The 55,602-nt window shown below is 68.9% G+C and carries 56 protein-coding genes, 1 pseudogene and 1 riboswitch (1 of these 58 only partly in view); of the genes and pseudogenes, 24 read left to right on the top strand and 33 right to left on the bottom strand.

Annotated features, from left to right (window positions below; all coding sequences use genetic code 11):
* A protein-coding gene (locus AB0I81_RS50600) for a tautomerase family protein (protein ID WP_360674374.1) crosses the window boundary here: on the bottom strand, positions 1–117 show its 5' end (the start). 258 nt of this gene lie to the left of the window's left edge; 117 of the gene's 375 nt are visible here — the first part of the coding sequence; the start codon lies at positions 115–117; the stop codon falls past the left edge of the window.
* Between the two features lie 31 nt (positions 118–148).
* On the opposite strand from AB0I81_RS50600, the gene AB0I81_RS50595 reads away from it, so the two are divergent.
* Genes AB0I81_RS50595 through AB0I81_RS50585 form a run of 3 tightly spaced genes read left to right on the top strand, consistent with a single transcriptional unit; the run spans position 149 to position 2,421 of the window.
* On the top strand, positions 149–799 hold the full coding sequence (locus AB0I81_RS50595; protein ID WP_360674371.1) for a response regulator transcription factor: 651 nt from the start codon (positions 149–151) through the stop codon (positions 797–799).
* A gap of 6 nt (positions 800–805) precedes the next feature.
* Positions 806–1,858: a quinone-dependent dihydroorotate dehydrogenase gene (locus AB0I81_RS50590; protein WP_360674368.1), complete on the top strand. Its 1,053-nt coding sequence runs from the start codon at positions 806–808 to the stop codon at positions 1,856–1,858.
* A gap of 20 nt (positions 1,859–1,878) precedes the next feature.
* Positions 1,879–2,421 carry a GNAT family N-acetyltransferase gene (locus tag AB0I81_RS50585; RefSeq protein ID WP_360674365.1) on the top strand — a complete coding sequence of 181 codons (543 nt, stop codon included), beginning with the start codon at positions 1,879–1,881 and terminating at the stop codon, positions 2,419–2,421.
* A 96-nt stretch (positions 2,422–2,517) separates the two neighbouring features.
* Here AB0I81_RS50585 and AB0I81_RS50580 read toward each other — a convergent pair whose 3' ends face one another.
* Positions 2,518–4,110, bottom strand: a complete 1,593-nt coding sequence (locus AB0I81_RS50580) for a beta-N-acetylhexosaminidase (protein WP_360674362.1) — start codon at positions 4,108–4,110, stop codon at positions 2,518–2,520.
* A gap of 150 nt (positions 4,111–4,260) precedes the next feature.
* Between AB0I81_RS50580 and AB0I81_RS50575 the strand changes: the two genes are divergently transcribed.
* The gene (locus AB0I81_RS50575; protein ID WP_360674359.1) at positions 4,261–5,367 is read left to right on the top strand and encodes an RNA-guided endonuclease TnpB family protein; all 1,107 of its coding nucleotides are present in this window, start codon (positions 4,261–4,263) and stop codon (positions 5,365–5,367) included.
* Between the two features lie 120 nt (positions 5,368–5,487).
* Here AB0I81_RS50575 and AB0I81_RS50570 read toward each other — a convergent pair whose 3' ends face one another.
* The 3 genes from AB0I81_RS50570 to AB0I81_RS50560 all read right to left on the bottom strand — a co-directional run bounded on the left by AB0I81_RS50570 (position 5,488) and on the right by AB0I81_RS50560 (position 7,774).
* Positions 5,488–6,315 carry an N-acetylmuramoyl-L-alanine amidase gene (locus AB0I81_RS50570; protein ID WP_360674356.1) on the bottom strand — a complete coding sequence of 276 codons (828 nt, stop codon included), beginning with the start codon at positions 6,313–6,315 and terminating at the stop codon, positions 5,488–5,490.
* 114 nt (positions 6,316–6,429) lie between these two features.
* A complete protein-coding gene (locus tag AB0I81_RS50565; RefSeq protein WP_360674353.1) occupies positions 6,430–6,681 on the bottom strand; it encodes a hypothetical protein in 252 nt (83 codons plus the stop codon).
* A gap of 121 nt (positions 6,682–6,802) precedes the next feature.
* Positions 6,803–7,774, bottom strand: coding sequence for a LacI family DNA-binding transcriptional regulator (locus tag AB0I81_RS50560; protein WP_360674622.1), 972 nt, complete (start codon positions 7,772–7,774; stop codon positions 6,803–6,805).
* Positions 7,775–8,009: 235 nt separating this feature from the next.
* Here AB0I81_RS50560 and AB0I81_RS50555 point away from each other — a divergent pair, with 235 nt between their 5' ends.
* Positions 8,010–8,660, top strand: a complete 651-nt coding sequence (locus AB0I81_RS50555) for a TetR/AcrR family transcriptional regulator (RefSeq protein WP_360674350.1) — start codon at positions 8,010–8,012, stop codon at positions 8,658–8,660.
* Positions 8,661–8,832: 172 nt separating this feature from the next.
* On the opposite strand, the gene bldC is transcribed toward AB0I81_RS50555, so the two are convergent.
* Both bldC and AB0I81_RS50545 read right to left on the bottom strand, forming a co-directional pair.
* A complete protein-coding gene (gene bldC / locus AB0I81_RS50550) occupies positions 8,833–9,036 on the bottom strand; it encodes a developmental transcriptional regulator BldC (RefSeq protein WP_013133571.1) in 204 nt (67 codons plus the stop codon).
* A 323-nt stretch (positions 9,037–9,359) separates the two neighbouring features.
* On the bottom strand, positions 9,360–10,223 hold the full coding sequence (locus AB0I81_RS50545) for a hypothetical protein (protein ID WP_360674347.1): 864 nt from the start codon (positions 10,221–10,223) through the stop codon (positions 9,360–9,362).
* Between the two features lie 109 nt (positions 10,224–10,332).
* Between AB0I81_RS50545 and AB0I81_RS50540 the strand changes: the two genes are divergently transcribed.
* Positions 10,333–11,412: a Glu/Leu/Phe/Val dehydrogenase dimerization domain-containing protein gene (locus AB0I81_RS50540; RefSeq protein WP_360674344.1), complete on the top strand. Its 1,080-nt coding sequence runs from the start codon at positions 10,333–10,335 to the stop codon at positions 11,410–11,412.
* Between the two features lie 151 nt (positions 11,413–11,563).
* Positions 11,564–11,797: a DUF3073 domain-containing protein gene (locus AB0I81_RS50535; RefSeq protein ID WP_360674341.1), complete on the top strand. Its 234-nt coding sequence runs from the start codon at positions 11,564–11,566 to the stop codon at positions 11,795–11,797.
* Between the two features lie 527 nt (positions 11,798–12,324).
* Here the strand turns inward: AB0I81_RS50535 and AB0I81_RS50530 are convergent.
* From AB0I81_RS50530 to AB0I81_RS50510, 5 genes are all read right to left on the bottom strand, one after another.
* Entirely contained in the window at positions 12,325–12,972 is a 648-nt protein-coding gene (locus AB0I81_RS50530; RefSeq protein WP_360674338.1) for a DUF6461 domain-containing protein, read from the bottom strand.
* Between the two features lie 93 nt (positions 12,973–13,065).
* Positions 13,066–14,091: a phosphoribosylformylglycinamidine cyclo-ligase gene (gene purM / locus AB0I81_RS50525; RefSeq protein ID WP_360674336.1), complete on the bottom strand. Its 1,026-nt coding sequence runs from the start codon at positions 14,089–14,091 to the stop codon at positions 13,066–13,068.
* Complete coding sequence (gene purF, locus AB0I81_RS50520; RefSeq protein ID WP_360674333.1) at positions 14,088–15,524, bottom strand: amidophosphoribosyltransferase; 1,437 nt, start codon at positions 15,522–15,524, stop codon at positions 14,088–14,090. Before purF ends, purM begins: the two co-directional genes overlap by 4 nt.
* Before the next feature lie 51 nt (positions 15,525–15,575).
* Positions 15,576–16,319, bottom strand: a complete 744-nt coding sequence (locus AB0I81_RS50515) for an SDR family oxidoreductase (RefSeq protein ID WP_360674330.1) — start codon at positions 16,317–16,319, stop codon at positions 15,576–15,578.
* 71 nt (positions 16,320–16,390) lie between these two features.
* On the bottom strand, positions 16,391–16,813 hold the full coding sequence (locus tag AB0I81_RS50510; RefSeq protein ID WP_360674327.1) for a MarR family transcriptional regulator: 423 nt from the start codon (positions 16,811–16,813) through the stop codon (positions 16,391–16,393).
* 142 nt (positions 16,814–16,955) lie between these two features.
* Here AB0I81_RS50510 and AB0I81_RS50505 point away from each other — a divergent pair, with 142 nt between their 5' ends.
* Positions 16,956–18,197 carry a hypothetical protein gene (locus AB0I81_RS50505; protein WP_360674324.1) on the top strand — a complete coding sequence of 414 codons (1,242 nt, stop codon included), beginning with the start codon at positions 16,956–16,958 and terminating at the stop codon, positions 18,195–18,197.
* On the opposite strand, the gene AB0I81_RS50500 is transcribed toward AB0I81_RS50505, so the two are convergent.
* Positions 18,194–18,616: a sterol carrier family protein gene (locus tag AB0I81_RS50500; RefSeq protein WP_360674619.1), complete on the bottom strand. Its 423-nt coding sequence runs from the start codon at positions 18,614–18,616 to the stop codon at positions 18,194–18,196. The genes AB0I81_RS50505 and AB0I81_RS50500 overlap by 4 nt on opposite strands.
* A gap of 129 nt (positions 18,617–18,745) precedes the next feature.
* On the opposite strand from AB0I81_RS50500, the gene AB0I81_RS50495 reads away from it, so the two are divergent.
* Both AB0I81_RS50495 and AB0I81_RS50490 read left to right on the top strand, forming a co-directional pair.
* The gene (locus tag AB0I81_RS50495; RefSeq protein ID WP_360674321.1) at positions 18,746–20,815 is read left to right on the top strand and encodes a PhoX family phosphatase; all 2,070 of its coding nucleotides are present in this window, start codon (positions 18,746–18,748) and stop codon (positions 20,813–20,815) included.
* Between the two features lie 45 nt (positions 20,816–20,860).
* Positions 20,861–22,741 carry an ABC transporter ATP-binding protein gene (locus AB0I81_RS50490; protein ID WP_360674318.1) on the top strand — a complete coding sequence of 627 codons (1,881 nt, stop codon included), beginning with the start codon at positions 20,861–20,863 and terminating at the stop codon, positions 22,739–22,741.
* Here AB0I81_RS50490 and AB0I81_RS50485 read toward each other — a convergent pair.
* Positions 22,702–24,114 (bottom strand): DHA2 family efflux MFS transporter permease subunit, encoded by a 1,413-nt coding sequence (locus tag AB0I81_RS50485; protein WP_360674315.1) that lies wholly within the window; start codon positions 24,112–24,114, stop codon positions 22,702–22,704. The two genes, AB0I81_RS50490 and AB0I81_RS50485, sit on opposite strands and share 40 nt — an antisense overlap.
* A 72-nt stretch (positions 24,115–24,186) precedes the next feature.
* On the opposite strand from AB0I81_RS50485, the gene AB0I81_RS50480 reads away from it, so the two are divergent.
* Positions 24,187–24,831, top strand: coding sequence for a TetR family transcriptional regulator (locus tag AB0I81_RS50480; RefSeq protein ID WP_360674616.1), 645 nt, complete (start codon positions 24,187–24,189; stop codon positions 24,829–24,831).
* A 10-nt stretch (positions 24,832–24,841) separates the two neighbouring features.
* Entirely contained in the window at positions 24,842–25,594 is a 753-nt protein-coding gene (locus tag AB0I81_RS50475) for a methylenetetrahydrofolate reductase (protein ID WP_360674313.1), read from the top strand.
* Here the strand turns inward: AB0I81_RS50475 and AB0I81_RS50470 are convergent.
* The 9 genes from AB0I81_RS50470 to purS all read right to left on the bottom strand — a co-directional run bounded on the left by AB0I81_RS50470 (position 25,587) and on the right by purS (position 34,501).
* On the bottom strand, positions 25,587–25,907 hold the full coding sequence (locus AB0I81_RS50470) for a type II toxin-antitoxin system PemK/MazF family toxin (RefSeq protein ID WP_360674310.1): 321 nt from the start codon (positions 25,905–25,907) through the stop codon (positions 25,587–25,589). The genes AB0I81_RS50475 and AB0I81_RS50470 overlap by 8 nt on opposite strands.
* Positions 25,904–26,095: a hypothetical protein gene (locus tag AB0I81_RS50465; protein ID WP_360674307.1), complete on the bottom strand. Its 192-nt coding sequence runs from the start codon at positions 26,093–26,095 to the stop codon at positions 25,904–25,906. The genes AB0I81_RS50470 and AB0I81_RS50465 overlap by 4 nt, the downstream gene beginning before the upstream one ends.
* A gap of 64 nt (positions 26,096–26,159) precedes the next feature.
* Positions 26,160–27,602 carry an MFS transporter gene (locus tag AB0I81_RS50460; protein WP_360674305.1) on the bottom strand — a complete coding sequence of 481 codons (1,443 nt, stop codon included), beginning with the start codon at positions 27,600–27,602 and terminating at the stop codon, positions 26,160–26,162.
* A gap of 45 nt (positions 27,603–27,647) precedes the next feature.
* Complete coding sequence (locus AB0I81_RS50455) at positions 27,648–28,310, bottom strand: Crp/Fnr family transcriptional regulator (protein WP_360674302.1); 663 nt, start codon at positions 28,308–28,310, stop codon at positions 27,648–27,650.
* Between the two features lie 33 nt (positions 28,311–28,343).
* A complete protein-coding gene (locus tag AB0I81_RS50450) occupies positions 28,344–30,365 on the bottom strand; it encodes an adenylate/guanylate cyclase domain-containing protein (protein ID WP_360674299.1) in 2,022 nt (673 codons plus the stop codon).
* A gap of 106 nt (positions 30,366–30,471) precedes the next feature.
* Complete coding sequence (gene purL, locus AB0I81_RS50445) at positions 30,472–32,730, bottom strand: phosphoribosylformylglycinamidine synthase subunit PurL (protein ID WP_360674296.1); 2,259 nt, start codon at positions 32,728–32,730, stop codon at positions 30,472–30,474.
* Positions 32,727–33,407, bottom strand: coding sequence for a phosphoribosylformylglycinamidine synthase subunit PurQ (gene purQ / locus AB0I81_RS50440; protein ID WP_360674293.1), 681 nt, complete (start codon positions 33,405–33,407; stop codon positions 32,727–32,729). The genes purL and purQ overlap by 4 nt, the downstream gene beginning before the upstream one ends.
* A 240-nt stretch (positions 33,408–33,647) precedes the next feature.
* Positions 33,648–34,034 carry an ATP-binding protein gene (locus tag AB0I81_RS50435; protein WP_360674290.1) on the bottom strand — a complete coding sequence of 129 codons (387 nt, stop codon included), beginning with the start codon at positions 34,032–34,034 and terminating at the stop codon, positions 33,648–33,650.
* A gap of 221 nt (positions 34,035–34,255) precedes the next feature.
* The gene (purS, locus tag AB0I81_RS50430) at positions 34,256–34,501 is read right to left on the bottom strand and encodes a phosphoribosylformylglycinamidine synthase subunit PurS (protein ID WP_360674287.1); all 246 of its coding nucleotides are present in this window, start codon (positions 34,499–34,501) and stop codon (positions 34,256–34,258) included.
* A gap of 228 nt (positions 34,502–34,729) precedes the next feature.
* Here purS and pdhA point away from each other — a divergent pair, with 228 nt between their 5' ends.
* The 4 genes from pdhA (at position 34,730) to AB0I81_RS50410 (ending at position 38,881) form a co-directional block, all read left to right on the top strand.
* Positions 34,730–35,821, top strand: coding sequence for a pyruvate dehydrogenase (acetyl-transferring) E1 component subunit alpha (gene pdhA, locus AB0I81_RS50425; protein ID WP_360674613.1), 1,092 nt, complete (start codon positions 34,730–34,732; stop codon positions 35,819–35,821).
* Positions 35,818–36,798: an alpha-ketoacid dehydrogenase subunit beta gene (locus AB0I81_RS50420; RefSeq protein WP_360674284.1), complete on the top strand. Its 981-nt coding sequence runs from the start codon at positions 35,818–35,820 to the stop codon at positions 36,796–36,798. Before pdhA ends, AB0I81_RS50420 begins: the two co-directional genes overlap by 4 nt.
* A gap of 14 nt (positions 36,799–36,812) precedes the next feature.
* Positions 36,813–38,453 (top strand): 2-oxo acid dehydrogenase subunit E2, encoded by a 1,641-nt coding sequence (locus tag AB0I81_RS50415; protein WP_360674281.1) that lies wholly within the window; start codon positions 36,813–36,815, stop codon positions 38,451–38,453.
* Between the two features lie 134 nt (positions 38,454–38,587).
* Complete coding sequence (locus tag AB0I81_RS50410) at positions 38,588–38,881, top strand: Dabb family protein (protein WP_360674278.1); 294 nt, start codon at positions 38,588–38,590, stop codon at positions 38,879–38,881.
* A gap of 25 nt (positions 38,882–38,906) precedes the next feature.
* On the opposite strand, the gene AB0I81_RS50405 is transcribed toward AB0I81_RS50410, so the two are convergent.
* From AB0I81_RS50405 to AB0I81_RS50395, 3 genes are read right to left on the bottom strand one after another with little or no spacing between them, the layout of a single operon-like run.
* Positions 38,907–39,734, bottom strand: a complete 828-nt coding sequence (locus tag AB0I81_RS50405) for a helix-turn-helix transcriptional regulator (protein WP_360674275.1) — start codon at positions 39,732–39,734, stop codon at positions 38,907–38,909.
* Positions 39,727–40,224 (bottom strand): DUF6879 family protein, encoded by a 498-nt coding sequence (locus AB0I81_RS50400; RefSeq protein ID WP_360674272.1) that lies wholly within the window; start codon positions 40,222–40,224, stop codon positions 39,727–39,729. Before AB0I81_RS50400 ends, AB0I81_RS50405 begins: the two co-directional genes overlap by 8 nt.
* Positions 40,221–40,379 carry a hypothetical protein gene (locus AB0I81_RS50395; protein ID WP_360674269.1) on the bottom strand — a complete coding sequence of 53 codons (159 nt, stop codon included), beginning with the start codon at positions 40,377–40,379 and terminating at the stop codon, positions 40,221–40,223. Before AB0I81_RS50395 ends, AB0I81_RS50400 begins: the two co-directional genes overlap by 4 nt.
* Before the next feature lie 187 nt (positions 40,380–40,566).
* Here AB0I81_RS50395 and AB0I81_RS50390 point away from each other — a divergent pair, with 187 nt between their 5' ends.
* Positions 40,567–40,788: a hypothetical protein gene (locus AB0I81_RS50390; RefSeq protein WP_360674266.1), complete on the top strand. Its 222-nt coding sequence runs from the start codon at positions 40,567–40,569 to the stop codon at positions 40,786–40,788.
* 146 nt (positions 40,789–40,934) lie between these two features.
* Entirely contained in the window at positions 40,935–41,087 is a 153-nt protein-coding gene (locus tag AB0I81_RS50385; protein ID WP_360674263.1) for a hypothetical protein, read from the top strand.
* 137 nt (positions 41,088–41,224) lie between these two features.
* Here the strand turns inward: AB0I81_RS50385 and AB0I81_RS50380 are convergent, their stop codons facing one another.
* From AB0I81_RS50380 to AB0I81_RS50370, 3 genes are all read right to left on the bottom strand, one after another.
* The gene (locus tag AB0I81_RS50380) at positions 41,225–41,488 is read right to left on the bottom strand and encodes a hypothetical protein (RefSeq protein WP_360674260.1); all 264 of its coding nucleotides are present in this window, start codon (positions 41,486–41,488) and stop codon (positions 41,225–41,227) included.
* Between the two features lie 32 nt (positions 41,489–41,520).
* Positions 41,521–42,459 carry an MBL fold metallo-hydrolase gene (locus AB0I81_RS50375; RefSeq protein ID WP_360674257.1) on the bottom strand — a complete coding sequence of 313 codons (939 nt, stop codon included), beginning with the start codon at positions 42,457–42,459 and terminating at the stop codon, positions 41,521–41,523.
* A gap of 119 nt (positions 42,460–42,578) precedes the next feature.
* Positions 42,579–44,384, bottom strand: a complete 1,806-nt coding sequence (locus AB0I81_RS50370) for an acyl-CoA dehydrogenase (protein ID WP_360674254.1) — start codon at positions 44,382–44,384, stop codon at positions 42,579–42,581.
* Positions 44,385–44,486: 102 nt separating this feature from the next.
* On the opposite strand from AB0I81_RS50370, the gene AB0I81_RS50365 reads away from it, so the two are divergent.
* From AB0I81_RS50365 to AB0I81_RS50355, 3 genes are all read left to right on the top strand, one after another.
* Positions 44,487–45,284, top strand: coding sequence for a class I SAM-dependent methyltransferase (locus AB0I81_RS50365; RefSeq protein WP_360674251.1), 798 nt, complete (start codon positions 44,487–44,489; stop codon positions 45,282–45,284).
* Between the two features lie 25 nt (positions 45,285–45,309).
* Positions 45,310–45,366: riboswitch (guanidine-III (ykkC-III) riboswitch) on the top strand.
* A gap of 33 nt (positions 45,367–45,399) precedes the next feature.
* Positions 45,400–45,714 carry a multidrug efflux SMR transporter gene (locus AB0I81_RS50360; RefSeq protein ID WP_360674248.1) on the top strand — a complete coding sequence of 105 codons (315 nt, stop codon included), beginning with the start codon at positions 45,400–45,402 and terminating at the stop codon, positions 45,712–45,714.
* Positions 45,715–45,746: 32 nt separating this feature from the next.
* Positions 45,747–46,127 (top strand): VOC family protein, encoded by a 381-nt coding sequence (locus AB0I81_RS50355; RefSeq protein ID WP_360674245.1) that lies wholly within the window; start codon positions 45,747–45,749, stop codon positions 46,125–46,127.
* 2 nt (positions 46,128–46,129) lie between these two features.
* On the opposite strand, the gene AB0I81_RS50350 is transcribed toward AB0I81_RS50355, so the two are convergent.
* A complete protein-coding gene (locus AB0I81_RS50350) occupies positions 46,130–46,579 on the bottom strand; it encodes a hypothetical protein (RefSeq protein ID WP_360674242.1) in 450 nt (149 codons plus the stop codon).
* Positions 46,580–46,695: 116 nt separating this feature from the next.
* Between AB0I81_RS50350 and AB0I81_RS50345 the strand changes: the two are divergent.
* Positions 46,696–47,112, top strand: a pseudogene (locus AB0I81_RS50345) (GNAT family N-acetyltransferase); the annotation flags it as partial.
* A 42-nt stretch (positions 47,113–47,154) separates the two neighbouring features.
* Complete coding sequence (locus tag AB0I81_RS50340; RefSeq protein ID WP_360674610.1) at positions 47,155–47,625, top strand: GNAT family N-acetyltransferase; 471 nt, start codon at positions 47,155–47,157, stop codon at positions 47,623–47,625.
* On the opposite strand, the gene AB0I81_RS50335 is transcribed toward AB0I81_RS50340, so the two are convergent.
* Positions 47,612–49,612 (bottom strand): molybdopterin-dependent oxidoreductase, encoded by a 2,001-nt coding sequence (locus tag AB0I81_RS50335; protein WP_360674239.1) that lies wholly within the window; start codon positions 49,610–49,612, stop codon positions 47,612–47,614. The genes AB0I81_RS50340 and AB0I81_RS50335 overlap by 14 nt on opposite strands.
* Before the next feature lie 214 nt (positions 49,613–49,826).
* Here AB0I81_RS50335 and AB0I81_RS50330 point away from each other — a divergent pair, with 214 nt between their 5' ends.
* Entirely contained in the window at positions 49,827–52,202 is a 2,376-nt protein-coding gene (locus AB0I81_RS50330) for a lysylphosphatidylglycerol synthase transmembrane domain-containing protein (protein ID WP_360674236.1), read from the top strand.
* Here AB0I81_RS50330 and mgrA read toward each other — a convergent pair.
* Complete coding sequence (gene mgrA, locus AB0I81_RS50325) at positions 52,171–53,169, bottom strand: L-glyceraldehyde 3-phosphate reductase (protein ID WP_360674233.1); 999 nt, start codon at positions 53,167–53,169, stop codon at positions 52,171–52,173. The two genes, AB0I81_RS50330 and mgrA, sit on opposite strands and share 32 nt — an antisense overlap.
* Positions 53,166–55,256 (bottom strand): S9 family peptidase, encoded by a 2,091-nt coding sequence (locus AB0I81_RS50320; protein WP_360674230.1) that lies wholly within the window; start codon positions 55,254–55,256, stop codon positions 53,166–53,168. The genes mgrA and AB0I81_RS50320 overlap by 4 nt, the downstream gene beginning before the upstream one ends.
* Positions 55,257–55,602: the final 346 nt, after the last annotated feature.

The raw sequence follows: 55,602 nt of genomic DNA, 5'->3' as shown, positions 1-55,602 counted from the left end.
GCGTTTGTCCTCCGGCAGACCCCAGGCGCTCACCAGACACGACTGCAGCAGATCCGAGACCTCCCGCTGCCGCCCCGCCCACACGTCCCTGCGCCCGTACACCTTCACCTGAGCCATGCGGTCAATATAGGCGGCCAATATAGAGGGCGTGATCCGCATACTCCTGGCCGACGACGAGGCCATGATCAGAGCCGGCGTCCGGGCGATCATCGAGTCCGACCCCGAGCTGGACGTGGTGGCCGAGGCCGCCGACGGCAGGCAGGCGGTCGACCTGGCCATCAGCCACCACCCCGACGTCGCGCTGCTGGACATCCGCATGCCCAGGCTCGACGGGCTGGCCGCCGCGTCGGAGATGCGCAGGGCCGCGCCGGGCACCGCCGTGGTGATGCTGACGACGTTCGGCGAGGACGACTACATCGCCAAGGCGCTCGACGTCGGGGCCAGCGGGTTCCTGCTCAAGTCCGGCGACCCGCGCGAACTGATCGCCGGGATCCACGCGGTCGCCGACGGGGCCGCGTACCTGTCGCCGAAGGTCGCCCAGCGCGTCATCGTGCAGCTCTCGGGCGGCAGGATGTCCAGGGGAGCGGTGGCCCGCGACCGCATCGAGGCGCTCACCGACCGCGAACGCGAGGTGCTCGCCCTGCTCGGAGCCGGGATGTCCAACGCCGAGATAGCCCGTGAGCTGCACATCGTGGAGGGCACGGTGAAGGCGTACGTGAGCGCCATCCTGACCAGGCTGACGGTGCGCAACCGCGTACAGGCCGCGATCATCGCCCACGAGGCCGGCTTGGTAGCCTGACGCGTGATGTATCGCCTCGTGTTCACGCAGGTCTTGCGGCGTTTCGACGCCGAGGCCGTGCACCATCTCACCGTGAGCGCCCTCGCGCTCCTCGCCCGGCTGCCGTTGCTCAAGCGGCTGCTGCACCGGGTGCTCGCGCCGCACGACCCGGCCCTGCGCGTGACCGCCTTCGGCGTGCACTTCCCCGGGCCGCTCGGGCTGGCCGCCGGCTTCGACAAGGACGCCGCGTGCGCGGAGGCCGTCGGCGCGCTCGGCTTCGGCCACGTCGAGGTCGGCACCATCACCGCGCACGGCCAGCCCGGCAACCCGCGTCCCCGCCTGTTCCGCCAGGTGAACAGGAACGCGGTGATCAACCGGATGGGCTTCAACAACGCCGGCGCCCTGGCCGCCGCCCGCCGGCTGCGCCGCACGCGGGGCGTGCCGGTCGTGGTCGGGGTGAACATCGGCAAGACCAAGGTGGTGCCCGAGGCCGAGGCGGTGGCCGACTATGTGGCCAGCGCCAGGGAGCTGGCCCCGCTGGCCGACTACCTGGTGGTCAACGTCAGCTCGCCCAACACGCCGGGCCTGCGCAACCTGCAGGCGGTCTCGCTGCTGCGCCCGCTGCTCACCGCGGTCAAGGAGATCGCCGACGGCACGCCGCGCCGTACGCCGCTGCTCGTCAAGATCGCTCCCGACCTGGCCGACGAGGACGTGGACGCGGTCGCCGAACTGGCCGTGGAGCTGGGGCTCGACGGCATCATCGCCACCAACACCACGATCAGGCACGAGGGCGAGACCGGCGGCCTGTCGGGCCGCCCGCTCAAGTCCCGCTCGCTGGAGGTGCTGCGACGCCTGCGCGCCAAGGTCGGCGACCGCATCACGCTGGTGTCGGCGGGCGGCGTCGAGGACGTGGACGACGTCTGGGAGCGCATCCTGGCCGGCGCGACGCTGGTCCAGGGCTACACCGGGTGGATCTACGGCGGCCCCCTCTGGGCCTCGCACATCCACCGGCAACTCCTGCGCCGCGTACGCCGCCACGGCCTGAAATCCATCACCGAGGCCATCGGCCGTACCGCCTAGGAAGCCCTGTGATCGAACAAGTGAAACTCAGCGACGGCGTCGTGCTCCGTCTCGCGACCGAGGACGACGCCGAGGCCCTGGTGATCGCCTACGACCGCAACCGCGACCACCTCAAGTACTGGGAGCCGCGCAGGCAGGAGGAGTTCTACACCCTCGCGGGCCAGGCCCAGCGCCTCAAGGGCCTGCTCGAACAGCAGGCCAGGGGCCAGGCGATGGCCTGGGTGCTGGCCGACGGCGAGCGCGTCGTGGGCCGCATCACGCTCAACGAGATCGTCCGCGGCCCGTTCCTCAACGCCCACGTCGGTTACTGGCTCGACGCCGGCTACACCGGCCGCGGCCTGGCCACCGAGTTCGTACGTGAGGTGTGCAGGATCGCCGACCAGGAGCTGGGCCTGCACCGGCTGGCCGCGGGCACGCTCCTGGACAACACCGCCTCCCAGGCGGTCCTGCGCAAGAACGGCTTCGAGCCGTACGGCACCGCCACCCGCTACCTGGAGATCGACGGCAGGTGGCAGGACCACCGGCTCTTCCAGCGCATCCTCAACGACCGCCCGGCCTTCTGACAGGGCTCGAACGACCGCCCGGCCTTCTGACAGGACTCGGACGACCGCCCGGCCTTCTGACAGGACTCGGACGACCGCCCGGCCTTCTGAGGCCGCTCACATGCTGGGCCGGGTGGACTCCGCGTCGAGGGTCATGCCGTCGAGGCGGGCCATCACGTCCGTGACGGTCACCACGCCGGGACGGTGCGGCCGGCGCCGCTGCCACGGGTGCGGCCCGGCCGCCGGGCGGTACTCCACCCCGAGCGCGTCCAGCCGCCCGAGGTGCCCGGCCAGCCGCCCGTCGAAGTCCTCGGCGGCGGCCCCCGCCCAGGCCACCTCCGCCAGCGCGCAGGCCCTGGGCCACAACCGGTAGTCCACCGTACGGGCGTCCGGCACGCGCTCGGTCCAGAGCTGCGCCTGCACCCCGAGGACCCGGGCCCGCTCCTCCGCGGTCCAGTCCTCGGGCAGCGGCGAGAAGGCCGCCACGTCGGCCACCGTGGGGCCGTCCCCGATGGCCATCGGCTCGTCGGCCGAGGATGCCTCGGAGTAGTCGAAGTACAGCGGGAACAGCGGCGTCGCCACCACGTCGTGCCCCGCCGCGGCCGCCCGCCTGCCCACGTTCATGCCCCGCCACGGCATGACGATCGTGTCCTGCCGCAGCCCGCCGCTGACGAACGCCTCGTCCCACACCACGGCCCGCGCGCCCCGCTCGGCCAGCGCGTCCGCCAGTTGCCGCAGGAACCACGCCTGAAGGTCGTTGACGGTGGCCAGGCCCAGCGACTCGCGGTACGCGGCGATCTCCGCCGAGGCCGCCCAGTGGTCGAGCACGACCTCGTCGCCGCCGATGTGCACGTAAGGGGTCTCGCCGAGCGCCCCGATCAGCTCGTCGAAGATCGTGGTCAGGAACTTCACGGTGGGCGGCAGCGGCGACAGGATCGCGGGGGAGATGCCCCAGCGGTCGAGCACGTCATGCCGCTCCCCGGTGGCCCCGAACTCCGGATAGGCCGCCAGGATCGCCGACGCGTGCCCCGGCACGTCGATCTCGGGGACGATGGTGACGCAGCGGGAGCGGGCGTAGGCGGCCATTTCGGACAGGTCGTCCAGGGTGTAGTAGCCGCCGTGCGGGAGGTCGTCGTAGGACTCGGGCTCGCGGTAGTAGTGGGTCGCCGTACGCGGGCGATGCGAGGCCACCTCGTGCAGCAGCGGGTAGGCCCGGCTCTCCACCCGCCAGCCCTGGTCGTCGACCAGGTGCAGGTGCAGCCGGTTGAGCTTGTGCGCGGCCATCAGGTCGATCAGGCGCAGAATCTCCCGCTTGGGGAAGAAGTGCCGCGCCACGTCCAGATGCAGGCCGCGCCAGGAGAAGCAGGGCGCGTCCTCGATCCGTACGCCGGGAACCTGCCACGACGCGCCGGCCGAGAAACGGTAGGAGGCGCCGGGCAGCAACTGGTGCAGCGTCTGCGCCGCGTAGAACGCGCCCGCCCGGCCACCCGCCACGATCTCCACACCCCGCGAGCCGACCGTCAGCCGGTAGGCCTCCTCACCCAGCTCCGGATCACGTCGTACGTCGATCTCGCCCGAATCACCGGGCAGCGGGTCCAGCCGGAACAGCGCCGCGCGCACGGCGTCCACCAGGTCGCCGGACACCGTCGCGTTCGAGGTCAGCACATAGGAGGCGGAAAGATCACGAATCAGCTCTGGGCGAGGAATCATCGGTTACCTCCGAGGAGACCCCCGCTTGCAGGCGGGGGAGGAATCGAACCCCTGCGGAGCAGGACAGGGGCAGGTGATTCGCCGCCAGGCGGATCACCGTGTGGAACATATGCACTACTGTCAGTTGATCGTTTTGGTAGAATGCGCAGCATGGCGGGGATGGTGAAGCGGGCTTACAAGTACCGCTTCTACCCGTCTCCTGAGCAGGCCGGAGAGCTTGCCCGGACGTTCGGCTGCGTCCGCCTGGTCTACAACAAGGCACTCGAAGAACGCACCCGCACCTACACCCTCCAAGGCCGTCGCGTCTCCTACGTGGAGTCCTCGGCCATGCTGACCGCATGGAAGCGCAGCGGCGACTACGACTTCCTGTCGGAGGTGTCGTCGGTGCCGTTGCAGCAGACCCTGCGCCATCTGCAGGCGGCGTTCGCGAACTTCTTCGCCAAGAGGGCGAAGTATTCGGCGTTCAAGTCCCGCAAGAAGTCGCGCCTGTCGGCGGAGTACACCCGCTCGGCGTTCCGCTGGCGCGACGGCGCGCTGACGCTGGCGAAGATGGACGCCCCGCTGGCGATCGTGTGGTCGCGTCCGCTGCCGGAGGGAGCTTTGCCGTCCACGGTGACGGTGTCGAAGGACGCGGCGGGCCGCTGGTTCGTCTCGCTGCTGGTCGAAGAGGAGATCGCGCCACTGTCTCCGGTGGAGCGGTCGGTGGGTGTGGATGCGGGCATCACCGCGCTGGCGACGCTGTCCACCGGAGAGAAGGTCGTCAATCCGCGTCATGAACGGGCCGACCGGCGCAAGCTGGCCGCAGCCCAGCGGGCACTGGCGCGAAAGGAGAAGGGCAGCCGTAACCGGGTCAAGGCGCGGCTCAAGGTCGCCAGGGTGTATGCCCGGATCGCCGACCGCAGGCGGGATTTCCTGCACAAGGTCACGACACGGCTTGTTCGCGAGAACCAAGTGATCGCCGTGGAAGACCTGACCGTCGGCAACATGGTCAAGAACCACCGTCTGGCCCGGGCCATCGCCGATGCCTCCTGGCGGGAGATGCGGATGATGCTGGAGTACAAGGCGGCCTGGTACGGGCGGACGCTGGTGGCGGTGGATCGCTGGTTTCCCTCCAGCAAGCTGTGCTCGGCGTGCGGAACCCTGCAAGCCAAGATGCCGCTGAACGTCCGGGAGTGGAGCTGTGCCTGCGGCGCGGTCCACGACCGGGACGTGAACGCGGCCAGGAACGTGCTCGCCGCCGGGCTGGCGGAGAGCTGAAACGCCTGTGGAGCTGGTGTAAGACCTCAACGAGAGTCCTATCGGGCGGGCGACCGGCGGTGAAGCAGGAACCCTCACGGGCGACCGTGGGAATCCCTCTCGTTCACGAGGGGGAGGATGTCAAGTATTGAGATAGTGCTGCAATCCGTTCGCCAGCGCCAGAGCGATCTTCTGCCGGAACTTCGGGTCCTGGAACTTGGCCGCCTCGCCCGGATTGCGCATGTTGCCGCTCTCGAACAGGATCTTCGGCACCGTGGAGAGGTTGAGCCCGCCGATGTCGCTGCGGTAGTTGAGCGCGTTCTTGCCGATGTAGTTGGAGTAGGGCAGCCCCGTGCCCTTCCGGTACGCGTCGCGCACCGCGATCCCCAGCTTGCTGGAGGCGCCCACCACCTTGTCCACCGGCCCGTCGATCTTCTTGGGCATGATGATGTGGAAGCCGCGGTGGCCGGTGTTGTTCGAGCCGTCGGCGTGCACGGAGATCGCGGCGTCGGCCTTGGCCTCGTTGCCGATGGCGGCCCGCCGGTCGATGCAGGGCCCGACGCCGTTGTTGCTGTCCCTGGTCAGCTTCACGGTGGCGCCGCGGCCTTCGAGGATCTTGACCATCCGCTTGGAGACGTCCCAGGTGTAGGCCGCCTCGCTGTAACCGCTGTTGGTCGCGGTGCCGGTGGTGTCGCACGCCTTCCGCTGGGTCAGGATGTTGACCTGGCGGTTGATCTCTTTCGGATGGCGGTAGTTGGCGCCGTTGTGACCGGGATCGATCACGATGACCTTGCCGTCGAGCGGCTTGGCCTCCGGTCCCTTCCGCATCGGGGAAGAAGAGGCGGACGCCTGCTCCCGCGCCGCGGCGGGAGCGGCCTGACCTGCCGCGGAGCCCCCGGAGCCGGCGCTTCCGCACGCGGAGGCGAGCAGGCCGCAGACGGCGAGGACAGTGGCTGGTAGAGCACGCATGCCGTCCAACTTACGGCAAACCAGGACCTCGATCCCGTCTTATGGCAAGCGTGGCGAGCCGTACGGGCTCAGCCGGGCGGAGGGGGGCTCGGCCGGGCGGAGGCCCGTACGGGCTCACCAGACGCGCTCGCCGACCTCCTGTCGTTCGAGCAGCGCGGCCAGCTCCCGCGCGTCCTCGGCGTCGAGTCCGAGGACGACGCGGGGGCGGCCCCACGGGTGGTCGAGCGAGTGGGCGACGTAGCTGGCAACTGACTCGGCGCCACCACCGTCGGCGCCCCGTCCCCTGCCTGCCCGCCAGTGTCCCCAGGCGCGTTCGAGCTCGGCCGCCGCGCGTTGTGCGCAGGACACCAGTTCCGGATCACGCATGACTGTTCCCCCGGATCAGATCGTGACCGGATTCGGATCCGGCCACAAATAGCATGACCCTGCCGAGTAAACCGCCGTGTGGCCGCGCCGCCACACGGCTTGACCCAGCCTTGAAGCGTTCTTAGGCAGGGCCCGTGCTCCGTCGCACGATCAGTTCCGGCTGGATCTCCCGCAGGCGCGAGACCTTGGCGGGATCTCCGATCCGGTCGCTCAGCAGTGCGGCCGCCGACCTGCCCATGGTGCGGCGAGGCTGGTCGACGGAGGTCAGCGAGATGTGGTGGGAGGCCGACAGGTGCGTGTTGTCGTAACCGACCACCGAGAGGTCCTCGGGGACGCGCAGGCCCAGTTCGCTGGCGGCGGAGAGCACACCGAGCGCGACCACGTCATTGGCGGCGAAGATCGCCGTGGGCCTGGGGTCACGGGTCAGCAGCGCGATCGCCGCCTCCCTGCCACCCTCTTCCGTCGAGTCCGCGGCCTCGACCATGATGTAGGGCGCCAGCGAGTGCCTGCGCATCGCCACGAGATAACCCTCGCAGCGCGACGATCGCCGGCCCTCGATGTGCGCGATTCTCTTGTGGCCGTGTTCGACCAGGTGGTCGATGGCCAACCGGGCGCCGAGCTGGTCGTCGTCGACCACGATGTCGACTCCGTCGAGCTCGATGTCACGTTCCCCTACGACGACCGTGGGGGTGTACGCGGTGGCCTCGATCAGCGTCTCGCTGGTCGGGGCGATGCCGAGCAGCACCAGCCCGTCGACCCTGAGTTCGAGGAAGGACTCCACGGCCTCGTCCTCGAACGCCGGATCCCACTGGCTGTTCCCGATCAGCATGCGCAGCCCGTCGCCGTGCAGGCTCTCCTGCAGACCGTCGAGGAACTCCGCGTAGAACGGGTTGTGCAGATCGGCGACGAGCGCGCCGACCAGATGCGTACGGCCTTCCACCAGGCTTCGCGCGACCGCGTTCGGGCGGTAGCCGAGCTCGCGGGCGGCCTGCAGCACGGCCTGGCGCCGGTGCTCGCTCACGTGCGGGGACCCGCGCAGCACGAGAGAGACCAGCGACTTGGACACGCCGGCTCGTTCGGCGACGTTACGGATGGTAGGTCTGGGCCGAGGCAGGGCGTCTACCTCTCTGGGCTCAGTGATGGTTGAAGTGTTGACGGGCGGTCCTGACATGTGTCTCCCCCGCGATGCGGATATGGGCACCTGTCTGACCAAACGATCGAGTTAGCCGCAGGGTACGGCCTTCGTTACGGATTGGCTCAACCTCTGTTACCGAAAGCCGGATATTGACTGCGTACTTGCCCGTCTGCCCGTCGGATACTGTGCAGATGTGACACCCGGGAAGGCAGCCGAGACGGCACGGCCGGCGCGGCGCAGGCTCAGCGTGGACCGGCGTCGGGAAGAGCTCATGACGGCGGCGCTGGAGCTGTTCAGCACCCGCGACGCGGAAGATGTCTCGATCGACGACGTGGCCTCGGCGGCGGGGGCTTCGCGGGCCCTGGTCTACCACTACTTCGGCGGCAAGCAGGAGCTTTACGTGGCCGCGCTGAGAAGCGCGGCGGAGCAGTTGGAGTCCCGGCTGCGCCCGCACGGGGGCGGCAGGGCGCGCGATGAGCTGGCCTCCGGGCTGAGGCGCTATTTCGACTTCGTCGAGGAGCACGCCGCCGGTTTCGCCGCGCTGCTGCGTGGCGGGCCTGCCAACAGGGCCGGCGAGGTCGGCGAGATCGTCGAGGGCGTGCGCCGGCGTCTGTTCCGCCTGATCCAGAAGCAGATGGGTGTCGAAGAGCCGAGCCCGGTGCTGCGCACGACCCTGCGGTCGTGGATCGCCTCCGTGGAGACGGCCGGCCTCGACTGGCTGGAGCACCGCGACATCGAACGACCGACGCTCGAGAAGATGCTCGTCGATCACATGATCGCGCTGCTCGGCGTCGCCGCCGCCCATGACGGCGACGTCGCCGCCCTGCTTGAGCGACTGGCGTGACAGCCGCCATCGCGGCGGCCGCCTGTGACGGCGAGTAGCCGGGCGGGTTTTGACAGTGGGAAGAGTGGCGCCGGGCGGGCGGCGCCAACCTCCCCTTCGTCACACCGGTGGACCAGGCCCTATGACCAGGCCCACCCCTTCAAACCCCCCTGAGGTCCGTGACGACCCTCTGCTACTCGGAACGCTGCTGCGGAATCCCCGCGAGCAGCGCGCGAACCTCGGTCTCCCGGTAACGCCGATGACCACCGAGGGTACGAATCGACGTCAACTTGCCCGCCTTGGCCCACCGCGTAACGGTCTTGGGGTCGACCCTGAACATGGTCGCGACCTCAGCGGGCGTGAGCAGTGGCTCGGCCTCGGGTGTACGAGCTGACATTTGTGCGGCCTCTCCTCCGTGTGGACCGGCTTAGCGATCCTGTGACTGCTTTTGCGCGTGTCACGGATGTCCCCCTATGGCACAGAGCGTGCGGCTTTTCTGAGCCATATGCGGGCATCACCCGATGTGACCATACAGCCACGCAGAGCGATTGGCGAGCCCTTCTTTGACCCAACTGCCCGCCCCCGTGGCTATGTCACGCTCGGTGATTCTAGCGACACGGTTCGTGGTATCGCAGTGAAAACGGCAAACTACTCAGTTCGCAGAAGAGAGCAGCCGCGAGACGTGACCTACTCATGCAGGTCAGACGGCCGTATTGGGGCTCAGTTGGCAGATTCCAGCAGTTGCATTGACTTCCACCGCAGGATGACCCTCTGATACATGGCATAGGCAAGTTCTTCTTGACTCGTGTCCAGACCTGTCAGAGCGGCAGAAAGCTCCGCCACGGACTGGTCGGCCTGCAACGCGTCGTCGTCCATGAGATGCACGAGCCCGCCGTAGTCGAGCTCGACCAGAGAGTGCGGGTGGAACTCCTCCAGCCACCTGGCGACGTCCTCCACGTCGAGGTTGGCGGCCACGTCGCCAAGATGCCTGCGCAGCACGTTGAGCGCCCGCGCGGCCCGCCTCCTGGCCTGGGCCATGGAGGTGACGTAGATCAGGTTACGCCCCGTAGCGGTGGTCACATCCTGTCCCGGGTTCGCCGAGCCGAGCACCAGCCAGCGCTCATTCCCATCAAACGGCACGAACCACGATGGCGGCACGTGCCACGCCGTGGTGCGGATGTGCGTGCGCAACGCCGCCGATCCGGCCTGCCGCTTGTAGCGGTCGAAGTCGTCGGCGGTCTGCTCGGCGATCGCCTTCGGCACCAGATGATCCATCAGCTTCACCGGGGTGGTGCCACGAAGCCGTGAGAAAGCCAGCCACGAGCGCAAACGGGTTTGCCAGGGGCAGACATACAGCCGGTCCTCAACGCGCCGGAGATAGGCGTTGGGGCTCTCCTGGGAGGGAACGGGTTGAGGGGGCACGCCGAGCAGACGCATGACGGACTCGCCGTGCTCCGCATTGAGCGCGTTCGCGCGTCTCGGGCGGTCACGTGAGTCGGCGTATTCGGCCCACACCTTGCGCTCGGGCTCTGCGAACGCGGTCAGTGGCTCATAGACACGGAGGTAGGCGGCATAGGGCAGCACGGAGGCATCGTGTCACGAAGCGAACCTGCGTGCACCGTTGTGTCCCTTACTACTGTGTGAGGTGATCTCCGCCGCAAAGGTGCGGCGGACCGGACAGGGAGTCACTACCGTGACCGACGTCTTCGGAGCGTCCCACAAGGACGTCCACGAGCAGGTCGTGTTCTGCGCGGACGAGCAGAGCGGCCTGCGTGCCATCATCGCCATCCACAACACGGCGCTGGGCCCCGCCCTGGGTGGCACGAGGTTCTATCCCTACGAGAGCGAGCAGGCGGCCCTGGCCGACGTGCTCAACCTGGCCAAGGGCATGGCCTACAAGAACGCGCTGGCCGGCCTCGACCTGGGCGGCGGCAAGGCCGTGATCATCGGCGATCCCGCCCGCGACAAGAGCGAGGCGCTGCTGCGCGCGTACGGCAGGTTCGTCGAGTCGCTCGGCGGGCGCTACATCACCGCCTGCGACGTGGGCACCTACAGCGAGGACATGGACATCGTGGCCCGCGAGTCACGCTTCGTGACCGGCCGCACCCTCGCGCACGGCGGGGCGGGCGACTCCTCGATCCTCACCGCGTACGGCGTCTTCCAGGGCATGCGCGCCTCGGCCGAGCGCGTGTACGGCACGCCGTCCCTGCACGGCAGGCGGGTCGGCGTCGAGGGCGTGGGCAAGGTCGGCCACCGCCTGGTCGGGCTGCTGCGCGAGGACGGCGCCGAGGTCGTGGTGTGCGACGTCGCCCCCAAGGCGATCGAGCGGGTACGGCTGCGCCACCCGGAAGTTGACGTCGTGGCCGACGCGAAGGCCATGATGACCTCCGACATCGACGTCTTCGCGCCCTGCGCGCTGGGCGGGGTGCTCGACGACGAGACGGTCGCCGCGCTACGGGCGAAGATCGTCTGCGGCGCGGCCAACAACCAGCTCGCCCACGCCGGTGTCGAGAAGCAACTCGCCGAGCGCGGCATCCTGTACGCGCCCGACTACGTGGTCAATTCCGGCGGCGTGATCCAGGTCGCCGACGAGATCGAGGGCTTCGACATGGAACGGGCCAGGTCGAAGGCCACCCAGATCTACGACACGACTCTGAAGATCTTCGGAATCGCGACCGATGAGGGCGTTCCTCCCGCGGTCGCAGCAGATAGGCTGGCGGAGCGCAGAATGTCGGAAGTCGGGCGTATTCGGGCCATTTGGCTGGGCCGCTGACGCCCCGCGCCCATACGACGTACCGAGCTGGGCACAAAACAGGTACGGTAATAGGCGAACGATAGGCTGACGCCCGGAGTCAGGCGGCGTCAGTGTGTGGTGCGTTAGCGACGAGGGGTCGGGGACGACCCCACACGAGGGGGTCGAGCCAATGGGGCGCGGCCGAGCAAAGGCCAAGCAGGTCAAGGTTGCTCGCCAGCTGAAGTACAACAGCGGTGGCACGGATCTTGATCGTCTTCGCGACGAACTCGGGGTCGGAGACCCCAGCAGCAATGACGACGCCGACGACCTCAATGATGAGCTGGCGGATCGCTATGCCGATTACGCCGATGACTATGGCGCCGGAGACGACGACGATGACCGTCGTACGTCCGGTGGCCGATAGCCGTTCTCCTGGGTGATGTGGCCGAGGGCCGGCGCGGGTGCCGGTTCCTCGCCCACGCTCGTCGGGCCCCACGGGCAACCGTGGGGCTTTCGTCACGTTTCCCGCGTAACAGCGCAAGGCCTTCCACCCGCAATTGAAGGCATTCCACCCTTCCACGCGCAACTGCAAGGCCTTCCACAAGGGGCGCTTCGCGCATGGGGTTCCAGACAGCGTCTCCCAAGGGGGCAAGCCCCCCTTTCGAACCCCCCGACAACCCCGCTCGCTCCGCTCGCCATCGAGCCACCCGGGCCCTGGTTATCCGGCGGGCTGCCGGGACCCACTTGTCGCTCGAACCAGTGATGACCCCGCAGTGGGTCCAGGAGCTCCGGCCCGAAACGCCTGTGATCTCTGCCACGTCGAGATGGCCGGTCCATGGCTCTCCCCAAGCCGGTCCTGATCCTCTCCGGCGACCCCAAGCCGGTCCTGATGCAGCGGAGTGATCCACCGGCCGCGGCCAACCCGAAGGTGGCGCGGATATCGGGTTCCGCTCACCTCGGGTTGGGAATGCCTCCGCACAGGTAGATGGACTCCTCCAGCAGTTGCGGCGTCAGCGTGATCCCGGTGAGACGCTCGGCCAAGAGGAACGCTGGCCCTTCGTGGGGGTAGCTGTGTGGTGGGTAGACGGAGTCGATCCGCTGCATGGTCTCTGCGAGTTCGTCCGGCATTTCCTCTGAGTAGCGTTCCGGGTATGGGAACTCAAGCTGGATCTTTCCGTCTTTGACCCAGTGGGAGTAGCCGTCCTGGTTCATGTACTCGAACCGGATCTTTCCGTCTTCGATCCAGTAGAAGTAGTCCATGCACTTGATGTCGAGGTAGTACTGGGAGACGAGTCGGGTGCTCGCCGACAGCGGAATGATGATCTCTTCGGTGACGCCGAGCGAGCCGAGGGGCTCGACGAGGAGTACCCAGTCTTCGATGGCGACGGCACCGAAGAACATGTTCCTCCAGTCGTAACCGGAGTAGGCGACCCGGGCCAGCTCCTCGAGCGTCATGGGTGTGAACTCCCCTAACCGGCCACCGAGCCGGGTCGCTACTTCCTCGGGCGCCAAGCCGCGGACATAGGTGAAGCAGTAGCCGTCCCCCATGGCAGAGCTCACATCGGAGAACCGGGTGTTGTCGTCAGGAGTAGCGATCATGTCGTCATGCTCGCAGCACCCACCGACACAATGAGCCGCTGCCTGGAATCCCAAGCTGCAGCGGCCCGAGTAAGTCTCCTCAGGCGACGGGCGTCAGCGGTAACGCGCCTCACCGGTGCCCGGGACGACCTCGCCCATCGCCCAAGCCTCAAGGCCGTGCGCGGCCAGCAGTCGGACGGCCTCGTCGGCCGTGTCGGCGGGTACCACGGCCGCCATTCCGACCCCGAGGTTGAAGGTGCGGTCCATGTCCCGCTGGGCGATTCCGCCGTACTCGGCCAGCACGCCGAAGATCGCCGGTGGTGTCCACGAGGAGCGGTCGAGCAGGGCGTCGAGGTGGGCGGGCAGCGAGCGGGAGAGGTTGTTCTCGATGCCGCCGCCGGTGATGTGCGCATAAGCGTGCACGTCGATCGTCCTGGCCAGTTCCAGGCAGGGCAGTGAGTAGATGCGGGTGGGTTCGAGCAGTTCCTCGCCCAGCGGCCGGCCCAGCTCGGGCAGTGTGGTGTCCAGGGAGAGCGCCTTCTCGCGCAGTACGTGGCGTACCAGCGAGTAGCCGTTGGAGTGCACGCCCGAGGAGGCCAGCCCCAGCACGACGTCCCCGGCGGTCACGCGGTCGGGGCCGAGCATGGCCGAGGCCTCGACCACGCCGGTCCCGGCGCCGGCCAGGTCGTACTCGTCCGGGCCCATCGCGCCGGGGTGTTCGGCGGTTTCGCCGCCCACCAGTGCGGCGCCGGCCAGGCGGCAGCCCTCGGCGACGCCGCCGACGATCTCGGCGATGCGCTCGGGCACCACCTTCCCGCACGCGATGTAGTCGGTCATGAACAGCGGCTCGGCGCCGCAGACGACCAGGTCGTCGAGGACCATGCCGACCAGGTCGATGCCGATCGTGTCGTGCTTGCCGTACTGCTGGGCGATCATGACCTTGGTGCCCACGCCGTCGGTGGAGGTCGCCAGCAGCGGGCGCCGGTAACGCAGCAGGGCGGAGGCGTCGAACAGGCCCGCGAAGCCGCTGGCGTCGTCGACCACCTCCGGCCGCCGCGACCTCGCCACCTTGTCCTTCATCAGGGTGACGGCGCGCTCGCCCGCCTCGATGTCGACCCCGGCGGCCTCGTACGTACTCACGCTTTTCCTTCCAACACGAACTTGCCCACGTTGTCCTGATCGATCGGGATCGGGTACGTGCCGTCGAAGCAGGCCCTGCACAGGCGTTCGGCCGGGATGGTGGTGGCCTTGGTCAGGCCCTCCAGGGAGATGTAGCCGAGCGAGTCGGCCCCGAGCGAGGCGCGGATCTCCTCGATCGTCAGCGAGCCCGCGATCAGCTCGGCCCTGGTGGCGAAGTCGATGCCGTAGAAGCACGGCCACTGTACGGGCGGCGACGAGATGCGTACGTGCACCTCGCGCGCCCCCGCCTCGCGCAACATCTTGACGATGGCCCGCTGGGTGTTGCCGCGCACGATCGAGTCGTCCACGACGATGAGGCGCTTGCCCTCCACGACCTCGCGCAGCGGGTTGAGCTTGAGCCGGATGCCGAGCTGGCGGATGGTCTGCGAGGGCTGGATGAAGGTGCGGCCCACGTAGGAGTTCTTGACCAGGCCCTGGCCGTAGGGGATGCCGCTCTCCTCGGCGTACCCCACGGCGGCGGGCGTGCCCGACTCGGGCGTGGGGATGACCAGGTCGGCCTCCACGGGGTGCTCGCGGGCCAGCTCGCGGCCGACCTCGACCCTGGTGACCTGTACGCCGCGCCCGGCGATGGTGGTGTCGGGGCGGGCGAGGTAGACGTACTCGAACAGGCAGCCCTTCGGCTCGGCCAGCGCGAAGCGGCGCGACCGCACGCCGCGCTCGTCGATTGTGATCAGCTCGCCCGGCTCGATCTCGCGTACGAACGTGGCGCCCACGATGTCGAGCCCGGCCGTTTCGGAGGCCACCACCCAGCCGCGCTCCAGCCGGCCCAGGACCAGCGGGCGGATGCCCTGCGGGTCGCGGGCGGCGTAGAGCGTCGTCTCGTCCATGAAGACCAGCGTGTACGCGCCCTTGACCTGCGGGAGCAGCTCGGCGGCGGCGTCCTCGACGGAGCGGGTGCGGTCCTGCGCCAGCAGCGTGGTCAGGACCTCGGTGTCGGTCGTGGCCCTGATGGTGCCGGGGGTCAGGCGCTGGGCCAGCTCCGGGGTGTTGATCAGGTTGCCGTTGTGGGCCAGCGCCAGCCCGCCCACCTCGGTGGAGCTGAGCGTGGGCTGCGCGTTCTCCCACACGCTGGACCCGGTCGTGGAGTAGCGGCAGTGCCCGATCGCCAGGTGGCCGCGCAGGGTGCTGAGCACCGCCTCGTCGAAGACCTGGGAGACCAGGCCCATGTCCTTGTAGACGAGGATGCGGCTACCCTCGCTGACCGCGATGCCCGCGGACTCCTGGCCGCGGTGCTGCAACGCGTACAGCCCGTAGTAGGTGAGTTTGGAAACTTCCTCGCCCGGAGCCCAGACGCCGAAGACACCGCAGGCGTCTTTAGGTGCGCGGTCATGGGGGTCCAGGTCATGGCCGAGCCGGCCGTCGCCCTTCAGCACATGCCTCAGTTTAGGTCGGCCGCTTCGGTGCTCGCACACCCGGGGGCCGGATCAGGCGGTATGTGCTGACCTGGCCGCATTCGATCCGTCGCGGATGATCTCCCCGGTGAGGTTGCGGTTGGCCTCCGAGCCCAGAAATACGATGAGCGCGGCCATGTCCTCCGCCGTGGAGAGCCTGCGGCTGGGCGTGCGCGCGGCGATCTGGTCGAGCACCTGCTGCGGGAACGGGCGCACGCCGGTGACCGTCAGCCCCGCGACCGCCACGTTGACCAGGATGCCGTCCCTGCCCGCCTCCCAGGCCAGGGCGCGGGCCATGCCGTGCAGGGCCATCTTCGCGGTGCCGTACGGGCCGGGCCCCGGCACGCCCTCCTCTCCGATCCCCGAGGAGACGAACACGATCCTGCCCCACTCCTTGCGCCGCATCTCCGGCAGCACCGCCCCCGCGAGCAGCGCGTTGCCGACCACGTTGGCGTGCATGGCGGCCGACCACTCGGCGGCCGGCACCTCCTCGAACGCCATGCCGCCCGGCTGCACGCCGCCCCACCTGACGGCGTTGGCCACCAGCGCGTCCACAGGCCCCGCCTGCGCCGCCGCGGGCCCGATGGTGGCGTGGTCCTCCAGGTCCAGATGTACGGCCGCGCCCCGGCCGCCCTCCGCCTCGATCCGCCTGACCACCTCGGCCGCCCGGTCCGCGCCGGTGTTGTAGGTGATCATCACCTGCCAGCCCGCTCTGGCGTACGCGAGCGCGGTGGCCGCACCGATGCCGGACGATCCACCTGTTACCAGTACGTGCATGGAAATCTCCTTAATTAGCCGACTAATTAGCCAGCTAAGTGGAGTCCGTCCCGAGCGGCAAGGGTGTTTCGCTATGAGTGAAACTGGCAGCGGGGCCAGCCGCGCAGCAGGCGCGTGAGCAGTTCCCGCTCCTCGGAGGTGAGGTCCTTGAGCAGTTCCTCGTCCGTCCTGAGCCAGATCTCCTCGACCGGCTCGCGCAGCGCCCTGCCCGCGTCGGTGAGGTAGACGCGGCCCACCCGCGGGCGCTCCGGGTCGGGGGAGCGGAATACGAAGCCCGCGCGCTCCAGGCGCTGCAGGGTCTTGGTGACGGTCGGAGGCTCGACGCCGAGCCTGGCGATCAGCTCGCCCTGGGTCAGGCCGTCCTCGCGCCAGAGCTGGTTGAGCAGCAGTTCCTGGCCCGCGTGCAGCCCGAGCGGGATCAGGGCGGCGGCGAGCTCGTTGCGGTGCGCCTTCATGACCTTGATGAGCGCGTACGTCAGCGTCTCGTCCAGCATGCACTCATCTTGCCTTCCGCCTGCCGCTTTGGCGCATGGTGACCCAAGGATGAGGCTGCTCTTACCGTGTCGCGCGGTTTAGCAGACGCCTTCCGCGAAAGGGTGAAGTATCCGGCATGCTGACCCGTCGGGAGACGCAGACGTGACCACACCTGGGGACCCGAACGAGCCCCGCGAGGGGCAGGACCCGCGCCAAGGCGGCCCGAGCGAAGGGCGGCCGGAGGGCGCGCCGCCGCCGCACGAGCCCGAATGGTGGAACGAGGGCACGCTGCCGGACGACGAACGGCCATCCGAGCCGCCTCCCCACGAACACGAAACGCCGTCGGACGCTCCCGGCCAGACCCCGTCGGGCGTTCCCGAGGAGAGGCCGCATCTGACTCCGGCCGACATCCCCGGTGAGAGGCCGGACGGCACTCCCCATGAGAGCCCTGGCGTTGAGGAGCCGATCGCGCCCATGCCGCCCGTGGTGCCGCGTCCCGACGTGCCGCCGACCCACGAGCCCCGCCCGGCCGACGAGCCCGCCCATCCCGACCTGCCCACCGCGCCGGAGACTCCGGAGCCAAGGGGGAGCGACGCCGAGGAGACCCAGGTGTACCAGATCCCCGGCGCCACCCCCTCCTATCCCGGCTGGGGCGGAACGCCGGAGGACGAGGAAGGCCGGCAGGCCAGGCAGCAGCCCTCCCGCTACGAGCAGGGCGAGCAGGGTGAGCAGGGCGACCAGCCGTACTTCGCGCCACCCGCGGAGACGACGCCCTGGCAGGAGGGCAGGCCGCCCCAGGGGGCCGCCGCGCCGTACCGGAACCAGCCGGACACACCGCCGCAGGGCAGCGCCGCGCCGTACCCGAACGAGGCGGACACGCCGCCGCACGGGATCCCCGCGCCGTACCCGATGGGCACGCCACCTCAGGGTGGCGCCACGCCGTACCAGGACCGGGGCCAGGACGCCACGATCCCGGGCACGACGCCCTCCAGCCCGTACGGCGGCCCGCCCGGCTACCCGCCGCCCCCGCCCCCGGGAGCCCCGTACGGCCACTCAGCGCCCCCCTACGGCGACTACGGCCAATACCAGCAGTCCAGGCCCGGCAGCGGCCTGGCGACGGCCTCGCTCGTCCTGGGCGTCGCCAGCCCGTTCCTGGTGTTCGTCTGCTTCACCGGCCTGATCACGGCCGTCCTGTCGATCGTCTTCGGCTGGGTGGCGCTGGTCAAACGGGCGGGCAAGGGCCGCGCCATCGCCGGCATCGTGATCAGTGCCCTGTCGCTGGTCCTGTTCGCGATCGTGGCCATCTGGTTCTGGAACGTCGTCCAGGAGTGCGCCCACCTCCAGGGACCGCTCGCCGACCGCTGCTTCGAGCAGAAGTTCCCGTGGATGAGCGGCACCCGCTAGAGCGGCAGGTGCGCTGACAGGTCCGCCCGGGACCCGCTGGCCGAGATCAAGCCCTTGGCCATGGCCTCGTCCCAGGTCATACGGCCGAGCGCAAGCGAGATCCAGGTACGCCCGTCCATCTCGACCACGTTCGGCGGCGTGCCGCGCGTGTGCCGGGGCCCCGCGATGGCCTGGACGGCGGCGTACGGCGGCACGCGTACCTCGACCGTCCTGCCGGGCGCCGCGGCGGTCAGCCTGTCGAGCAGGAGCCGCACCGCCTGCCTGGCCGCGTCGCGCTCGGGCCGCAGCCCGCGGTCGTAGGCGGCCAGCACGGCATCGACGAGCGCCCCGGGCAGCGCGGACGCGGGGCCGTCGTAGGGGGGCTCATCGAGGGCGACGAGCTGCCCGTCGAGAGCCGATCTCAGCTTTTCCAGGTCCATTTTGCGTGGTGGCACTGCACCATTGTCTCCCGGGCAGCGTTCATCGAGATGGAGGTCATCGTTCACCTCTGGTTTCGACGGTGACCGTAGCCTCCCCGCGGTATAACCGCGCACATATATGGAGGACCTGTGTCGAACCCCAACGGGGGGCGGCGGCTGTTGCCGCTGCTTTCCACCCCGCACAAAGGCGGCCGATCTGCGCTGACCTGCCAGTTCCGCTGCGGTAACGCGTGTGCGCACGAGGTGGCCAACACGACGGACAACGCCTACTTCGGCGACGTGGTGAAGGACGCGCTGTCGCGGCGCGGCGTGCTGCGCGCGGGCGCGCTCGGCGCGGTTGTGGCGGGTGTGGGCGTGGCGGGGACGGCGCCGGCCTTCGCTGACGAGCCGGAGGCGGCGGCCAAGGGCGGGCACGGCGGCGGCAAGAGCGACCTGCGCTTCACGCCCGTCAAGCCGAACAAGGATGACAAGCTGAGCATCCCGGACGACTACAAGTCCTCCGTGGTCGTGGGCTGGGGCGACCCGGTGCTCCCCGACGCGCCGGAGTTCGACTTCGACAACCAGACCGCCGACGCGCAGAACAAGCAGTTCGGCTACAACTGCGACTATGTGACGCTCTTCCCGATGGGCCGGGACCGGGCGCTGCTCTGGGTCAACCACGAGTACAGCGACGAGGCCCTGATGTTCCGCGGCTACACCGGCGGCGCGGACGCGACCGAGGAGCAGATCAAGATCGGCCTGGCCGCGCACGGCGGCTCGGTCGTCGAGATCGAGCGCGCGGGCAACACCGGCGAGTGGAAGCTGGTCACCAAGGGCCGCCGCCGCTACAACCGGCGCATCACCGCTCAGACCAAGATGAAGTTCAGCGGCCCGGCCGCGGGCAGCGACCTGCTCAAGACCGCGGACGACTCCCGCGGCCGCACGCCCATCGGCATGCTGAACAACTGCTCGGGCGGCACCACCCCGTGGGGCACGGTGCTCACCACCGAGGAGAACTTCAACCAGTACTTCGTCAACGGCGACAAGGTGCCGGCGGAGCAGAAGCCGTACGTCACCCGCTACTCGATCACCACCGGCACCCCGGACGACAGCCGCCGGTTCGACCGTGTCGAGGAGCGCTTCGACCTGGAGAAGCACCCGAAGGAGGTCAACAGGTTCGGATGGATCGTGGAGATCGACCCGTTCGACCCCGACTCCACGCCGATCAAGCGCACCGCGCTCGGCCGCTTCGCCCACGAGGCCGCCACCACGACGCTGTCCCGCGACAAGCGCCTGGTCGTCTACATGGGTGACGACGGACGTTTCGAGTACATCTACAAGTTCGTCTCCAAGGACCGCTACATCCCCGGGTTCGACCGGCACAACCGGGACCTGCTGGACGAGGGCACCCTGTACGTGGCCAAGTTCACCGGCGACAGCCCCAAGTCCGAGATCGACGGCTCCGGCAAGCTGCCCAAGGACGGCGAGTTCGACGGCTCGGGCGAGTGGATCCGGCTGGTGTCGGGCGACAAGTCCTACGTCGAGGGCATGTCCGCCGAAGAGGTGCTGGTCTACACCCGTACGGCCGCCGACAAGGTGGGCGCCACGAAGATGGACCGCCCCGAGGACATGGAGCGCAACCCGGTCACCGGCGGCGTCTACGTGGCCCTGACCAACAACACCAACCGCACCCCGGCCCAGGCGGACGAGGCCAACCCGCGCTCGGCGAACAAGCACGGTCACGTCCTGGAGATCGTGGAGCGGCGCAACGACGCGGGCGAGCGCACGTTCGCCTGGTCGATCCCGCTGGTCTGTGGCGACCCGAAGGACGCCAACACCTACTTCGCGGGCTTCGACAAGAACAAGGTCTCGCCGATCTCCTGCCCGGACAACGTGACGTTCGACAAGGACGGCAACCTGTGGATCTCCACGGACGGCAACGCGCTGGGCACGAACGACGGCCTGTTCGTGATGCCGGTCAAGGGTAAGGAGCGCGGCTACCTGCGCCAGTTCCTCACCGTGCCGGTCGGCGCCGAGACCTGCGGTCCGCTCGTCTCCAGCGACCAGCGCAGCGTCTTCGTCGCGGTGCAGCACCCGGGCGAGACCGACGGCGCCAGCCCGGAGAACCCGAGCAGCACCTGGCCCGACGGCGAGGGCAGCCAGCCGCGCCCGTCGGTGGCCGTGGTCTGGCACGAGCGGGGCAAGAAGATCGGTTCCTGAAAACCAGTTGACCTCTAGTTAACTTGAGGTCGTAACGTCCATGCCATGAGCATGGAAATGACCGCCTGGCATCAGCTCTATTCGATGAACAACCAGCAGGAGCGTCGCCCGCTCTCCAGGGCGACGCTCCGTCGCATCGGCGGCTTCGCCCGCCCGCACCGCCGCAAGCTGACCCTGTTCCTGGTGCTCAGCGTGGTGATGGCGGGCCTGGCGGTGGGCGCGCCGCTGCTGGCGGGCCGGGTGGTCGACGCGATCTTCAACGCCGAGCCGATCGGCGTGGTGGTCACGGTGGCCCTGCTGATCGGCGGCCTGGCGATCGCGGAGGCGGCGCTCGGGCTGGTGAACCGCTGGTTGTCGGCCGGCCTGGGCGAGGACCTGATACTCGACCTGCGCACGGCCGTCTTCGACCACGTACAGAAGATGCCGATCGCCTTCTTCACCAGAACCCGCACGGGCGCGCTGGTCAGCCGCCTGAACAACGACGTGATCGGCGCGCAGCGGGCCTTCACCGACACCCTGTCGGGCGTGGCGGGCAACATCGTGACGCTCGTGCTGACGCTCATCGCGATGATCGGCATCTCCTGGCAGATCACGCTGCTCGCGCTGCTGCTCCTGCCCATGTTCATGCTGCCCGCCCGGCGGATGGGCACCAGGATCGCCCACCTGCGGCGCGAGGCGGCCGACCACAACGCGGCCATGGGCACGCAGATGACCGAGCGGTTCTCCGCGCCCGGCGCGACGCTCGTCAAGCTGTTCGGCCGGCCCGCGCACGAGTCGGCCGAGTTCGCCGGCAGGGCGCGGCGGGTGCGCGACATCGGGGTGCGCTCGGCCATGACCCAGTACGCCTTCGTCACCGCGCTGACGCTGGTCTCGGCGCTGGCCCTGGCCCTGGTCTACGGCCTGGGCGGCTTCTACGCCCTGGCGGGCCAGCTCGCCCCCGGCGCGCTGGTGTCGATGGCCATGCTGCTCACCCGCCTCTACGCGCCCCTGACCGCCCTGGCCAGCGCCCGCGTGGACGTGATGAGCGCCGTCGTCAGCTTCGAGCGGGTCTTCGAGGTGCTCGACCTCAAGCCGCTCATCGAGGACAAGCCGGACGCCCGCGAGGTGCCAGAGGGCCCGGTCTCCGTCGAGTTCGACGACGTGCGCTTCGCCTACCCCTCCGCCGACAAGGTCTCGCTGGCCTCGCTGGAGGAGGTCGCCGTGCTCGACACGCGCGGCGGCGACGAGGTGCTGCACGGCGTGTCCTTCCGGGCCGAGCCCGGTCAGATGGTGGCGCTGGTCGGCTCGTCGGGCGCGGGCAAGTCCACGATCGCGCAGCTCCTGCCCAGGTTGTACGACGTCGACTCCGGCGCCGTACGGCTCGGCGGCGTGGACGTACGCGACCTGAGCGCCGACTCCATCCGCGACACGCTCGGCATGGTCACCCAGGACGGCCACCTCTTCCACGAGACGATCCGCGCCAACCTGCTGCTCGCCGCGCCGGACGCCACCGAGGAGGAGATCTGGGACGCGCTCACCCGCGCCCGCCTGGCCACGCTCATCCGGTCGCTGCCCGACGGGCTCGACACGGTGGTGGGCGAGCGCGGCTACCGGCTGTCGGGCGGCGAGCGCCAGCGCCTCACGATCGCCCGCCTGCTGCTGGCCAAGCCCCGGGTGGTGATCCTGGACGAGGCCACGGCGGCGCTCGACTCCACCTCCGAGGCGGCCGTGCAGGCGGCCCTGGGGGAGGCGCTCGACGGCAGGACCGCCGTGGTGATCGCGCACCGGCTGTCCACGGTCCGCGCCGCCGACGTGATCCTGGTGATCGAGGACGGGCGGGTGGTCGAGCGCGGCACGCACGCCGAACTGCTCGCCGCCGAAGGCCGCTACGAGGAGCTGTACCGCACTCAGTTCGAGGACCCGACGGTGGCGGGGGCGGCGGCTTGAGGCTCGCCGGGCTCCTGCCGCTCGCGCAGCGACCACAGCGCGACCGGGATCGCGCAGACCACCGCGACCGCCGCGATGACCAGCGTGAACTGGTAGGCGTCGAGGAAGGCCGGCAGCGGCGGAAGGTCGCTGCCGGCCTGCCTGGCGCTCAGGAACGCGCCCAGCAGGGTGATGCCGAGCAGCCCGAACACCTCGCGCGAGACGTTGAGCACGCCCGAGGCCACGCCTGAGGTGTCCTTGGACATGCCGCCCAGCATGGCGGCCGTCAGGGGGACGAGCAGGCCGCCGCCGAGGCCGTACAGGATGAACCAGGGGGCGACGTCCGCGTAGGTGCCGTCGGCCCCGACCCGGGAGATCAGGTAGATCGCCGCGCCCATGAGCGCCATGCCGAGCGCCACCGTGCGGCCGATGCCGAGCGCCGCGCTGATTCGTTGTGACAGTACCGCGACCACGGCCATGACCAGCGCCATCGGCACGAACGAGGCACCCGCCTCGGTGGGGGAGAAGCCCAGCACGTTCTGCAGCCACAGGGCGCTGAAGAAGTAGATCCCGAACACGCCGAACGTCCAGATCCCGCTGGTGACCAGCCCGCCGCTGAACACCCGCGACCTGAACAGCGACATCGCGATCATCGGCTCGGGGGCCCGCGACTCCACCCGGACGAACGCCACGGCGGCCACCGCGAACACGCCGAACGCGGCCAGGATCGTGGGCGAGGTCCATCCGGCGGCCTCACCCTCGATGAGCGCATATGTCAGGGCGAACAGGGCCAGCGCCGAGGTGGCCAGGCCGGGCAGGTCGAGGTTGTGGCGCACCCGCCCGGACGCGGGCCTGATCGCCCACATCGCCAGCCCCGCCGTCACCAGCCCGATCGGGACGTTGACCAGGTAGATCCAGCCCCAGTGCAGGTTCTCGCTGATGAAGCCGCCCGCCACCGGCCCGAGTGCCATCGACAGCGCCCCCGCCATGCTCCAGACGCCCACGGCCCTGCCGCGCTCGGCGGGGTCGGGGAAGATCTGGCTGATCAGCGCGAGCGCGGTGGGGGTGAGCAGGGCGGCCCCCACTCCCTGTACGGCCCGCGCCCCGATCAGCATGCCGCCCGAGGTGGCCAGCCCGGCGGCCAGCGAGGCCAGCGTGAAGACGGCCAGCCCGCCGAGGAAGACCCTGCGCGCGCCGAACACGTCAGCGAGCCTGCCGCCGGCCAGCATGAGGCCGGCGAAGACGAGGATGTAGGAGCTCACGACCCATTCGAGCCCCGAGATCTCCAGCCCCAGATCCCGCTGGATCGTGGGCAACGCGACGTTCTGCACGTTGTTGTCCAGATAAGTCATGAAAGTGCCCAGCGTCACCGCGGCGAGCGCCCACCATCGCATGGCAGTCCTTCCTATACAGCGTACTTGTACGCCGTATAGTTGAACTTGTACGTCGTATAGTTGTCAACCGTGATGGGAAAACTGACCGCGCGGACGATCGCGGAGCGGGCCCTGGAGATCGGCGACGCCGAGGGCCTCGACGCCGTGACGATCCGCCGCCTGGCCACGGATCTCGGCGTGACCCCGATGGCCCTCTACTGGCACCACAAGAACAAGGAACAGCTGATCATCGGCATGGCCGACCACCTGATCGGCGGCTTCGCGCCCAAGCCGGCCGACGAGCGCCCCTGGCAGGCCCAGCTCCGCGACCTCGTCGAGGGACTGATCAGGACGCTGCGCACACACCCCTGCGCCAAGGACGTGCTCGGGCACATCGACCCCGTCGCGGTGCCGAACTTCCTGTCGGTGTGGGACCAGGCGCTCGGCCTGGCCCGTACGGCGGGGTTCGGCGTGGACGAGAGCTGCCTGATCACCAAGTACATCCTGCAGAGCGCCATCTCCATCGCCGACGCCCCGGTCCACCGGCACACCACGCCCGACCTGAACCACACGATCAAGGCCAAGCGGGTCGCCCTGCAGTCACTGCCGGTGGAGACCTACCCGCACATCGTGGAGATGGCGTCGCCGCTGGCGGATGGGATGCCTCCGGAGTTGTACGACACCTTCGGCGTCGACCTCGTGCTGACCGGCATCGAGGCGCTGGCGGCCAGAGGTTAGGGTTTCGATCATGTCCTTCGAGCTGATCTGCGAGATCGAACCCCCGACCAAGCCCGATCTGACGCACGTACGGCACCAGATCGGCACCATGAGCAAGATCGCCCACTCGTTCCTGATCCCCGACAACCACATCGGCCGCGCGACCGTATCGAGCGTGGCCGTGGCCCACGAGGTCCAGGCGATGGGCGGGCGCGGCATCGCCTGCCTCAACTCGCGCGACCGCAACCTGCTCGGCTTCCGCCGCGACCTGCTGACGGCGCAGGCGTACGGGGTGGACCAGTTTCTCTTCGTCTACGGCGACAAGCCCACAAGCGGAAACAGGACGAGCGACCTGACGGTCCGCTCGATGATCGAGGAGGCGCGCGAGTTCTCGCCCGGCGCACGGCTCGGTGCCGCCGCCGGGATGCGCCCGCTGCCGTCGTTCAAGCGCGCAGCCGACTTCCTGTTCCTCCAGGTCGGCTTCTCGGTGGTGGCCCAGGTGCGCTGGCGCGAGGCCAACCCGGTGGACGTGCCCGTCTACGCCGGGGTCATGGTGCTGGCCAGCGAGCGGCACGCCCGCATGCTGGCCTCCACGATCCCGGACATCGACCTCCCCGAGACCCTGATCGAACAGGTCGCCGCCGACCGCATGGCGGGCGTGGAGGCGGCCTGCGCGCAGGTCCTGGCGCTACGCGAGTCCGGCGCCTTCGCCGGCGTCCACCTCGTCCCGGTCTCCCGCTACCGCGACGTCGAATCCAGGCTCGCCGCCGCCTTCATCAAATGAGGCCGAGTTTCAGCATGAGGGCGCGATCGAGATCCGCGATCTCATGCGCCTCGAGCGTGTCCTTGAACTCGCCGAGCCTTGATGGGGAGACCGAGTAGATCTGGTCCGTCAGCACGCGCGACTTCGAGCCGTTGAAGTCGATCTCTGGCCGGTAGCTGGCGGGACCAGCGCTCGTTGAGGTCATGGCGATGGTAATCGTGCTGGTCGTGAAGTGCTTCGATTGGATGATCACCGCATAACGGGGGCCCTGCTGCCCGTTATCACGGGCTCCCGGAAGAGACTTGATCTCATAGATGGCGCCTCGAAAGATCACTCGCCTACGCCCATGAAGCGCTGGATGGCGAGCATCTCGGCTTGATCGTCGGGATCGTTCCTGAGGCGGTCCGCATCTGCGGCGGCCTGCTCGATCAGCATCTCCTTGTAGGTGTGGAGCACGGCGTAACGGACGGCCTCGGAACGGCTTCTCGTCTCTCCCGCAAGCGCGCGCAGAGCCGTCTCCATCGCTTCATCGGTGCGTACGTTTAGAGTCCCCATACCAAAGACTGTAATACAAATCGTAATACAGTCAGCGGCGGCCCGGCCGGGCCAGGGCCGCCAGCGCCGCGCCGGCCAGGGCGACCGCGAAGAGCACCGCGTACGCGCGCTGGAACCCGTCCATGAGCTGCCCCACCGCCACCGGCGACAGCGTGGACAGGGTTCCCGCGTACACCTGGGCGCGCAGCCCCGGCCCCACCGAGGAGGTCAGGACGCTGAGCGACATGCCGACGCTGATGACGATGCCGACGTTCATCACCATGACGCGGAAGCCGTTAACCACCCCCAGGCTGCCGGTCGGCAGCGCCCGCATGACCTGCGTGGTGTTGCCGGTCAGGAACGCGCCGCTGCCGCACCCCGCCACGAACAGCCCGACCCCGATCACCCAGTACGGCGTCGCCGGATCGGCCGTGACCATCAGCGTGCCGAGCCCCGCCGCGCTGAGCACCGCGCCGCCGATCGACAGCGCGTACGGCGACACCTTGCGCCCCAGCAGCCCCACCAGCGGCGAGGCCAGCCCGATCCCGACCGGCACGGGCAGCACGCTCAGCCCCGCCTCGAACGCGTCCACCCCCCTGGCCGCCTGGAAGTACAGCGCGACCACCAGGATCAGCGCGGAGCGGGCCAGCGCGTTGCAGAAGGAGGCCAGGTTCGCCAGGGCCAGCAGCCGCCCGCCGAACAGCCGCAGGTCCAGCACCGGGTTGGGGGCGCGCCGCTGGGCCAGCAGGATCACCGGCACCAGCACCACGAACAGCCCCGCCCCGGCCAGCACCACCGGGCTGGTCAGCCCCCGGGGACCGGCCTCCGACAGCGCCAGCAGCAGCGCTGACAGCGCCGCGAACACCAGCACGTTGCCCAGCGCGTCCACCGGCTCGCGCGGTCGCCTTGGCACCTTGCGTAAGATCGCCGCCCCGACGCCGAGCGCGACGAGCCCGGCGGGCACGTTCACCCAGAAGATCCACTGCCAGCCGAACGTCTCCGCGATCAGCCCGCCCAGCGTGGGCCCGAGCAACTGGGCCACCGACAGCGTGCCGATGTAGACGCCCATGCCCTGGCTGAGCCGGTCGGACGGGAACGCGTCGGTGATGATCACGGTGCCGTTCGCCAGGATCATGGCGGCACCCACGGCCTGCAGCACGCGCATCGCGATCAGGAACCACACGTCCGGCGACAGCCCGGCCAGCAGCGAGGCCAGTGTGAACAGGGCGAAGCCGGTCAGATAGACCTCGCGCCTGCCCAGCAGGTCGGCCACCCGGCCGAAGAAGACCAGGCTGGCCGTGTTGACCAGCAGGAACGCCAGCAGGATCCAGCCCGACTCGGTCGCGTTCGCCTGGAAGTGCCGCACCACGGTCGGCAGTGCCACGTTGAGGGTGCTGCCGGCGATGCCGATGAGGATCAGGCCCAGACTGGTGACCGCGCAGACCTGCCAGGCGTAGCGGAGGCGGGCGTCGTCTTGGGGGGTGACCGCGACCATGCCTCCCACTATGACGTACGACGTACGTCCGTTTTGTACCAGGGGTCACCTGGCTCGCTTGCGCAACCCCTCCAGGTCATGAATCACCACGCGCCGCCTGCCGGTCTCGATCAGCCCCCGGTCGCGCAGCGTCCGCAGCGCCTTGCTGACGGCCTCGCGGGAGGCGCCGGTCCAGCCCGCCAGCTCGTCCTGGGACAGCGGCAGCGCTACCCGCACCCCGCTGTTGGTCTTCTCCCCGTACCGTTCGGCCAGCTCCAGCAGCCGCGTCGCCACCCGCCCGGTGGTGTCGAACGCGCCGTACTCGATGCGTTTCCTGTCGGCGTCGCGCAGCTTGCCGCTGACGAGTTGCATGAGCAGGACGGCGATGCGCCCGTGAGACTCCAGGAAGCCGGTGAAGTCGCGCACCACGATGCCGGAGATCGGCTCCAGCGCGGTCACCGTGGTCGACCGGGGAGAGCCGTCGATGGCCGACAACTCGCCGAGCAACGCGCCGGGGCCGCGCACGGCCAGCACCACTTCGGTGCCGGCGCTGGTGTGGGAGGAGCACTTGACCCGCCCCTCCGTCAGCACGAGCACCCAGTCGGAGGTGTCGCCCTCGGTCATGATGGTCGTGCCCCGGTCCCAGCGCCGCGGGCGGCCGGCCGAGCGCAGACTCTCGACCTCCGCGGCGGTGAGCATGGTCAGGAACTCTCCGGGCTCTGGATCCATGGGCCCGATTATGTCGGTAGCGGCCTCGCCCATCTATGTCATTTCGGTCAGAACATAGGCCGCCACGCGCTCCTGCTTGCCCTTGAGGCTGAGCGGCCCCAGCGGGTTGACCCGCGCACCCTCCCCGAGCTGCTGGTACGTCGTCTCGCCGATCACCACAGTGCCCGGCTCGGCGAGCGTCTGGAGCCTGGCGGCCACGTTCACGGCGTCGCCCATCGCGTTGAAGCCGCGCAACTCCGGGCTGCCGATGTTGCCGACCAGCGCGGGCCCGGTGTTGACCCCCACCCGGAACGTCGGCCACTCCACCGAGTCCACCCGCCAGGCCATCTCCTCGGCGATCTCGGCGGCGGCCCGCTGCATCTGCAGCGCGGCCTGGCAGGCCAGCCGCGCGTGCCCGTCCTGCGTGGCGGGGGCGTTGAACAGGGCCAGCAGCGCGTCGCCGACGAACTGCACGATCGTGCCGCGGTTGTTGAGAATGCACGGCACGGCGGCCGTGTGGTAGCGGTTGAGCATCTCGACGATCTCGCCGGGCGTGACCCTCTCCGAGAACGTGGTGAAGCCCTTGAGATCGGCGAACAGCGCGGTCAGCTCCTTGACCTGCCCGCCCAGCTCCGCCTGCGCGGGATCGGAGAGCAGCGCGTGCGCCACGTCCGGCGACATGTACTGGTGGAAGAGCGTGTGCAGCGCCTGGTAGAGCCGGGCGTTCTCCAGCGACAACGAGAGCTGCCCGGCCAGCGTCGCGGCCAGCGCCTCGTCCTGGTTCGTCCGCCCGATCGGCACCTCCAGCACGCCCGCCAGGTTTCCCTCGACGGTCAGCGGGAAGGCCAGCAACTGCTCGCGCCTGATCGGGTTGCCGTCGGTGAAGTGGTAGTTCCGCGAGCCGATCTGCGTCTTCCCGTCGGCGATCAGCGCGATCTTGACATCCCCGTACGCCTGCCGCACCCGCTCCAGCGACGTCGTCAGCAACTGCTCCTCCGGCAGCCCGACCCTGGTCTGCGCGTTCACAGCCACCAGCGCGGCCAGCCGCTCCGACAGCTCCCGCTCCTGGGCCAGCGCCTGCCCCGCCCGGTCGAGCACCGCGGCCTGGCCCTCGTTGAGCCGGAACTTGCCCGACATGCGGGTCGCGGCCATCGGCTCGCCCCGGCGTACGTGCTCGACCAGTTCCTCCAGCGCCTGGTCGTAGTCGCGCCTGATGCGCGCCACGGTCGCCGACAGCGTCACCGAGTCGAACAGGCCCGCGCTCGACCCCTCCCGCCGGAACTGCAGGTACGCGCTGTAGCCCACGAAGACGAAGGCCAGCGTCAGCAGGATGTGCCACTCCCACCAGGACAGATGCCAGTTGAGCTGCGACATGCCGGCGATCATGGACTCGGCCAGCAGCGCGTACGCGGTGATCAGGCTGATCAGCATGGCCGATGGTCGCCGCCGGTGCAGCAGGAACATCATCACGCTGGCCGCCGCGTACAGCACCACTCCCGGCACCGACGCCCACATCAGCCAGTTCATCGGCGAGACGAGCGGTGGCTCGCTGAGCGGGGTCAGGCCGGGGATCAGCGAGGCCAGACCCCACAACACCATGACGCCGACGAGCGCGCCGCGGATGAAGTGTTGCGAGCCCAGCACGGACTTGGCCGCCCGCTCGTCCAGCGGCAGCGCCGAGGCGAAGGCGAAGGCCGCCGCGATCGAGAGCCCCACCTGCTGCCCGATGTCGAACCCCACCGAGCCGGTGGCCAGGATGAACTTCGGCGTGGCCAGCCCGTGCAGGAAGAAGAAGCCCGCGCTGCTCAGGAAGACCATGGAGACCAGGAACAGCCGGGCGTCCTGCCGCCGCCGCGACGCCTCGCTGATGAGCACACCGAGCACCACGTTGACGCCGGCCACCAGGATGATGAGCCAGAAGTGGCTGCCGTTGTGCTGCCAGAAGATGTTGATGTGCGGCTGGGCGAGCAGCAGCCAGAGGCCGAGCAGGGGCAGGATCAGATGGATGCCCCAGACCACGCCGCGTACGGGCTGGGTGGCTTTGGGGAGGTAAGGCGCGGGACCGGGGGTTGGCACAGACCCGATTATCCACGCGAGATCGCTGTCCCGGCTGCGTCCTTTTACTCACCTGAGGAGTAACGGCCGGCACAGAGACCCGTACCGGCCGTGACGCCGCGAAACCTCAGCCGAACAGCGCGGGAAGTGCCGCCGTGTGCGTCTCCCGCAGCTCCTCGACGGGAACCTCGAACACGTCCTTGACCACCAGGGAGTCCCCGCCGGTCACGCCGAGCCCGTAGCAGGGCACCTCGTGCCGCCCGCACAACGAGGCGAACTCCTCGTAGGACTCGGGCCGCACCACGACCAGCGCCCGCGAGGCCGACTCGCTGAACAGGCCGGTGAAGGCGTCGCCGTGCAGCTCCACCGTGGCCCCGACGCCGCGCGCCAGGCACGACTCGGCCAGCGCGATGGCGAGCCCGCCGTCCGACAGGTCGTGCGAGCCCTCCAGCAGCCCGCGGCGGGCCGCCTCCACCAGCACGGTGGCCAGCGCCTTCTCCGCCTCCAGCACCGCCTGCGGCGGCAGCCCGCCCAGGTGGCGGTGCTCGACGTGGGCCCACTCCGAGCCGCCGAACTCCTCCGAGGTGTCGCCGAGCAGCACCACCCGCAGCCCGTCCGCGACGAACCCGGTCGGCACCCGCTTGGCCACGTCGTCGATGACGCCGAGCACGCCCACGACCGGCGTCGGGTGGATGGCCGTCGAACCGGTCTGGTTGTAGAAGGAGACGTTGCCGCCGGTGACCGGCACGCCCAGCGTCCTGCACGCGTCGGCCAGGCCACGGGTGGCCTCGGCGAACTGCCACATGACCTCGGGGTCCTCGGGGGAGCCGAAGTTGAGGCAGTTGGTGACGGCCAGCGGCTCCGCGCCGGTCACGGCCACGTTCCGGTACGCCTCGGCCAGCGCGAGCTGAGCGCCCGCGTACGGGTCGAGCTTGGCGTAACGGCCGTTGCCGTCGGTGGACAGCGCGATGCCCCTCGTGGTCGGCTCTGCGCCCTCCATGACCTCGGAGATCCGCACCATTCCGGCGTCGGCGGGCTGGGCCAGCACGGTGTTGGAACGCACGTAGCGGTCGTACTGGCCGGTCACCCACTCCTTGGAGGCCAGGTTGGGCGAGCCGAGCAGCTTGAGCAGGGTGGCCCGCAGGTCGGCGGGCCCGGCGGGCCGCTCCAGCCGGTCGGGCGTGTCGGCGTTGAGCGCGACCTGCCCGGCGGGCTCGTGGAAGGGCCGCTCGTAGACCGGGCCGTCGTCGGCGGCGGTGCCCGGCGGGATGTCCACGATGACCTCGCCGTCCCAGGTCATGACCAGGCGGCCGGTGTCGGTGACCTCGCCGATGACGGTGGCGGGCACGTCCCACTTCTCGCAGACCGCCAGGAAGGCGGGGATGTCGTCGGGGCGGACGACCGCCATCATGCGCTCCTGCGACTCGCTCATGAGGATCTCCTCGGGCCTGAGCGAGGGGTCGCGCAACGGGACCAGGTTGAGGTCCACCGCCATGCCGCCGGTGCCCTTGGCGGCCAGCTCGGTGGTGGCGCAGGAGACGCCGGCCGCGCCGAGGTCCTGGATGCCGACGACGACGTCGGCCGCGTACAGCTCCAGGCAGCACTCAATCAGCAGCTTCTCCATGAACGGGTCGCCCACCTGCACGGCGGGCCGCTTGGCCTGCGACTCGTCCTCGAAGGTCGCGGAGGCCAGCACCGACGCGCCGCCGATGCCGTCAGGGCCGGTCGAAGCGCCGAACAACACCACCTTGTTGCCGGGCCCTGGCGCGGTGGCCAGCTTGATCTGGTCCTTGCGCAGCAGGCCCACGCACAGCGCGTTGACCAGCGGGTTGCCGATGTAGCAGGGGTCGAAGACGACCTCGCCGCCGATGTTGGGCAGGCCCAGGCAGTTGCCGTAGCTGCTGATGCCCTCCACTACGCCGGGCAGCACCCGGCGGGTGTCCACGGCGTCCGCGCCGCCGAAGCGCAGCGCGTCCATGACGGCGATCGGGCGCGCGCCCATGGACATGATGTCGCGCACGATCCCGCCGACGCCGGTGGCCGCGCCCTGGTGCGGCTCGACGTAGGACGGGTGGTTGTGCGACTCGATCTTGAACGTGGCCGCCCAGCCGTCGCCGATGTCCACCACGCCCGCGTTCTCGCCCATGCCCACCAGCAGCGCCTCGGACTTGGGCGCCTTCGTGGCGAACTGCCTCAGATGCACCTTGGAGGACTTGTACGAGCAGTGCTCGGACCACATGACGCTGTAGATCGCCAGCTCGGAGCCGGTCGGGCGGCGGCCCAGGATCTCCTTGACCCGGTCGTACTCGTCCTGCTTCATCCCCAGCTCGGCGAAGGGCATCGCCTCGTCGGGGGTCTGCGCCGCCCGCTGCACACTGTCTGTCATGCGTTCACCAGGTTCTTCAGTACGGAGGTGAAGATGCCGAGGCCGTCGGTGCTCGGGGCGCCGACCAGGTCCTCCACGGCGTGCTCCGGGTGCGGCATGAGGCCGACCACGTTGCCCGCCTCGTTGCGGATGCCGGCGATGTCGTTGAGCGAGCCGTTGGGGTTGCCCAGGTAGCGGAACACCACGTGGCCGCCCGCCTCCAGCGCCGCCAGCGTGTCCTCGGAGGCCACGTAGCGGCCCTCACCGTGCTTGATCGGCAGCACGATCTCCTGGTCACGCTCGAACGAGCCGGTCCAGGCGGTCGCCGTCTGCTCGACCTTGAGCCGCTGGTCGCGGCACACGTAGTGCAGCGAGGCGTTGCGGGTCAGCGCGCCGGGCAGCAGGTGCGCCTCGCACAGGATCTGGAACCCGTTGCAGGTGCCGATCACGGGCAGGCCCGCCTTCGCGGCCGGGACCAGCTCGTCCATGAGCGGCGCGAACCTGGAGATGGCGCCGCAGCGCAGGTAGTCGCCGTAGGAGAAGCCGCCGGGCAGGAAGACGGCGTCAACCCCCTTCAGGTCGTGGTCGGCGTGCCACAGCGGGACCGCCTGCGCGCCCACGAGGCCGACGGCCCTGGCCGCGTCCTGGTCGTCGAGAGTTCCTGGAAACGTGACTACGCCCACACGCGTAGCGCTCATGACTGTCGTCCCCTCCGGAGGAATGCGCGCCTCACCGTCCCTTCGGGGCGGACGGCGGTGTCATCAGGTTATCGGGTGCGCCCGGGTGGTCGGCATCGGCTCGCCTGCCGGGTGAACGTACAGGTCAGACCGCTGCGCGCGGGAACGGGCGGCGGCCGGGTCGGACTGCAGCGAGCTCGCGGTGACGGGCGTCGGTCGGGTCGGACCGCTGCGAGCTCGCGGGGACGGGCGTCGGTCGGGTCAGACCGCTGCGAGCTCGCGGGGACGGGCGTCGGCGCCGTCGTCCCAGGCGAGGTGCTTGCGCAGGTGGACCGTGGTGCCCCGGCCCGGCGTGATGCCGAAGGAGATCTCATCGACGACCGAGCGCATGATCAGCAGGCCACGGCCGTTCTCGGTGTCGGGGGGAGGAAAGTGCGCGGGCATCGTCGGAACCCCGACGCCGTTGTCGGCCACGCGCACGTCGCACTGGCCGGCGCCGATCGCCGCCGACACCTCGTAGCGGTTCGCCGGCCCTCCGTGCCGGACCGCGTTGGAGCACGCCTCGGAGACCGCGAGCAACATGTCGGAGATGCACGTCTCGCTCACGTTGAGCGAACGCATCGCATCACCTAGCACTCGCCTGACCATCGGTATGCCGATCGCATCCCGAGGCAGAGCCAAAGAGAACTCAATATCCACCGGACTCCTCCGGGCGCCGCAATGTCACCTGGAGTAGGTTTCCCTGAGAAAACGGGGCTAACCGCAAAATCACGTTGTTGTTATTTAGTGTTGGCACGCCCGTGGCATTGTGGCACGTCGCAACCGCGCTTTAACCGCCCTAGGGGAAATCAGGGCGGCAAAAGTGCCTTCTAGTCCTCCACCCGGACGCTGTAGTCCTCGATGACCGTGTTGGCCAGCAGCGTTTCGGCCATCTTGCGGACCTCCTCCAGCGCCGCGTCGTCGGCCGGGCCCTCAAGCTCGACCTCGAAGCGCTTGCCCTGGCGCACGGCCGAGACGCCGGAGAAGCCGAGCCGGGGCAGCGCTCTGGCGATCGCCTGGCCCTGCGGGTCGAGGATCTCGGGCTTCAACATGACGTCCACGATGACGCGGGCCACTGCGTTCCTCCTGGAAGCGGGTGGTGGTTGGGAAGCACAGCCTACCGGCGCGTGTGGTCGCCGACACAACGGGAACGGGGAGGGCATGGGGCTTGCGCACTGGACTGTGATGTCTGCCACGATGGCCCCAAAAGCGTCCGAACTACCACCTCCCGGTTCGGCGTTAGGTAAGGCTGGCCTAATGTGGCAACCCCACTGACGACCAGCCCCGACCAGCAGGAGTGGCGCATGACCAACGACGCCTCAAGCGGTGCGGGGGCACCTCCTGAGCTTGTCCAGTTGCTCACCCCCGAGGGTGAGCGGGTCGAGCATCCCGACTACGACATTGATCTGACTTCGGAGGAGATCCGGTCGCTCTACCGCGACCTGGTGCTCGTCCGGCGCATCGACCTGGAGGCCGTGGCGCTCCAGCGCCAGGGCGAGCTGGGCATCTGGGCCTCGCTGCTCGGCCAGGAGGCCGCCCAGATCGGCTCGGGGCGCGCGCTGACCGACTCCGACATGGCCTTTCCCACCTACCGCGAGCACGGTGTGGCCTGGTGCCGCGATGTGGACCCCGTGAAGCTCCTCGGCCTGTTCAGGGGGGTCAACCACGGCGGGTGGGATCCCAAGGAGCACAACTTCCACCTGTACACGATCGTGATCGGCAGCCAGACGCTGCACGCGGTCGGCTACGCGATGGGCATCCAGCGTGACGACGCCAACGCCGCGACCATCGTCTACTTCGGCGACGGCGCCACCTCCCAGGGCGACGTCAACGAGTCCTTCATCTGGGCCAGCGTGTTCAACGCGCCGGTCGTGTTCTTCTGCCAGAACAACCAGTGGGCCATCTCCGAGCCCCTGGAGAAGCAGACCCGCATCCCCCTCTACCGCAGGGCCTCCGGCTTCGGGTTCCCCGGGATCAGGGTGGACGGCAACGACGTGTTCGCCTGCCTGGCCGTGACGCGCAAGGCGCTCGAAGCCGCACGTACGGGGCAGGGGCCGACGCTCATCGAGGCGTTCACGTACCGGATGGGCGCCCACACCACCACCGACGACCCCACGCGCTACCGGGTGGCCAGCGAGCTGGAGGCGTGGAAGCTCAAGGACCCGATCGAGCGGGTCAAGGCGTACCTGTTCAGGAACGAGCTGGCCGACCAGGCGTTCTTCGACTCCGTTGACGCCGAGGCCGACCAGCTCGGCGCGGACCTGCGGCGGCGCTGCCTGGTCATGCCCGACCCCGAGCCGCTCGACATGTTCGACCACGTCTACAGCGAGCCCCACCCCCTGATCGACCGGGAACGCGCCGAGTTCGCCGCCTATTTGGAGGGGTTTGCGCAGTGACCGTTTTGAGCTTGTCCAAGGCCCTGAACGAGGGCATGCGCAAGGCGATGGAGGACGACCCCAAGGTCCTCATCATGGGCGAGGACGTCGGCAAGCTGGGCGGCGTGTTCCGGGTCACCGACGGCCTGCAGAAGGACTTCGGCGAGGACCGCGTCATCGACACGCCGCTGGCCGAGTCGGGCATCATCGGCACCGCGATCGGGCTGGCGCTGCGCGGTTACCGGCCGGTGTGCGAGATCCAGTTCGACGGGTTCGTCTTCCCGGCCGCCGACCAGATCATCACGCAGCTCGCCAAGATGCCGATGCGCTCGCTGGGCGCGATCAGGCTGCCGGTCGTCGTACGCATTCCGTGCGGCGGCGGCATCGGCGCGGTCGAGCACCACAGCGAGTCGCCGGAGGCGTACTTCACCCACACGGCCGGACTGCGCGTCGTCGCCTGCTCCAACCCGGCCGACGCCTACACCATGATTCAGCAGGCCATCCGCAGTGACGACCCGGTGATCTTCTTCGAGCCCAAGCGCCGCTACTGGGAGAAGGCCGACATCGACACCGCCTCCACCGACTGGTGGACGCCGCTGCACACCGCCAAGGTCGTACGCCCCGGCCGCGACGTCACGCTGCTGGCCTACGGCCCCATGGTCAAGACCTGCCTGGAGGCCGCCACGGCGGCCGAGGACGACGGGCGCTCGCTGGAGGTCATCGACCTGCGCTCGCTCAACCCGCTGGACGAGCCGGTGGTGATGGAGTCCGTACGCCGCACCGGGCGGGTCATCGTCGTACACGAGGCGCCCGTCAACAGCGGCTTCGGCGCTGAGCTCGCGGCCCGGATCACCGAGCAGTGCTTCTACCACCTGGAGTCGCCCGTGCTGCGGGTCGGCGGCCTCTCCACCCCCTACCCCCCATCGAAACTGGAGGAGCACTACCTGCCCGACCTGGACCGGGTGCTCGACGCCGTCGACCGGGCCTTCGGGTACTGAGGGGGTTTGCCCAGATGAGACGCGAGTTCAAGCTCCCTGACGTCGGGGAGGGACTGACGGAGGCCGAGATCGTGCGCTGGCACGTCAAGGCCGGTGATGCCGTCAAGGTCAACCAGATCGTCGTGGACATCGAGACGGCCAAGTCCATCGTCGAGCTGCCGATCCCGTGGGACGGGGTGGTGGCCGACCTGATGGCCGGCGAGGGCGACACGGTCGACGTGGGCCGCCCCATCATCGCCGTGGACACCACCGAACCCGGCTCACCACCGACCGACGGCACCGGCACGGGCAGGCCGTCCACCGCCGACGCCCCTCCCGGGGAGGCAACACCGGCGTCCGACGGACCTTCCGGAACGTCACCCCAGCCCGACGGACCTTCCGGGACGTCAGCCCGGCCGGGCGGACCTTCCGGCACGAAGGCGGCGTCCGGGGCCGACGCCCTGGCCGAAGACCTGGTCCCGACACCTCCCGCCGAGGGCGCGGTCGAACCGGGCGCCCACGGCAGCCCGGCCCCCAAGGAGGAACGCCAGGCGGTCCTGGTCGGCTACGGCGTCAAAACCGGCGCCACCAAACGCCGCCCCCGCAAGACCACCTCAACCGGCGCCCCCACCAACCCGGTCGCCAACCCATCCCGCGTAGAGGTAGCCGGCGCCCTACCCACCCCTGGCGCGCCGGCCACACCGGCGGCGGGCGCACAGTCCGTCGCCACCCCCGTCACTCCCGGTGCCGGGTCGGCGGGGAGTGGTGCGGCGGAGTCCGGCGCAACGCACACGGTGCTCAGCCGAGTAGCAGTCCTGGCCAAGCCCCCGGTCCGCAAACTGGCCAAAGACCTAGGCGTGGACCTGACGACCATCACCGGCACAGGCCCCCAGGGCTCGATCACCCGCGACGACATCCACGCAGCGGCCACCGAGCCCCAACCCGAGCCCCAACCTCAGGAAAAGGCACCCACCGGCGGCGAAGAGCGCATCCCCATCAAGGGCGTCCGCAAGATGACCGCCCAAGCCATGATCACCAGCGCCTTCACCGCCCCCCACGTAACCGTCTTCCTCCAGGTGGACATGACGGCCACGATGGAGGCGATCCAGCGCCTACGCACGGTAGAGGACTTCGCCGACACCAAGGTCTCCCCCCTGCTCCTGATCGCCAAGGCGGTCCTGACAGCGGCAAAACGCCACCCCATGATCAACTCAACCTGGGACGACCAGGCCGAGGAGATCGTGATCAAGCGCTACGTCAACCTCGGGATCGCCGCCGCCACCCCCCGCGGCCTCCTGGTCCCCAACATCAAGAACGCCCAGAACCTGTCACTGCCCGACCTGGCCACCGCACTGACCCAGCTAACGGAGACAGCCAGAGCAGGACGCACCCAACCGGCAGAGATGTCCGGCGGCACCATCACCATCTCCAACGTCGGCGTCTTCGGCGTGGACACCGGCACCCCGATCCTCAACCCCGGCGAGTCCGCCATCCTCGCCATCGGCCAGATCAGGGACCAGCCGTGGGCGGTGAACGGCGAACTGGCCATACGCAAGGTGACAACCCTGTCCCTCTCCTTCGACCACCGCATCATCGACGGCGAACTGGGCTCACTGTTCCTGCGCGACGTCGGCGCGATGCTGGAAGACCCCATCCGCATGCTCGCCTGGACCTGACACAGACGGGAAAGAGTACGGCGACCGCCGGGAGGACCCCTCCCCCGGCGATCGCCGTACGGTGTGGGGACGCCCGCACCCATTGACCTCAGAGCACCGAGAGCCCGCCCTGATACATCGATAAAGTGATCCGCATGATTCGCCACATCGTGCTGTTCACCTGGACCGAGGACGCGACCGCCGACCAGAAGGCCGCCGTGACGTCCGAGCTGCGCAAACTCCCCGGCCTGATCCCGCAGTTGCGCAACTACACGGTGGGCCCCGACGCGGGCATCAACCAGGGCAACCACGACTACGCGGTGGTGGCCGACTTCGACAACGTCGAGGACTACGTGCTCTACCGCGACCACCCGGACCACCAGTCGGTGATCGCCGAGTACATCAAGCCGATCCTGGCGACCCGCGCCGCCGTACAGCTCAGCCTTTAGCGCTTCTTATGGGGGCACGGCGGCCTTACAGAGCGGCCGCCGTGTCTCGGAGCAGTGTCCGTGCATCTTCGCCGTACAGGGCGACCGTCGAAAGATCGTTGAGCAACTGGGTGTAGGTTTCCATGTCGCGCGGGTCGGTCAGTGTCAGCTCGGATGTGTAGGTCTCGATCACCACCCGCTCGCCATCGAAGATCGCGAAGCCATGAAGGGCGATGCGAGGAAGTTCCGCTGACCACGGCACGATGCCGAGTCGTACGTTCGTCAGCGTTGAGATGTTGGCCAGCCGATCGAGCTGAGCTCGCATGATCTCGACAGGACCGAGCTTGACTCGCAATGCGGCCTCGGTGATCAGAAACTCGAAGTGATGGCCGGTGGCGTAGAGCAGTGTCTGACGCTCCATGCGGGCGGCGACCGCTCGGATCATCTCCTCCTCGGTGAGGAACATGCTCCGTGCGCAGACCTGCCGCGCATACTCGGCGGTCTGGAGCAGGCCGGGCACCACGGCCGGATGAAACGATCTACGGATCGCCGTGGCGCGCTCCCGCTCGGCCAACATGGCCTGCTTCGCCTCTCCCCGGCCACCTGACCTGCGCCAAGATGCGATGTCCGTGGTGATGCGTGCCAGCTCATCGAGCACATCTTCCTGTACTTCGCTGTCCAGGCCAATCGCTTCGGCGAGTCTGCTCACCATGTCGACGGACGGCAACATCTTACCCGTCTCGATCTTGCTGATGGTGGGCTGTGTGACGCCGGCCGCCGCCGCCAGCCGCTTACCGCTTATGCCTGCGACCTCACGAAGCCCACGCATACGTTCGCCGAACTGATGGAGTTGACGTGACCGGTAGTCATCCATCCCGCCATAATGCCAGCGGACGTGCGGCTTGCCAGATAAGGTCCCGCGCGAGGACGTATGCCTGCGCATTCCCCTCGCACAGCTCGCGCTCGATCAAAACTCCATCGGCGGAGTAGCGCATGAGCACGACCAGGGTCTCGTCGAACAGCCAGAAGTCGGTGTCGGGCATCCCTTCGGGCACCCGCTCGCGCTCGACGAGCCGGATCTCCTCGCCGAAGGTGGCGTTGCGTTCGTAGGCCTCCATCTCCCAGCGGACGTATTCGGTGATCGGCGGCTCGATCACGTGTACACGACGCATCCGGACACCCTTGGAGACCAGCAGCTTGACGCGTTCCTGCCAGGGCGTCACGTCAGCAGGCCAATCCAATCCCGCTCGCCATGCGGCAAGTCGCGCCTCCTCGCCCGCGACCTTGTACGACTGGCGAACTTCCAGCCGGAACACGTCACGGATCGAGGAGGCGAACAGCTCGCCCAGGTTCGCTGAGATCACAGGCCCTGCAAGATGGCAAAGGGGACTTCTACGGCCGTCTCGCCGTCCGGCGTGGTGATCGCGTTGAACACGTCGCCCTGCACGACGTACGTTCCGCGCTCGGTCTTGAACACCTTGGGGCAGTCGTCACCCTCGCAACCGCGTACCTGGATCATGCAGTGTCTCCGCTCCGCTCGCCCGATGTATGCCTATCGAAGGTAGCTGCGCAGGCATACGCGCACAAGAGGAGTGCGGTTCATATGTCAAAGTAGGTATCGCCGCCTGGAATCACTCCTCTGGAGAGGCATAGTGAGGCATACTTCAGAGGCATAGTCAGTACAGACGCTGCCGGAGGGGGCACCAGTGAAAGTGGATTACAAGCGCGAAGTCGGCGAGTGGTCCGAGGCCACCGCTCGCGAACTCGGAGAGATCTGGCGCGGCATCATCGTTGGAGAGCGTCCGCACTGGACGCCGGGCCCGGCTCCGAAGCGGCATCCCAAGGCTGACGACCACATCGTCTGGGTGATGGCCGCTGACGAGGCCACCTTGCTTCTTCAGATGCTTCGCAGGGCCTGTGCGGAGTAGCCGTGCCTACGGATCCTGACCTCGGTTGTCTGGCTCCTCACCTTGGTCGGCCGTTCGAGGGATACATGAGGATTCACTGGCTCAAACCGGTTGGCTGGGCGACCCCCAGTATCCGCACTCGCCGATTCACTTGCGCATGTCAATCGGTGTCGTACGAGTTTGGTCAGGCCGGAGGGAGGTTTGCCATCCAGCGAACGGTCAAGGCCGCCGACGATCTCATCGTCGAACGGACACCACTCATGCGTTTCGCGGAGGCGGATCGCTTGTGGTCGGCCATCTTCGCGGGCGTCGCCCGGTGATCAATCGTGTGTGGTCAACCCAAGGCGTTCAGCCTGTAGTTTGGACCTGACGAACTCCAGGAGCCGGCCCGCGTCAGTTGCGGCCCCGATCTCCCGGCGTGATCCAGTTGAACGTCCGCCTCAGTACGGGCGGCGGCTCAGAGGTCGGGCGGGTTGTTCTCGCGGTGCATCAGGCGGCCCTCGGAGGTCTGACCCCTCCGGGGGGCCAGCACGATGCTCAACACAATCCCCACCCCGCCAACGATCATGAAGATCAGGCCGATCACATCCATGTGGACGCTCTGGCCGAACACATCGGGCTCGATCGCGAACCTCAGGATGGCGCCAAGCGTGAGGAAGAAGATGCTTACCCCGACACCCATGACGACCTCCAGGCAAATGGCTAGTACAGCCACGGTCATACCCGGCTATCGTTGATCACACCCGTAAGATCTCAGGCGAGGCACGACAACGGCTCGCCGCCGTTGTAGGTGATCATGTCGGAGATGGCGGTGAACAGGTCGATCGGCGCGCCGAGGGGTTGCCCGTCGAGTTCGGCGTAGGCGCGGTGCAGATTGCCCACGATGCGCTCGGAGTCCAGCAGTTCGCCCCACCGGCCGAGGTCCGTCTGCCTGGCCGCCTCCAGCGGCGCCAGCCCCGCCTCCTTGCCCCGCCTGGCGGTCTCCTGGACGAAGCGCAGATAGGATTCGACCGGTTCGTACGCCTCGGGCCCGCACACCTCACCGTGCCCCGGCACGACCGTCTCCGCCTCCAGCTCCCTGAGCTGCTCCAGCGCCCGCAACATCCCGGCCACCGAACCCATGACCACGAACGGCGTACCACCGTTGAAGATCAGGTCACCGGCGAACAGCAGCCGCCGCTCGGGGATCCACACGAAGGAGTCGTTGGTGGTGTGCGCGGCGTACCCGACATGCCGGACCTCGCACCGCAACTCATCGGAGTACACGGTGATCCGGTCGGTATAGGTGAGGAACGGCGGCGTCGGCTCCATCTTCCCCCACTCCACCCCGGCCGACCACGCGGCGCGGTAGGCGGGCACGCCCTCGGCGATGATCTGCTCGCGCACGCCCTCGTGCCCGACGATCGTGGCCTCGGGGAAGAGCCAGTTGCCGAACGTGTGGTCCCCGTGGTGGTGGGTGTTGATCAGCGTGGTGACCGGCCGGTCGCTGACCTTGCCGATGGCCTCGCGAAAGGCACGGGTACGGCGCTCGGTCGCGCAGGAGTCGATGGCGATGACGCCGCGCCGGCCGGCCAGGAACCCGGTGTTGTTGATCCACCAGCTCCCGTCCGGTTGCAGGTAGGCGTAGACGCCGTCAGACACCTCTTCGACGCGCGGCGGCGGCAGGGGATGGTCGTGCGAAGACGAACTCATGCCGCGAACGTAACCCGCCGCGAGGCCCGTCCGACCGTTACTTTCGGATAAATGACCGGACGCCCGCACGAATGGCGGGCGTCCGGTGCGACTGCCGCGGGTGGCAGTGGCTCAGTGCATCAGAAGGCCTCTTCCGGCAGCTCCATGAGCTCCTGGCCGGTCGAGTCGAGCACGCGCCGCTCGGCGGCCAGCCGGGGCAGCACGGTCTTGGCGAAGAACGACGCCGCCCCTACCTTGCCCAGGTAGAACGGGTCCTCGCCGCCGGCCAGCTTGGCCAGCGCCACCTCGGCCTGGCGCAGCAGCAGCCAGCCGATGACCAGGTCGCCCAGCGCGAGCAGGAACCTGGTGGTGTTCAGCCCGACCTTGTAGACCTCCGAGGGCGTCTCCAGCGAGCCGAGCGCCCAGCCCGCCATGGTGTCGCCCATGGCCTTGACCTCGGCGGCGGCCTCGGTGAGCAGCTTGCGCTCCTCCTTGAGCCGGCCGTTGCCCGCCTCGGAGCCGGCGAACTCGTTGATCTCGGCCAGCAGCGCGCCGATCGCCGCGCCCTGGTTGCGCAGGACCTTCCTGAAGAACAGGTCCTGGCCCTGGATCGCGGTGGTGCCCTCGTACAGGGAGTCGATCTTGGCGTCCCTGATGTACTGCTCGATCGGGTAGTCCTGAAGGTAGCCGGAGCCGCCCAGGGTCTGCAACGAACGGGACAGCAGCTCGTACGACCTCTCGGACCCCACGCCCTTGACGATGGGCAGCAGCAGGTCGTTCATCGCGGCGGCGTGCCGGTCGGCGGGGTCGATGAGCAGCGTGTCCTGGAACGTGGCCGTGTAGAGCACCAGGGCGCGCATGCCCTCGACGTACGCCTTCTGCAACATCAGCTCGCGCCGCACGTCCGGGTGGTGGGTGACGCTCACCCGCGGCGCGGACTTGTCTGCCATCTTGGCCAGGTCCGCGCCCTGCACGCGCGACTTGGCGTACTCCAGGGCGTTCAGGTAGCCGGTGGACAGGGTGGCGATGGCCTTGGTGCCGACCATCATGCGGGCGTGCTCGATCACCATGAACATCTGCTTGATGCCCTCGTGCACGTCGCCGATCAGCCAGCCGACCGCCGGATGCCGGTCGCCGAAGGTCAGCTCGCAGGTCGTGGAGACCTTCAGGCCCATCTTCTTCTCGACGTTGGTGACGTAGACGCCGTTGCGCTCACCGAGCTCGCCGCTCTCCAGGTCCACGTGGTACTTCGGCACCAGGAACATCGACAGCCCCTTGGTGCCGGGGCCGTGGCCCTCGGGGCGGGCCAGCACCAGGTGGAAGATGTTCTCGGTCATGTCCTGCTCGGCGCTGGTGATGAAGCGCTTGACGCCCTCGATGTGCCAGCTCCCGTCGGGCTGCCGCACCGCCTTGGTACGCCCGGCGCCCACGTCGGAGCCGGCGTCCGGCTCGGTGAGCACCATGGTGGCGCCCCAGTTGCGCTCGATGGCCAGTTCGGCGAAGCGCTTCTGCTCGGGGGTGCCGACCTGCCACATGGTGTAGGCGAAGTTGGGCCCGGCCCCGTACATGTACAACGCCGGGTTGGCGCCGAGCACCATCTCGGCCAGGGCCCAGGCCAGGCTGCGCGGAATGCCGGGGCCGCCCAGCTCGGTCGGCAGGTCGATGTTCGCCCAGCCGCCGTCGATCAGCGCCTTGTACGACTTCTTGAAGCCATCGGGGATGGTCACGGAGGACGTGGCCGCGTCGAACACCGGCGGGTTCCTGTCGCCCTCTTCGAAAGAGTCGGCGAGAACACCGGTCGCCAGCCGGTTCATCTCGTCGAGAATGCTGCGCACGGTGTCCTCGTCCAGCTCCGCGAAGGGGCCGGCGCCGAGGACCTCATGCCTTCCGAAAACCTCGAAGAGGTTGAATTCCAGGTCACGCACGTTGCTCTTGTAGTGGCCCATGGGCGTCGATCTCCTTGAACCGAGACTTCTCTACTGGCCAGTAACCTTACTCTGGAATGCTACCCGCGGGTAACCCCTGCCATGCATGGCATGCTCGTCTCCATGGACGCCGAAGAACTGGCCGCCAGGTGGCGGGAGCGCCTGGAATCCTGGGCGATTCCGGACGAGATCCTGGCCAAGGCCCCCGCGGATCCGTGGAGTCACTCGCCTGAGAGGTTCGGCACCCGTACGGACAGGGCACTGGCCGAAGTCGACGACGGGCCCACCATGACGCGCCTGTCCGAGGGGCTGCCGGAGAAGGGCACGCTGCTCGACGTGGGCTCGGGTCCCGGCGCCTCCTCCCTGCCGCTGCACGGGCGCATCGGCCACCTCTACGCGGTGGACACCTCGGCATCCATGCTCGAAGGTCTGAAGGGCCGGGCGGACAATCTCGGCGTTCCGGTCACCACGGTCGAGGGCCGCTGGCCCGACGTCTGCGACCAGGTGCCGGTGGCCGACGCCACCATCGCGGCGCACGTCGTCTACAACGTGCCCGACCTGGCCGACTTCCTGAAGGCGCTGGACGACCGTACGCAGGGACGGGTGGTGCTGGAGTTGCCGCACCGCCACCCCATGAGCTGGATGGCCCCGCTGTGGCAACACTTCCACGGCGTCGATCGGCCGGTACGTCCCATCGCGGAGGACTGCGTGGCGCTGGCGGCGGCGCTCGGATTCGCCGTCCAGGTGGAGGAGCGGGAATCCCCGCTGGAACGTTTCACCTCGCTGGAGGAGCTGGCCTCCTCCGCGTGCCGCCGGGTCTGCCTCGACCCCGCACGGGCGGATGAGGTGGCGGCGACGGTGCTCGAACTCGGCATGTGGCCGATGCCGCGTGACCGATGGGTCACGATCTGGTGGGAATGACGGACGTGCCCGCCGCGTTCCACTGAACGAGCTCAGCTCCCGGACGAGACGCGCCGTACCCGGATCGCCAAGACGACGCACCCCAGTCAGTCTCGTCTTTCATGGAGTGCTCAGCATGGCGTGGATCTTTCTCGTGGTGGCCGGCGTCTTCGAGGTCGCCATGGCCCTCTCACTCAAGCTCAGCAACGGCTTCACCAGCCTGTGGTGGACGTTGTCGTTCCTGGGCACGGCCGTGCTGAGCTTCGGACTGCTCTCGTACGCGCTCAAGTCCCTGGAGGTCGGCACCGCCTACGCGGTCTGGACCGGCGTCGGCGCGGCGGGCACGGCCATTCTCGGCATGATCGCCATGGGCGACGACGTGTCGCTGCCGCGGCTCATCTCCATCGCGCTCATCCTGGCCGGCGTCATCGGGCTGCGAACACTGGCTTGACGCCTTTGGTGGTGTCGCGGTTGGGTTGCCCAATGATCGAGATTCATGCCGTCACCATTGACGCCAAGGACCCGTACGAGATCGCGAGCTGGTGGAGCAGGGCCACCGGCCTGCCCCTGGGAGACGATGACGAGCCCGGGGACGACGAGATCATGCTCGCCACCGAGCGGTATCCGTTCTTCCTGTTCATCCGCGTGCCGGAGGGCAAGACCGTCAAGAACCGGATCCACCTCGACGTCAACGGGATCGACGGCAGAACTCGTGACCAGGAGGTCGAGCGCCTGACTGAGATGGGCGCGACCATCGCCGACGACCGGCGCACCCCCGAGGGCACCGGTTGGGTCGTCATGCTCGACCCCGAGGGCAACGAGTTCTGCGTCTGCAGGAGTAAGGCGGAGAAGGGCGAACAGTAGGGTCACCGGGCGGATCGCGCTCGTCCCTGCATCGTGAGCGTCACGATCCCGGCGATCAGGTAGACGAGCGCGCCGTGCCAGAGCGCGTCCCACGCCGACCCGAACACCCCCTCACCGTCGAGCACGAGCTGGACCGGGTAGTCCAGAGCGGCGACGATGCCCGCGGGCAGCAGCGCGAACTTGAACGGATGCTTGAGCGCCCAGATCCTGGCCTGGCGCGTCACGCGGTCGCCTTCCTGCGGCTTGGACACCGCACCGATCGCGGCGATCAGCGCGAACAGGCTGATCCCCACGCCCAGCGACCACACCAGACCGGCACCGCCGGTGAGCACGCCGACCCCGAAGGTGACGGCGGCCGCGACGCCGCCGCCAATGGCGGCGGTCTTCCAAGGAGCACCGCGAAGCGCGGCGCCGGACAGCGAGACCTCATCGCGTCGACTGATTTCGTTCATGCCTTCATGCTGCCTTTTGTCCGCCCCTGAAGGCATCGGGGTCCGACCCTGAGCTGTCCCTGGCTTCCGGGGGCTGCGCCGAGAGTGGCCGGAGGGAGTCCTGACATGATGCGGGAATGTCTGACATCGAAATTGTGCCACTTCGCGCTGATGAGGGGGAGCGGCTGCGGGAGGTGCGGCTGCGGGCGTTGCGGGACGCGCCGGACGCGTTCGGCTCCTCCTATGACCGCGAGATCGAGTTCCCGCCCGAGAAGTGGGCCGAAAGGCTGAAAAATCCGGACTCGCGGTGGTGGGTGGCCACGCGTGACGGCGGCGACGTGGGGCTGGTGTGCGTGCTGCTGGAGGACGGCGGGGCGGCGGCGCACCTGCTGTCGATGTGGGTGGCGCCCGAGGCCAGGACGGGTGGTGTCGGGTCCCGGCTGGTGGATGCCGCCCTCGCGTGGGCCAGGAGCATGCAGGCGGAGGAGATCGGCCTGTGGGCGGTGGACCGGAATCAGGCGGCCCGCGCGCTCTACACCCGTAAGGGGTTCACGCCGAGTGGCAAGGTCATGGCGCTGCCGTCCAACCCGGCCCTGATGGAGTCCCACTACGTGTTGTCCCTGCTCTTCCGTCAGGCCCGCGCCGAGGACGTCCCGGCGATCGTGGCGATGCTGGCCGACGATCCGCTGGGGGCCGCGCGGGAGGGCGACCCGGGAGACGGGCGCTACCTCGCGGCGTTCGAGCGCATCGACGCCGACCCCGACGACGAGCTGATCGTGGCCGAGCGCGACGGCAAGGTGGTGGGCACGATGCAGCTCACGTACCTGGCGGGGTTGTCGCGGCTGGGTTCGGAGCGGTGCCAGATCGAGGCGGTCAGGGTCGCCGCGTCCACCCGGGGTCAGGGGCTGGGCCGCAAGATGATCGTGTGGGCGATCGGCAGGGCGCGGGCGCGCGGCTGCGCGATGGTGCAGCTCACCTCCGACAAGTCACGTACGGACGCGCACCGCTTCTACGACTCCCTCGGCTTCACCGACTCCCACGTCGGCTACAAGCTCAAACTGGACTGATCTCCACCAGGTTGTCGTGGTAGGCGGGCCCCATGCCCATGTCCCCGTCCCGCTCGGCCACGACGGCGTTCGGGTTGGCGCCGCCGGGGCTGAGCTTGGGCCAGCGGCCCTTCGTCGAGGCCACCACCCCGGCCGACACCCGGTCGCTGATCTCCACGTCCGCCTGGAACTCGCCGCCGTCGTTGTGCACGCGTACCCGCTGCCCGTGCGACAGCCCGCGCGCCGCCGCGTCGGCCGGGTTGACCAGCACCACGGGGTCCTTGGCGCGGCGGCGCAACTCGGGGTTGTTGCCGAAGGTGGTGTTGAGGAACGTGTGCGAGGCGGGCGTGACGAGCGTCAGCGTTCCCTGCCCCGCCGTGGCCGTGTGGGACGGCACGTACGCCTTGCCCGGCTGCGGGAAGCGCAACCGCCCCGAACGCGTCGGGAAGCCCTCGGCGAACGGCGCGAACGGCTGCGGGTAGTTCATCCGCACCCAGCCCTCCTTGCGCAGCCTGTCCAGGGTGATGCCCTCCAGGGAGGGGTGCCCGCTGGTCAGGAGCTGCTCGGCCAGCTCCAGGTCGGAGTCGTACAACGACGGCTCGGTCATCCCCATGTGCGCGGCCAGCCGGCGGAACGTCTCCGTCGTGGACAGGCACTCGCCCGGCGGCCGGACGGCCTGCTCGTTCCACATCAGGTAAAGGTGGCCGTAGCCGGCGTGCAGGTCGTGGTGCTCGGTCTGCATGGTGGCGGGCAGCACGATGTCGGCGTAGTCCACGGTGTCGGTCGGGAACTGCTCCATGACCACCGTGAACAGGTCCTCGCGCATGAGCCGCCGCCTGATGGCATTGGCGTCGGGGGAGGAGCCGACCGGGTTGGCCGCGTACACCCACAGGCATTTGACCGACTCGTCCAGCTGGGAGGCCAGCTTGGTCATCACCAGCGTGCGCACCGGCTCGGCCAGCAGGTCCTGTCGCCTGTCGATGTTGAGGTGGACGTGGCCGCTGGTGGAGAAGGCGAGGCCGCCGCCGGGGTGGCGCCAGTCGCCGGTGACGCCGGGGATCGCGGCGATCGTGCGCAGCGCGGTGCCGCCGCCCGCGTGCCGCTGCAGTCCGTGCGTGGCGCGCAGCGCGGTCGGACGGGTGTGGGCCAGGCGCATCCCCAGCCTGTGGACGGACTCGGCGGGAATCCCGGTGATCTCGGCCACCCGCTCGACCGGGTGGCGCAGGATCTCCTCGCGGAAGTCGTCCCATCCCTCGGTGTGCTCGGCCAGGAACTCCTCGTCCTGCGCGTTCTCGGCCAGCACGACGTTGAGCAGCCCGAGCGCGAGCGCCGCGTCCGTGCCGGGCCTGATCGCCAGGTGTTCGTCGGCCTGGTCGGCCGTCCTGGTGCGGATCGGGTCGATGGCGACGATGTGGGCGCCGTTCGCGCGGGCGTCCTGGATGAACTTCCACAGGTGGTGGCCGCTGGTCAGCGTGTTGGTGCCCCAGAGCAGGATCAGCTTGGACAGGGCGAAGTTCTCGGGGTCCATGCCGGCCGGGGTGCCGTTCGTACGGAACAGCCCGCTGTTGCCGGCCGAGGAGCAGATGTTGAGCCAGTGCTTGGAGGCGCCCAGCGTGTTCCAGAACCGCCGGCCCGCCACGCCCTCGCAACCCTGTAGGTAGCCCAGCGTGCCGGTGCCCAGGTAGGGCCAGATGGCCTGGCCGCCGTGTTCCTCGACGATGCCGCGCAGCCGTACGGAGATCTCCTCCAGCGCCTCCTCCCAGGAGATGCGCTCGAACCGGCCCGAGCCCTTCGGCCCGACGCGGCGCATGGGGTACAGGATGCGGTCGCCGGCCCGGGTCTGCTCCAGGTAGCGGTTGACCTTCACGCACAGCGCACCCCTGGTGTAGGGGTGGTCGGGGTTGCCGCGCAGCTTGACGGCCTCGCCGTTCTCGACGGTCACCACCCATGAGCAGCCATCCGGGCAGTCCAGCGGACACGCCCCCAAAACCCTCAAATCACCCGACATAGGACACAGCCTACGTGCACCCGCCACCGTAAATTCGGAGGTGAACAGTGGGAACCCCAACGTGTAGCCTGCCCCTGCGACTACTGCGGGGACGATTGAGCACACTGGAAGTCAGGGTTCGTACGCTCCGGCACAGGAAGGTGCAGAATCGCGGTCAGTGGCCGATATCAGGGAACGAGACGACACGGAGGACCTCTCGGAGGGGGATCCAGCCGTGGCCGAGTCACGCGTGGACAACGACATCTACGTTGTTGAGCCGCTGCTGCCGCAGCGTCTGCGCCGCCCCTCCGACCTGCTCCGCTTCTTCGCCACGCTCATGGTCCTCGGCGTGGTCATCCTGCTCGCCCTGGTCGGCAAGCAGACCCTGATCGGGCTGGAGGCCGACGTCCAGGACGGCGCCGAACTCGTACCGGTGCTGCCCAGGATCGCCGCCTTCCTCGGCGGCGCGGCCGTGCTCATCGTGCCCGTGGCCTTCGCGGTCGAGCGCGTCTTCCACCGCGACGGCCTGCGCGTCGCCGAAGGACTGATCGCGGCCATCGTCGGCATGGCCGGCTCGTTCCTGCTCGGGCAGTGGCTCGTCGCCGGCAACGTCGACGACCTGCGCGTGCTGCTCACCGGCGACAGACAGATCGAGCCGCTCAACACGCTGCTCACCTCCGTGATCGCCTACGCCACCGCCGTCCGCATCTCCCGCCGCCCCACCTGGCGGATGCTGATGTGGACCACGATCGCGCTCTACATCCTGGCCTTCTTCTCCGGCCGCCAGATCACCATCCCCAGCGCCATCGTCACCGTCGTGGTCGGCATGGCCATCGGCTACGCCACCCTGTACGGCGTCGGCAGCCCCAACACCAGGCCCGCCGGCAGCGCCGTGGTCGCCGCCCTGCGCAAGTTGTCCTTCGTGCCCGTCTCCGCGCGCCGCGTCGAGGACGACCACCAGGGCAGCCGCCGCTACGCCATCGGCCTCAGGGACGGCTCCAGCCTCGACGTCACCGTGCTCGACCGCGACCGGCAGGTGGCCGGGCTGCCGTACCGGTTGTGGCGGCGCATCAGGCTCAACTCCGAGACCAGGCGGCGCGCCATCCGTTCGCTGCGGGCGGAGCTCGAACGCGAGGCGCTCATGGCGTACGCGGCCCAGGCCGCCGGCGCCAGCACCCCGCGCCTGCTCGGCACCAGCGAGATCGGCACCGAGGCCGCGCTGCTCGCCTACGAGCACATCGAGACGCGCCCCCTCGACGAGGTGCCCGACGCGGAGATCGACGACGAACTGCTCGCCCAGATCTGGGAGCAGGTCGAACTGCTGCAGATCCAGCGCCTGGCGCACCGGCGACTGACCGGCGACGGCATCCACCTCGACGGCGCCGGCCGCGTCGTGCTCACCGACGCGCGCAGCGGCGAGATCGCCGCCGGAGACCTGCTCCTGCGCCTCGACGTCGCCCAGCTCCTCACCTACCTGGCGCTGCGCGTGGGCCCGGAACGCTCGGTCCGCGCCGCGGCCAACGTGATGGGCCGCGACGCGCTGGCCGCCGCCATGCCGCTGCTCCAGCAGATCGCGCTGACCAGGGAGACCAGGTCGGCGGTGGCCAAGGCCAAGAACGTGCTACCAGGCATCCGCGAGCACATCGTCGCGCTCAAGCCGCAGGGCAAGGTCGAGGAGGTGCGCCTCGAACGGTTCAAGCCGCGCACCCTGATCACGATCATCGCCAGCGCCATCGCCGCCTACATCGTGTTGTCCCAGCTCAGCCAGGTCAACGTCTACGACGTCGTCACCACGGCCAACTGGGCCTGGTCGGGGCTGGCGCTGGTGGCCTCCGCCTGCAGCTTCGTGGCCGCCGCGCTCATGTTGCGCGGGTTCGTGCCCGAGCACCTGCCGCTCTGGCGCACCGTGCTGGTGCAGCTCGCGTCCTCGTTCGTCAAGCTCGTCGCGCCCGCCGCGGTCGGCGGCGTCGCGATCAACACCCGCTACCTGCAAAAACGCGGCATCTCACCGTCCAGCGCGGTGGCCAGCGTGGGCGCGTCGCAGCTCATCATGCTGGTCTTCCACATCGCGCTGCTGGCCCTGTTCGCCTACATCACCGGCTCCACCACGCCCACCTCGTTCGTGCCCTCGCGCGGGCTCGTCCTGGTGCTGCTCGGGGTCGCGGTGCTGGTCGTGGCCGTGCTCGGCGTGCCGCCACTGCGCAGGCTGGTGACCTCGCGCCTGCACAAGCTCTTCTCGAACGTGTTGCCGCGGCTGCTCGACGTGCTGCAGTCGCCGCGCAAGATGATCGAGGCGTCCATCGGCACCCTCATGATCACCATCACGTTCGTGATCTGCCTGGACGCCTGCGTGGCCGCGTTCGGCGGCGAGCTCAGCTTCACCGCCGTCGCGGTCGTGTTCCTGACGGCCAACGCGATCGGCTCGGCCGCGCCCACACCTGGCGGTCTGGGCGCGGTCGAGGTCGCGCTCGTGGGCGGCCTGACGGTGGCGGGCGTGCCCGCCGAACTGGCCACCTCGGCGGTGCTGCTGCACCGGCTGCTCACGTTCTGGCTGCCGGTGCTCCCGGGCTGGGCCGCCTTCACCTACCTGCAGCGGAACGAGCTTCTGTAATTTTGTCGATGGCCTGCAGCTCGTCCTCCGTGAAGGCCGGGCCGTCCACGCACGCCACGTTGTCCTCCAGCTGCTTGACGCTGCTGGCGCCGATCAGCACGCTCGTCACCCTCGGGTCCCGCATCGCCCACGACAGCGCCATCTGGGCCAGCGTCTGCCCCCTGGTCTTCGCGATCTCGTTCAGGTCGCGCGCCAGGTCCCTGTCGATCCGGTCGGCGTTCAGGAACCGGCTCGTGGCCGCCCGCGAGTCCGCCGGCACCCCGTCCAGGTAACGGTCGGTCAGCAGCCCCTGCGCCAGCGGCGAGAACACGATGCAGCCCATCCCCGCCTCCTCCAGCGCGTCCAGCAGCCCGTCCTCGATCCACCGGTTGATCATCGAGTAGGACGGCTGGTGGATGAGCAGCGGCGTGCCCAGCTCACGCATGATCCGCGCGGCCTGGGCGGTCTGCTCGGCCGAGTAGTTGGAGATGCCCGCGTACAGCGCCTTGCCCGAGCGCACCGCCCGGTCCAGCGCGCCCATGGTCTCCTCCAGCGGCGTCTCCGGGTCGGGACGGTGGCTGTAGAAGATGTCCACGTAGTCCAGGCCCATGCGCTTGAGCGACTGGTCGAGGCTGGCCAGCACGTACTTGCGCGAACCCCACTCGCCGTAGGGGCCCGGCCACATGTCATAGCCGGCCTTGGTGGAGATGATCAGTTCGTCCCGGTACGCGGTGAAGTCGTCGCGCATGATCCGGCCGAAGTTCTGCTCCGCGGAGCCGTACGGCACCCCGTAGTTGTTGGCCAGGTCGAAGTGCGTCACGCCGAGGTCGAAGGCCCGGCGCAGGATCGCCCGCGAGTTCTCGATCGGCCGGTTGTCGCCGAAGTTGTGCCACAGGCCCAGCGAGACCGCGGGCAGCTTGAGCCCGCTGCGCCCGCTGCGGTTGTACGGCTGGCGCTCATAGCGCCCGTCGTCGGCCTGATACGTCATGATGTACCCCTTTCAATGATCCAGGACAGCGCGAACGCCTCCTCCCGCCAGGCGTCGTAACGCCCGCTGCGACCGCCGTGCCCCGCGCCCATCTCCGTCTTCAGCAGGAACGGCCCGCCGGCGGCGGTGGCGCGCAGCCGGGCGATCCACTTCGCCGGCTCGTGGTAGAGCACGCGGGTGTCGTTCAGGCTGGTGATCGCCAGAATCGGCGGGTACGGCCTGCCGTCCACGTTCTCGTACGGCGTATAGCTCTTCATATAGGCGTATACGTCGGCATTGTGCAGAGGATCGCCCCACTCGTCCCATTCGATCACGGTCAGCGGGAGGGACGGGTCGAGGATGGTGTTCAGCGCGTCCACGAACGGCACCTCGGCCACGACGCCCGCGAACTCCTCCGGCGCCAGGTTCGCCGCCGCGCCCATCAGCAGCCCGCCCGCCGAACCACCCCTGGCGATGATGCGCTCGCTCCAGCCGGACGCCTTCAGGTGCCCGGCCACCGCCACGAAGTCGGTGAACGTGTTGCGCTTCCTGGTCAGCTTGCCTTCCTCGTACCAACGGCGGCCCATCTCACCGCCGCCCCGCACGTGCGCCACCGCGAAGGCGAACCCCCGGTCGAGCAGCGACAACCTCGGGACGGAGAAGCCCGGGTCCATGGAGGACTCGTAGCTGCCGTACCCGTACAGCACGGTCGGGGCCGGCTTGGCCGTGTCCTTGCGCTTGACGATGGAGACCGGGATCTTCGTGCCGTCCTCGGCCGTGGCCCACTCGCGGAACTGCTCGTAGTCGGCCGGGTCGTAGCCGCCCAGCACCGGGCGCTGCTTGAGCAGGATCAGCTCGTGGCTGTCCAGCTCGTAGTCGTACACGCTGGAGGGCGTGACCATGCTCGTGTACCCCAGCCGCAGCCGCCCCGTCGTGAACTCGGGGTTACCGGCCGGGCCGACGTCGTAGAGCGGCTCGGGGAAGTCGATCTCGTACGCGTTCCGCTCGGACGCCTCCACCCGCTCGCGCCAGGTGCCCCCGCCCGCGCCGTACGGCAGGACCCGCAGCCCGGTCAGCCCGTCGCGGCGGAAGTGCACCACGGAGTGGCCGGCGAACGCGTCGATCTCCAGCAGCCTGGTGTCCTCGCGGTGCGCGATCAGCGGGGTCCACGTGCCGGGGTCGTCGAGCGGGGCGGTGGCCAGCTCGAAGTTCTCGGCGTTCTCGTTGTGCAGGATGTAGAAGAAGTCGCCGGCGTGCTCGACGCCGTACTCGACCCCGGTCTTCCTGGGCCGCACGAGCGTGAACTCGCCGGTGGGGTCGAGGGCGTCGAGCAGCCGCACCTCACTGGTGATCTTGCTGCCCGCGCCCAGCACCAGGTACTTCTCGCTGCGGGTCAGCCCGATGCCGACCCAGTAACGCTCGTCGCTCTCCTCGTAGACCAGCACGTCCTCCTGGGTGCCCAGGGTGTGCCGATAGACCTGGTACGGGCGCCAGGCGTCGTCCACGCGCGTGTAGAAGTACGCCGAGCCGTCGGCCGCCCAGGCGCCGCCGTAGAAGATGTCCTCGATCTCGTCGGGGAGCAGCTCACCGGTCTCAAGGTTCTTGAACTTCAGAGTGAAACGCTCGGCGCCCTTGAAGTCGGTCGAGAAGGCCAGCATCTTCCCGTCGGGGGTGACGGAGCTGGTGCCCATCGAGAAGAACTCGCTGTCGCCGGCGAGCTCGTTGCCGTCGAGGATGACCTGCTCGCGGTCGAGCCGCACGCCCGGGGTGATCACCGGCGGCGCGTCGCCGTCGGCGGGGACCCGGCAGGAGACGGCGTACTGCTTGCCCTCCTCGGTACGCGAGAAGTACCACCACGAGCCCTTGCGGCTGGGCACGGAGAGGTCGGTCTCCTGGGTGCGGCCCTTGATCTCCTGGAAGACCTGCTCCTGGAGCTCGGCGAGGTGAGCGGTCTCGAGTTTGAGAAAGTCGTTCTCCGCCTCCAGATATGCGGTCGTGTCCGGATCTTCCTTGTTGCCCAGCCAGGCGTACTCGTCGATGACGGTGTCGCCGTGATGTGTGCGCTCCGTGGGGATCTTCTTCGCCACTGGCGGCGTGTTGCTGCTCACGTGGGGAGTCTATGTTCGGTTGTGATCGTTCCGTTGCCGGAGAAGTCGGTGATCGGGCCCGAGGGCTCAGGAGCGCTGCTAATCTTTAGAAGCCGACGCGGTGCGGCGCAACCTCCTCCTTCACTCCGGTGACTTTGGTGTGTTGTGCCGTGGAATGTCGGTAATCCCGTATGACGCGCCGGTCCGGCGATCGATTCGCAAGTCGGACGAAGGGCTGGTAAGTTAGAGGGGTTGTCCTCGAAAGGGGGCGCCGCTTAATTCCCGCAGGTCGAGCGAGTCCGGTCAATTTGACAGGAACTTGAACGGCTGAGAGAGTTAAGACACAACGAACGAACGGAAAACGCCT

It is taken from the genome of Nonomuraea sp. NPDC050404 (assembly GCF_040655495.1).
In the GTDB taxonomy this organism is placed as follows: Bacteria; Actinomycetota; Actinomycetes; order Streptosporangiales; family Streptosporangiaceae; genus Nonomuraea.
The sequence above is the reverse complement of the archived record's forward strand: the minus strand, read 5'-3'. Positions and strand labels throughout refer to the sequence as shown.

Coding starts and splice junctions, on each gene's coding strand:
- AB0I81_RS50590 (WP_360674368.1), top strand. CDS start 806: ATGTATCGCCTCGTGTTCACGCAGGTCTTGCGGCGTTTCGACGCCGAG.
- AB0I81_RS50580 (WP_360674362.1), bottom strand. CDS start 4,110: ATGATTCCTCGCCCAGAGCTGATTCGTGATCTTTCCGCCTCCTATGTG.
- AB0I81_RS50575 (WP_360674359.1), top strand. CDS start 4,261: ATGGCGGGGATGGTGAAGCGGGCTTACAAGTACCGCTTCTACCCGTCT.
- AB0I81_RS50570 (WP_360674356.1), bottom strand. CDS start 6,315: ATGCGTGCTCTACCAGCCACTGTCCTCGCCGTCTGCGGCCTGCTCGCC.
- AB0I81_RS50565 (WP_360674353.1), bottom strand. CDS start 6,681: ATGCGTGATCCGGAACTGGTGTCCTGCGCACAACGCGCGGCGGCCGAG.
- bldC (WP_013133571.1), bottom strand. CDS start 9,036: ATGTCAGCTCGTACACCCGAGGCCGAGCCACTGCTCACGCCCGCTGAG.
- AB0I81_RS50535 (WP_360674341.1), top strand. CDS start 11,564: ATGGGGCGCGGCCGAGCAAAGGCCAAGCAGGTCAAGGTTGCTCGCCAG.
- AB0I81_RS50530 (WP_360674338.1), bottom strand. CDS start 12,972: ATGATCGCTACTCCTGACGACAACACCCGGTTCTCCGATGTGAGCTCT.
- AB0I81_RS50515 (WP_360674330.1), bottom strand. CDS start 16,319: ATGCACGTACTGGTAACAGGTGGATCGTCCGGCATCGGTGCGGCCACC.
- AB0I81_RS50510 (WP_360674327.1), bottom strand. CDS start 16,813: ATGCTGGACGAGACGCTGACGTACGCGCTCATCAAGGTCATGAAGGCG.
- AB0I81_RS50500 (WP_360674619.1), bottom strand. CDS start 18,616: ATGGACCTGGAAAAGCTGAGATCGGCTCTCGACGGGCAGCTCGTCGCC.
- AB0I81_RS50490 (WP_360674318.1), top strand. CDS start 20,861: ATGAGCATGGAAATGACCGCCTGGCATCAGCTCTATTCGATGAACAAC.
- AB0I81_RS50485 (WP_360674315.1), bottom strand. CDS start 24,114: ATGCGATGGTGGGCGCTCGCCGCGGTGACGCTGGGCACTTTCATGACT.
- AB0I81_RS50480 (WP_360674616.1), top strand. CDS start 24,187: ATGGGAAAACTGACCGCGCGGACGATCGCGGAGCGGGCCCTGGAGATC.
- AB0I81_RS50475 (WP_360674313.1), top strand. CDS start 24,842: ATGTCCTTCGAGCTGATCTGCGAGATCGAACCCCCGACCAAGCCCGAT.
- AB0I81_RS50465 (WP_360674307.1), bottom strand. CDS start 26,095: ATGGAGACGGCTCTGCGCGCGCTTGCGGGAGAGACGAGAAGCCGTTCC.
- AB0I81_RS50460 (WP_360674305.1), bottom strand. CDS start 27,602: ATGGTCGCGGTCACCCCCCAAGACGACGCCCGCCTCCGCTACGCCTGG.
- AB0I81_RS50455 (WP_360674302.1), bottom strand. CDS start 28,310: ATGGATCCAGAGCCCGGAGAGTTCCTGACCATGCTCACCGCCGCGGAG.
- purL (WP_360674296.1), bottom strand. CDS start 32,730: ATGACAGACAGTGTGCAGCGGGCGGCGCAGACCCCCGACGAGGCGATG.
- purQ (WP_360674293.1), bottom strand. CDS start 33,407: ATGAGCGCTACGCGTGTGGGCGTAGTCACGTTTCCAGGAACTCTCGAC.
- AB0I81_RS50435 (WP_360674290.1), bottom strand. CDS start 34,034: ATGGTCAGGCGAGTGCTAGGTGATGCGATGCGTTCGCTCAACGTGAGC.
- pdhA (WP_360674613.1), top strand. CDS start 34,730: ATGACCAACGACGCCTCAAGCGGTGCGGGGGCACCTCCTGAGCTTGTC.
- AB0I81_RS50415 (WP_360674281.1), top strand. CDS start 36,813: ATGAGACGCGAGTTCAAGCTCCCTGACGTCGGGGAGGGACTGACGGAG.
- AB0I81_RS50410 (WP_360674278.1), top strand. CDS start 38,588: ATGATTCGCCACATCGTGCTGTTCACCTGGACCGAGGACGCGACCGCC.
- AB0I81_RS50405 (WP_360674275.1), bottom strand. CDS start 39,734: ATGGATGACTACCGGTCACGTCAACTCCATCAGTTCGGCGAACGTATG.
- AB0I81_RS50395 (WP_360674269.1), bottom strand. CDS start 40,379: ATGATCCAGGTACGCGGTTGCGAGGGTGACGACTGCCCCAAGGTGTTC.
- AB0I81_RS50380 (WP_360674260.1), bottom strand. CDS start 41,488: ATGACCGTGGCTGTACTAGCCATTTGCCTGGAGGTCGTCATGGGTGTC.
- AB0I81_RS50375 (WP_360674257.1), bottom strand. CDS start 42,459: ATGAGTTCGTCTTCGCACGACCATCCCCTGCCGCCGCCGCGCGTCGAA.
- AB0I81_RS50370 (WP_360674254.1), bottom strand. CDS start 44,384: ATGGGCCACTACAAGAGCAACGTGCGTGACCTGGAATTCAACCTCTTC.
- AB0I81_RS50365 (WP_360674251.1), top strand. CDS start 44,487: ATGGACGCCGAAGAACTGGCCGCCAGGTGGCGGGAGCGCCTGGAATCC.
- AB0I81_RS50360 (WP_360674248.1), top strand. CDS start 45,400: ATGGCGTGGATCTTTCTCGTGGTGGCCGGCGTCTTCGAGGTCGCCATG.
- AB0I81_RS50355 (WP_360674245.1), top strand. CDS start 45,747: ATGATCGAGATTCATGCCGTCACCATTGACGCCAAGGACCCGTACGAG.
- AB0I81_RS50350 (WP_360674242.1), bottom strand. CDS start 46,579: ATGAACGAAATCAGTCGACGCGATGAGGTCTCGCTGTCCGGCGCCGCG.
- AB0I81_RS50340 (WP_360674610.1), top strand. CDS start 47,155: ATGGAGTCCCACTACGTGTTGTCCCTGCTCTTCCGTCAGGCCCGCGCC.
- AB0I81_RS50335 (WP_360674239.1), bottom strand. CDS start 49,612: ATGTCGGGTGATTTGAGGGTTTTGGGGGCGTGTCCGCTGGACTGCCCG.
- mgrA (WP_360674233.1), bottom strand. CDS start 53,169: ATGACGTATCAGGCCGACGACGGGCGCTATGAGCGCCAGCCGTACAAC.